General features: G+C 67.5%; 52 protein-coding genes and 1 pseudogene (1 of these 53 cut by a window edge). 27 read left to right on the forward strand and 26 right to left on the reverse strand.

The window, feature by feature from the left end:
• The 3 genes from gnd to dnaA all read right to left on the reverse strand — a co-directional run.
• Positions 1-483 carry the 5' portion of a phosphogluconate dehydrogenase (NAD(+)-dependent, decarboxylating) gene (gnd, locus tag OG878_RS20155; protein WP_328888080.1) on the reverse strand. 396 nt of this gene lie to the left of the window's left edge, so only the first 483 of its 879 coding nucleotides appear in the window; the start codon lies at positions 481-483; its stop codon lies beyond the left edge, outside the window.
• A 132-nt stretch (positions 484-615) separates the two neighbouring features.
• Entirely contained in the window at positions 616-1,746 is a 1,131-nt protein-coding gene (gene dnaN / locus OG878_RS20160; RefSeq protein WP_277327248.1) for a DNA polymerase III subunit beta, read from the reverse strand.
• Between the two features lie 964 nt (positions 1,747-2,710).
• Positions 2,711-4,501 (reverse strand): chromosomal replication initiator protein DnaA, encoded by a 1,791-nt coding sequence (gene dnaA, locus OG878_RS20165; RefSeq protein ID WP_328888081.1) that lies wholly within the window; start codon positions 4,499-4,501, stop codon positions 2,711-2,713.
• 381 nt (positions 4,502-4,882) lie between these two features.
• On the opposite strand from dnaA, the gene rpmH reads away from it, so the two are divergent.
• The 9 genes from rpmH to OG878_RS20210 all read left to right on the forward strand — a co-directional run bounded on the left by rpmH (position 4,883) and on the right by OG878_RS20210 (position 11,787).
• The gene (rpmH, locus tag OG878_RS20170) at positions 4,883-5,020 is read left to right on the forward strand and encodes a 50S ribosomal protein L34 (protein ID WP_030930485.1); all 138 of its coding nucleotides are present in this window, start codon (positions 4,883-4,885) and stop codon (positions 5,018-5,020) included.
• An 18-nt stretch (positions 5,021-5,038) separates the two neighbouring features.
• Positions 5,039-5,410 (forward strand): ribonuclease P protein component, encoded by a 372-nt coding sequence (gene rnpA, locus OG878_RS20175; RefSeq protein ID WP_078852784.1) that lies wholly within the window; start codon positions 5,039-5,041, stop codon positions 5,408-5,410.
• A complete protein-coding gene (gene yidD / locus OG878_RS20180; RefSeq protein WP_328888082.1) occupies positions 5,407-5,766 on the forward strand; it encodes a membrane protein insertion efficiency factor YidD in 360 nt (119 codons plus the stop codon). The genes rnpA and yidD overlap by 4 nt, the downstream gene beginning before the upstream one ends.
• A gap of 3 nt (positions 5,767-5,769) precedes the next feature.
• Positions 5,770-7,047: a membrane protein insertase YidC gene (gene yidC, locus OG878_RS20185; protein ID WP_328888083.1), complete on the forward strand. Its 1,278-nt coding sequence runs from the start codon at positions 5,770-5,772 to the stop codon at positions 7,045-7,047.
• Between the two features lie 14 nt (positions 7,048-7,061).
• The gene (locus tag OG878_RS20190; protein ID WP_277327243.1) at positions 7,062-7,571 is read left to right on the forward strand and encodes a Jag family protein; all 510 of its coding nucleotides are present in this window, start codon (positions 7,062-7,064) and stop codon (positions 7,569-7,571) included.
• Between the two features lie 109 nt (positions 7,572-7,680).
• Positions 7,681-8,397: a 16S rRNA (guanine(527)-N(7))-methyltransferase RsmG gene (gene rsmG, locus OG878_RS20195; RefSeq protein ID WP_328888084.1), complete on the forward strand. Its 717-nt coding sequence runs from the start codon at positions 7,681-7,683 to the stop codon at positions 8,395-8,397.
• Positions 8,398-8,689: 292 nt separating this feature from the next.
• Positions 8,690-9,766 carry a ParA family protein gene (locus OG878_RS20200; RefSeq protein ID WP_328891309.1) on the forward strand — a complete coding sequence of 359 codons (1,077 nt, stop codon included), beginning with the start codon at positions 8,690-8,692 and terminating at the stop codon, positions 9,764-9,766.
• A complete protein-coding gene (locus tag OG878_RS20205) occupies positions 9,763-10,866 on the forward strand; it encodes a ParB/RepB/Spo0J family partition protein (protein ID WP_328888085.1) in 1,104 nt (367 codons plus the stop codon). Before OG878_RS20200 ends, OG878_RS20205 begins: the two co-directional genes overlap by 4 nt.
• Positions 10,867-11,169: 303 nt before the next feature.
• The gene (locus tag OG878_RS20210) at positions 11,170-11,787 is read left to right on the forward strand and encodes a GNAT family N-acetyltransferase (protein WP_328888086.1); all 618 of its coding nucleotides are present in this window, start codon (positions 11,170-11,172) and stop codon (positions 11,785-11,787) included.
• A gap of 80 nt (positions 11,788-11,867) precedes the next feature.
• Here the strand turns inward: OG878_RS20210 and trxA are convergent, their stop codons facing one another.
• The 7 genes from trxA to OG878_RS20245 form a co-directional block, all read right to left on the reverse strand.
• Positions 11,868-12,200 (reverse strand): thioredoxin, encoded by a 333-nt coding sequence (trxA, locus tag OG878_RS20215; protein ID WP_030930508.1) that lies wholly within the window; start codon positions 12,198-12,200, stop codon positions 11,868-11,870.
• Between the two features lie 44 nt (positions 12,201-12,244).
• Positions 12,245-13,207: a thioredoxin-disulfide reductase gene (gene trxB / locus OG878_RS20220; RefSeq protein ID WP_328888087.1), complete on the reverse strand. Its 963-nt coding sequence runs from the start codon at positions 13,205-13,207 to the stop codon at positions 12,245-12,247.
• Positions 13,208-13,340: 133 nt separating this feature from the next.
• Positions 13,341-14,351 (reverse strand): hypothetical protein, encoded by a 1,011-nt coding sequence (locus OG878_RS20225; protein WP_328888088.1) that lies wholly within the window; start codon positions 14,349-14,351, stop codon positions 13,341-13,343.
• On the reverse strand, positions 14,348-15,052 hold the full coding sequence (gene sigM, locus OG878_RS20230; protein WP_328888089.1) for an RNA polymerase sigma factor SigM: 705 nt from the start codon (positions 15,050-15,052) through the stop codon (positions 14,348-14,350). The genes OG878_RS20225 and sigM overlap by 4 nt, the downstream gene beginning before the upstream one ends.
• Positions 15,053-15,216: 164 nt before the next feature.
• Positions 15,217-16,938, reverse strand: coding sequence for a protein kinase family protein (locus OG878_RS20235; RefSeq protein ID WP_328888090.1), 1,722 nt, complete (start codon positions 16,936-16,938; stop codon positions 15,217-15,219).
• A gap of 128 nt (positions 16,939-17,066) precedes the next feature.
• Positions 17,067-19,223 (reverse strand): murein biosynthesis integral membrane protein MurJ, encoded by a 2,157-nt coding sequence (gene murJ / locus OG878_RS20240; RefSeq protein WP_328888091.1) that lies wholly within the window; start codon positions 19,221-19,223, stop codon positions 17,067-17,069.
• Between the two features lie 49 nt (positions 19,224-19,272).
• A complete protein-coding gene (locus OG878_RS20245) occupies positions 19,273-21,570 on the reverse strand; it encodes a DUF6049 family protein (protein WP_328888092.1) in 2,298 nt (765 codons plus the stop codon).
• A gap of 183 nt (positions 21,571-21,753) precedes the next feature.
• Between OG878_RS20245 and OG878_RS20250 the strand changes: the two genes are divergently transcribed.
• The gene (locus tag OG878_RS20250) at positions 21,754-23,196 is read left to right on the forward strand and encodes a CCA tRNA nucleotidyltransferase (RefSeq protein WP_328888093.1); all 1,443 of its coding nucleotides are present in this window, start codon (positions 21,754-21,756) and stop codon (positions 23,194-23,196) included.
• A gap of 163 nt (positions 23,197-23,359) precedes the next feature.
• Here the strand turns inward: OG878_RS20250 and OG878_RS20255 are convergent, their stop codons facing one another.
• From OG878_RS20255 to OG878_RS20265, 3 genes are all read right to left on the reverse strand, one after another.
• A complete protein-coding gene (locus tag OG878_RS20255; RefSeq protein ID WP_328888094.1) occupies positions 23,360-24,628 on the reverse strand; it encodes an MFS transporter in 1,269 nt (422 codons plus the stop codon).
• Between the two features lie 124 nt (positions 24,629-24,752).
• Positions 24,753-25,835: an inositol-3-phosphate synthase gene (locus OG878_RS20260; RefSeq protein ID WP_328888095.1), complete on the reverse strand. Its 1,083-nt coding sequence runs from the start codon at positions 25,833-25,835 to the stop codon at positions 24,753-24,755.
• Between the two features lie 67 nt (positions 25,836-25,902).
• On the reverse strand, positions 25,903-26,610 hold the full coding sequence (locus tag OG878_RS20265) for a PadR family transcriptional regulator (RefSeq protein WP_328888096.1): 708 nt from the start codon (positions 26,608-26,610) through the stop codon (positions 25,903-25,905).
• A gap of 378 nt (positions 26,611-26,988) precedes the next feature.
• Between OG878_RS20265 and OG878_RS20270 the strand changes: the two genes are divergently transcribed.
• The gene (locus OG878_RS20270) at positions 26,989-29,715 is read left to right on the forward strand and encodes a transglycosylase domain-containing protein (RefSeq protein ID WP_328888097.1); all 2,727 of its coding nucleotides are present in this window, start codon (positions 26,989-26,991) and stop codon (positions 29,713-29,715) included.
• 134 nt (positions 29,716-29,849) lie between these two features.
• On the forward strand, positions 29,850-31,346 hold the full coding sequence (locus OG878_RS20275; protein ID WP_328888098.1) for a glycosyltransferase family 87 protein: 1,497 nt from the start codon (positions 29,850-29,852) through the stop codon (positions 31,344-31,346).
• Between the two features lie 78 nt (positions 31,347-31,424).
• On the opposite strand, the gene OG878_RS20280 is transcribed toward OG878_RS20275, so the two are convergent.
• The 3 genes from OG878_RS20280 to OG878_RS20290 all read right to left on the reverse strand — a co-directional run bounded on the left by OG878_RS20280 (position 31,425) and on the right by OG878_RS20290 (position 34,253).
• Positions 31,425-32,456, reverse strand: a complete 1,032-nt coding sequence (locus tag OG878_RS20280) for an alanine racemase (RefSeq protein WP_328888099.1) — start codon at positions 32,454-32,456, stop codon at positions 31,425-31,427.
• 154 nt (positions 32,457-32,610) lie between these two features.
• Positions 32,611-33,729, reverse strand: a complete 1,119-nt coding sequence (locus OG878_RS20285; RefSeq protein WP_328888100.1) for a lipid II:glycine glycyltransferase FemX — start codon at positions 33,727-33,729, stop codon at positions 32,611-32,613.
• A 209-nt stretch (positions 33,730-33,938) separates the two neighbouring features.
• Positions 33,939-34,253 carry a hypothetical protein gene (locus OG878_RS20290; protein WP_328888101.1) on the reverse strand — a complete coding sequence of 105 codons (315 nt, stop codon included), beginning with the start codon at positions 34,251-34,253 and terminating at the stop codon, positions 33,939-33,941.
• A 278-nt stretch (positions 34,254-34,531) separates the two neighbouring features.
• Between OG878_RS20290 and rpsF the strand changes: the two genes are divergently transcribed.
• From rpsF to rplI, 4 genes are all read left to right on the forward strand, one after another.
• Positions 34,532-34,822: a 30S ribosomal protein S6 gene (rpsF, locus tag OG878_RS20295; protein WP_015609864.1), complete on the forward strand. Its 291-nt coding sequence runs from the start codon at positions 34,532-34,534 to the stop codon at positions 34,820-34,822.
• Positions 34,823-34,896: 74 nt separating this feature from the next.
• On the forward strand, positions 34,897-35,505 hold the full coding sequence (locus tag OG878_RS20300; protein WP_328888102.1) for a single-stranded DNA-binding protein: 609 nt from the start codon (positions 34,897-34,899) through the stop codon (positions 35,503-35,505).
• A 43-nt stretch (positions 35,506-35,548) separates the two neighbouring features.
• Complete coding sequence (rpsR, locus tag OG878_RS20305) at positions 35,549-35,785, forward strand: 30S ribosomal protein S18 (protein WP_003967857.1); 237 nt, start codon at positions 35,549-35,551, stop codon at positions 35,783-35,785.
• Positions 35,786-35,803: 18 nt separating this feature from the next.
• Positions 35,804-36,250, forward strand: a complete 447-nt coding sequence (gene rplI / locus OG878_RS20310; protein ID WP_037702131.1) for a 50S ribosomal protein L9 — start codon at positions 35,804-35,806, stop codon at positions 36,248-36,250.
• A 91-nt stretch (positions 36,251-36,341) separates the two neighbouring features.
• On the opposite strand, the gene OG878_RS20315 is transcribed toward rplI, so the two are convergent.
• Positions 36,342-37,679, reverse strand: a complete 1,338-nt coding sequence (locus OG878_RS20315) for an MATE family efflux transporter (protein ID WP_328888103.1) — start codon at positions 37,677-37,679, stop codon at positions 36,342-36,344.
• Between the two features lie 460 nt (positions 37,680-38,139).
• Between OG878_RS20315 and dnaB the strand changes: the two genes are divergently transcribed.
• From dnaB to OG878_RS20335, 4 genes are all read left to right on the forward strand, one after another.
• Positions 38,140-39,618 (forward strand): replicative DNA helicase, encoded by a 1,479-nt coding sequence (gene dnaB, locus OG878_RS20320; RefSeq protein ID WP_328888104.1) that lies wholly within the window; start codon positions 38,140-38,142, stop codon positions 39,616-39,618.
• A gap of 216 nt (positions 39,619-39,834) precedes the next feature.
• Entirely contained in the window at positions 39,835-40,320 is a 486-nt protein-coding gene (locus tag OG878_RS20325; protein ID WP_328888105.1) for a MarR family winged helix-turn-helix transcriptional regulator, read from the forward strand.
• Positions 40,317-41,612, forward strand: a complete 1,296-nt coding sequence (locus OG878_RS20330; RefSeq protein ID WP_328888106.1) for an MFS transporter — start codon at positions 40,317-40,319, stop codon at positions 41,610-41,612. The genes OG878_RS20325 and OG878_RS20330 overlap by 4 nt, the downstream gene beginning before the upstream one ends.
• 324 nt (positions 41,613-41,936) lie before the next feature.
• The gene (locus OG878_RS20335) at positions 41,937-43,316 is read left to right on the forward strand and encodes a serine hydrolase domain-containing protein (protein WP_328888107.1); all 1,380 of its coding nucleotides are present in this window, start codon (positions 41,937-41,939) and stop codon (positions 43,314-43,316) included.
• Between the two features lie 63 nt (positions 43,317-43,379).
• Here the strand turns inward: OG878_RS20335 and OG878_RS20340 are convergent, their stop codons facing one another.
• The 3 genes from OG878_RS20340 to OG878_RS20350 are packed head-to-tail and all read right to left on the reverse strand — an operon-like array spanning position 43,380 to position 45,532.
• Positions 43,380-44,543, reverse strand: coding sequence for a winged helix DNA-binding domain-containing protein (locus tag OG878_RS20340; RefSeq protein ID WP_328888108.1), 1,164 nt, complete (start codon positions 44,541-44,543; stop codon positions 43,380-43,382).
• A 49-nt stretch (positions 44,544-44,592) separates the two neighbouring features.
• Positions 44,593-45,045 (reverse strand): GNAT family N-acetyltransferase, encoded by a 453-nt coding sequence (locus tag OG878_RS20345; RefSeq protein ID WP_328888109.1) that lies wholly within the window; start codon positions 45,043-45,045, stop codon positions 44,593-44,595.
• 19 nt (positions 45,046-45,064) lie between these two features.
• The gene (locus OG878_RS20350) at positions 45,065-45,532 is read right to left on the reverse strand and encodes a MarR family winged helix-turn-helix transcriptional regulator (RefSeq protein WP_328888110.1); all 468 of its coding nucleotides are present in this window, start codon (positions 45,530-45,532) and stop codon (positions 45,065-45,067) included.
• A gap of 139 nt (positions 45,533-45,671) precedes the next feature.
• On the opposite strand from OG878_RS20350, the gene OG878_RS20355 reads away from it, so the two are divergent.
• The 3 genes and pseudogenes from OG878_RS20355 to OG878_RS20365 all read left to right on the forward strand — a co-directional run.
• The gene (locus tag OG878_RS20355) at positions 45,672-46,883 is read left to right on the forward strand and encodes an MFS transporter (RefSeq protein ID WP_328888111.1); all 1,212 of its coding nucleotides are present in this window, start codon (positions 45,672-45,674) and stop codon (positions 46,881-46,883) included.
• Between the two features lie 56 nt (positions 46,884-46,939).
• Positions 46,940-47,371 carry a GlcG/HbpS family heme-binding protein gene (locus OG878_RS20360; RefSeq protein WP_328888112.1) on the forward strand — a complete coding sequence of 144 codons (432 nt, stop codon included), beginning with the start codon at positions 46,940-46,942 and terminating at the stop codon, positions 47,369-47,371.
• 101 nt (positions 47,372-47,472) lie between these two features.
• Positions 47,473-48,546, forward strand: a pseudogene (locus tag OG878_RS20365) (IS630 family transposase); the annotation flags it as partial.
• A 132-nt stretch (positions 48,547-48,678) separates the two neighbouring features.
• Here the strand turns inward: OG878_RS20365 and OG878_RS20370 are convergent.
• Together OG878_RS20370 and OG878_RS20375 are read right to left on the reverse strand one after the other, a co-directional pair.
• Complete coding sequence (locus OG878_RS20370; RefSeq protein WP_328888113.1) at positions 48,679-49,557, reverse strand: GNAT family N-acetyltransferase; 879 nt, start codon at positions 49,555-49,557, stop codon at positions 48,679-48,681.
• 5 nt (positions 49,558-49,562) lie between these two features.
• Positions 49,563-50,090, reverse strand: a complete 528-nt coding sequence (locus OG878_RS20375) for a DUF2269 domain-containing protein (RefSeq protein ID WP_328888114.1) — start codon at positions 50,088-50,090, stop codon at positions 49,563-49,565.
• Positions 50,091-50,398: 308 nt separating this feature from the next.
• Between OG878_RS20375 and OG878_RS20380 the strand changes: the two genes are divergently transcribed.
• Positions 50,399-51,580, forward strand: coding sequence for a globin domain-containing protein (locus OG878_RS20380; RefSeq protein WP_328888115.1), 1,182 nt, complete (start codon positions 50,399-50,401; stop codon positions 51,578-51,580).
• A 79-nt stretch (positions 51,581-51,659) separates the two neighbouring features.
• On the opposite strand, the gene OG878_RS20385 is transcribed toward OG878_RS20380, so the two are convergent.
• From OG878_RS20385 to OG878_RS20400, 4 genes are all read right to left on the reverse strand, one after another.
• Positions 51,660-52,139, reverse strand: coding sequence for an NUDIX domain-containing protein (locus OG878_RS20385; protein ID WP_267004160.1), 480 nt, complete (start codon positions 52,137-52,139; stop codon positions 51,660-51,662).
• Between the two features lie 52 nt (positions 52,140-52,191).
• Entirely contained in the window at positions 52,192-53,088 is an 897-nt protein-coding gene (locus OG878_RS20390) for a LysR family transcriptional regulator (RefSeq protein ID WP_328888116.1), read from the reverse strand.
• Between the two features lie 210 nt (positions 53,089-53,298).
• On the reverse strand, positions 53,299-54,429 hold the full coding sequence (locus OG878_RS20395) for a cystathionine gamma-lyase (protein ID WP_328888117.1): 1,131 nt from the start codon (positions 54,427-54,429) through the stop codon (positions 53,299-53,301).
• Between the two features lie 94 nt (positions 54,430-54,523).
• The gene (locus OG878_RS20400; protein ID WP_277327201.1) at positions 54,524-54,901 is read right to left on the reverse strand and encodes a phage holin family protein; all 378 of its coding nucleotides are present in this window, start codon (positions 54,899-54,901) and stop codon (positions 54,524-54,526) included.
• A 68-nt stretch (positions 54,902-54,969) separates the two neighbouring features.
• Here OG878_RS20400 and OG878_RS20405 point away from each other — a divergent pair, with 68 nt between their 5' ends.
• From OG878_RS20405 to OG878_RS20415, 3 genes are all read left to right on the forward strand, one after another.
• Positions 54,970-55,287: a cupin domain-containing protein gene (locus OG878_RS20405; RefSeq protein ID WP_328888118.1), complete on the forward strand. Its 318-nt coding sequence runs from the start codon at positions 54,970-54,972 to the stop codon at positions 55,285-55,287.
• A gap of 143 nt (positions 55,288-55,430) precedes the next feature.
• Positions 55,431-55,643: a DUF5326 family protein gene (locus OG878_RS20410; protein ID WP_328891310.1), complete on the forward strand. Its 213-nt coding sequence runs from the start codon at positions 55,431-55,433 to the stop codon at positions 55,641-55,643.
• A gap of 247 nt (positions 55,644-55,890) precedes the next feature.
• Entirely contained in the window at positions 55,891-56,661 is a 771-nt protein-coding gene (locus OG878_RS20415; RefSeq protein WP_328888119.1) for an IclR family transcriptional regulator, read from the forward strand.
• The last annotated feature ends 26 nt before the right edge of the window (positions 56,662-56,687 follow it).

Consider the following 56,687-nt stretch of genomic DNA (forward strand, 5'->3'; position numbering starts at 1 on the left):
GTGGCCGGCGCCGACCTTGCCCGCGTGGACGGAACCGAAGTCGCCCTCCGGCTTCAGCGCGTCGAAGACCGGCTGGACCTTGGCCACGTGGTCGGCGGCGCCGCCGTACATCAGCGCGTAGCCGTTCTCCAGGCCCCAGACGCCGCCGGAGACACCGCAGTCGACGAAGCCGATGCCCTTGATGCCCAGCTCGACCGCGTGCTTCTCGTCGTCGGTCCAGCGGGAGTTCCCGCCGTCCACCACGATGTCGCCCGGCGACAGCAGCGCTGCCAGCTCGTCGATCGTGGCCTGGGTCGCGGCACCGGCCGGGACCATGACCCAGACGACGCGCGGACCCTTCAGCTTGCCCACAAGCTCTTCGAGGCTGTGGACATCGGAGACGTCCGGGTTTCGGTCGTAACCGATGACGGTGTGGCCTGCGCGGCGAATGCGCTCGCGCATGTTGCCGCCCATCTTGCCGAGGCCGACGAGACCGAGCTCCATCAGAGATTCCTTAAGCGTTGTGCCGATTCGTACCCAAAGCCGAGCCTACGCCCGGCAGGAGACAGACCGCCGGGCAAGCTCCGCGCTGAGCGTGCCCGGCCGGACACTGCCGTGACAGGACCGGTGGCCGGTTCAGCCGGAGAGACGCACCGGCATGATCAGGTACTTGTATGCGTCATCCGCCTCGGCATCCACCGCAGGCCGGCCGCTGAGCAGCGCGGGCTTGGTGGACGTCGTGAAGGAGAGCTGTGCAACCGGGGAGTCGATCGCACTGAGCCCGTCGAGCAGGAAGGTCGGGTTGAAGGCGATCGAGATGTCGTCGCCGTCCAGCACGGCGTCGACGCGCTCCACAGCCTGTGCATCGTCGCTGGAACCGGCCTCCAGGATCAGCACACCCTGTTCGAAGCTGAGCCGCACCGGAGTGTTCCGCTCCGCGACGAGGGCCACACGCTTGACGGCCTCGACGAACGGCGCCGTTTCGATCACCGCGACCGAGTTGAACTCGGTGGGGAACAGCGTCCGGTACTTCGGCAGGTCGCCTTCGAGCAGCCGCGTGGTGGTCCGCCGCCCCGCACCCTCGAAGCCGATCAGGCCCTCACCGGCGCCCGAGCCGGACAGCGCCAGAGTCACCGTGTCACCGCTGGTCAGCGCCTTGGCGGTGTCCAGCAGCGTCTTTGCGGGCACCAGGGCGACGGCCGAGGCGTCCGGGTTCTCCGGCTTCCACAGGAACTCGCGGACCGCGAAGCGGTAGCGGTCGGTGGAGGCGAGCGTGACCGTGTCGCCCTCGATCTCGATCCGCACACCGGTCAGGACGGGCAGTGTGTCGTCGCGGCCGGCGGCGATGGCGACCTGGGCGGCAGCGGAGGCGAAGACCTCGCCGGGGACGGTGCCCGTCGCGGTCGGCATCTGCGGCAGCGCCGGGTATTCCTCCACAGGAAGGGTGTGGAGTGTGAATCGCGAGGAGCCGCAGACCACCGTGGCCCGTACACCGTCGGTGGAAATCTCCACCGGGCGGTTGGGGAGAGCACGGCAGATGTCGGCGAGCAGCCGGCCGGAGACCAGCACCGTGCCGTCCTCCTCGACCTCGGCGTCCACCGAGACCCGGGCCGAGACCTCGTAGTCGAAGCTCGAGAAGCTGAGAGAGCCGTCCTCGGCCTTCAGAAGAAGGCCCGCAAGAACGGGCGCCGGCGGACGGGCCGGAAGGCTGCGAGCCACCCAGGCCACCGCCTCCGCGAGTACATCGCGCTCCACCCGGATCTTCACCGGAACCGCCTCCTGCTGTTGCTCGCTCGCCCTGCTGGCCTTCGTCGTCTGGTCGGGGTCGCTCCGCCGATGGCAGGGGGAGGACGCCGGGGACCAGTCTGACGTACCGCACCGACACTCGGTGCTGCTCGGGGTCAAGTCGCGACAAGAGGTTCGGAGAACTCCGGCACCAAGTTGTGCACAGCCCAGACTTCGAAGCGGAATCCGAGCTAACTCTATGTGGCAGTAGTAGTAGGGCCTGTGGAAACCGTGGATAACGTCGTTTTCCCAGGTCAGGCCCGGTTTTTTGTCCACCGGCCCTGTGGGTGGCATCGGTGGACAACCCGGTGTTTCTGTGGACACCCAGAAGTTCTGCACACCCGATGCACAGGACGACGGTGTTTCTCCCCAGGGCTGTCCCCAGCTTTACCCAGGTTCCCCACAGCCCAACCGACCTCATCGGTGTGACGCCTTTCACTCTGCGCGGTGAAGAGCGGTGTTGCGTTGCCGAACAGTGGACAGGGGTGTGGAGAAGCTGGGGACAACATGACCCTGCCTGTGGGCTGCCGGTGGACAACGCCGACGGCCTCTTGTGGACGAACATTTTGTCCACAGCTTGTGGATCACTGTTGACCACAAATCCCCAGGCTTCTGACCAGCCCTGATGGAGTATCGGCGGACCCCCCTGTGGAAGCAGTATGGACAACTTCGTGGTCCCCAGGCTGTGGAGGGGGAATTCTCCCCAGATCTGTGGAGAACTGCAGGTCGGCGACGCGTATTCGAACACCGAGGCCGCGGCGGAGGTGCCGGGAAGCCGTCCGGGGGGACGTACGGGAGCTGTTGGGAGGTGCCCGGAAGCCGCTGGAGGGCGTTCCGAAGCCGTCCGAAAACGACGAAGGGCGCCCCGGGGACTGTGTGAGAGTCCGTTCGGGGCGCCCTTCCGGTGCCGTACTCAGCGTGTGGCAGAGGCCGTACCGGCCCTCCGTCAGCCGTTCTTGATGCGGTTGGTGAGCTCGGTGACCTGGTTGTAGATGGAGCGCCGCTCCGCCATCAGCGCGCGGATCTTCCGGTCCGCGTGCATCACAGTCGTATGGTCGCGGCCGCCGAACTGCGCACCGATCTTGGGCAGCGAGAGATCCGTCAGCTCACGGCAGAGATACATCGCGATCTGGCGAGCCGTCACCAGCACCCGGCTGCGCGAGGATCCGCAGAGATCCTCCACCGTCAGCCCGAAGTAGTCCGCGGTCGCCGCCATGATGGCCGACGCCGTGATCTCCGGAGCGGAGTCCTCGCCGCCGGGGATCAGGTCCTTCAGCACGATCTCGGTCAGCCCGAGATCCACCGGCTGCCGGTTGAGGCTGGCGAAGGCCGTCACCCGGATCAGCGCGCCCTCGAGCTCCCGGATGTTGCGCGAGATGCGGGACGCGATGAACTCCAGTACCTCCGGCGGCGCGTTGAGCTGCTCCTGCACCGCCTTCTTGCGGAGGATCGCGATCCGCGTCTCCAGCTCGGGCGGCTGGACGTCGGTGGTCAGCCCCCATTCGAAACGGTTGCGCAGCCGGTCCTCGAGGGTGACCAGCTGCTTCGGCGGTCGGTCCGAGGACAGCACGATCTGCTTGTTGGCGTTGTGGAGCGTATTGAAGGTGTGGAAGAACTCCTCCTGCGTCGACTCCTTGCTCGCCAGGAACTGGATGTCGTCGACCAGCAGGATGTCCACATCGCGGTACCGCTTGCGGAAGGTGTCGCCCTTGCCGTCGCGGATCGAGTTGATGAACTCGTTGGTGAACTCCTCGGAGCTCACATAGCGCACCCGGGTGCCCGGGTAGAGGCTGCGCGCGTAGTGCCCGATGGCATGCAGCAGGTGGGTCTTGCCGAGTCCCGACTCCCCATAGATGAAGAGGGGGTTGTACGCCTTCGCGGGCGCCTCGGCCACGGCTACGGCCGCCGCGTGCGCGAAGCGGTTGGACGCGCCGATGACAAAGGTGTCGAAGAGGTACTTCGGATTCAGCCGGGCATGCGGTTCGCCGGGACCGGGTGCGGGTGCGGGCTGTGCGCCCATCGGCCCGGTGGCGCCGCCGGGGCGTCCGGTGCCGGCACCGGACTGCCGGTGCTGGGGCTCCTGCATGTCACGGCGCTCGGGGTGCTGCTGCTCGTACCCCTGACGCTCGGGCGGCTGCGACCGGTAGTCGTGCGGCTGCGAGCGGTAGTCGTGCTGCGGGTCGCGCCACTGCTCCGCGGACGTGTCGCGCTCCTGGAAGCCGCCGAGCCGGGGCTGCTGCCAGGAGAGGTCCTCCTGGGTGCGCGGCCAGGCGCCGGGCTCGGGGCGCTGCTGCTGGTAGTCCGGGTAGGCGGGCCGAGCCGTCGGCATGCCGTCGTCCGAGGGCCGGTGGCCGTAGCCCTCGTACCCGTCGTTGTGCTGGCGCTCGTCGTGCTGGGGTCCCTGGTAGCGGGGCGGCTGCTGGGGCTGGTGCATCGGCGGGGCCGGCGGACTCGGCGGTTCGCCCGCGGAGTCGTCCACGGTGATCGCGATCCGGATGGGGCGACCGCACTCACGGCTCAGCGTCTCGCTGATGAGCGGTGCGAGCCGGCCCTCCAGGACGCGCTTGCCCCATTCGTTGGGTACGGCGAGCAGTGCGGTGTCGGCGACGAGTGCGAGAGGCTGGCAGCGCTCGATCCACTGCTTGTCCTTCGGTTCGATGCCCTGCTGGCCCTCCCCGAGGAGCTGCTCCAGCACTCGTGGCCACACTGCGGCAAGATCGGCAGGTACATCAGCCACAAGGCACGCTCTCTCGCTGGTCCCACGAATGTGTGGTTCTCGGGACGGGATGGGTAAGGCCCGGCAGGCAGGAAGAAAAAGAACCGGAGTTCAGCCACGGTAGTCAGGCCGACCCGCGTCGTTCAAGTTGTTGTCCACAGGCTGTGTACAGCGCGGGTCGTTACAGGCTCGCCGTGGGGCCGGTTTGACCGGATGGCGTAGCCGCGCGTACCGTGACCAGGTCGAGTTGTCGATGGCTGCTGCCGCCTGCCTCCGATGGGCAAAGATCACGATCAGTGATTGTGAAGCGGTGCACTAAGGCGTTTACGCGAGTCTCTCGTGGGCGCACGGTGACAGCCAGGCGATGTCCCGCCATCACACGATCATTTCTGGAGCCCCCGAGTGAGCAAGCGCACCTTCCAGCCGAACAACCGTCGTCGCGCGAAGACCCACGGCTTCCGGCTGCGTATGCGCACCCGTGCCGGCCGCGCGATTCTCGCGTCCCGCCGTGGCAAGGGTCGCGCCAACCTGTCCGCCTGATCGCTTACAGGTCATGACGTGCTGCCTACCGAGAATCGGCTGAGGCGGCGCGAGGACTTCGCGACCGCAGTACGTCGAGGACGCCGGGCCGGCCGCCCGCTACTCGTCGTCCATCTACGCAGCGGTGCAACGGACCCGCACGTGACTGGGGAGAGTGCTCCCCCGCCACGTGCGGGTTTCGTTGTCAGCAAAGCCGTGGGTGGAGCGGTCGTACGCACAGCGGTGAAGCGGAGGCTTCGCCATCTGGTCCGCGAGCGACTTGCCCTGCTGCCCCCCGGTAGCCTGGTTGTCGTACGAGCGCTGCCCGGATCGGGCGACGCCGACCATGAACAGCTGGCCCGAGACCTTGACGCCGCACTTCAGCGGCTACTGGGAGGGGGCGCGCGATGAAGTACCCGCTGCTGGCTCTTATCAAGCTGTATCAGTGGACGATCAGCCCACTACTCGGGCCTGTCTGCCGTTACTACCCGTCGTGTTCCCACTATGGATATACGGCGATCGACCGGCACGGAGCGATCAAGGGAACAGCGCTGACCGCTTGGCGCATCCTGCGATGTAATCCGTGGTCACCCGGCGGCGTGGATCACGTCCCGCCACGCAAACGCCCGCGTTGGCACGAACTGCTGCGTCAAGCGATACGTAGCAGCAAGGGCGGGGACTCCGCCGCTGATGTGCCTCCTGGGGGGAACGGTCTCCGAACCCCCAGCCCGGCCTCAGAGACCTCGCCCAAAGCTCAAGGAGCCTGATTAGTGGACACGATTGCCAGTCTGTTCAGCTTTATCACCTACCCCGTCTCGTGGGTCATCGTCCAGTTCCACAAGCTGTACGGAGCGATCTTCGGCGATGACACCGGCTGGGCCTGGGGCCTGTCCATCGTGTCCCTGGTGGTGCTGATCCGCATCTGCCTGATCCCGCTTTTCGTCAAGCAGATCAAGTCGACGCGGAACATGCAGGTGCTCCAGCCGAAGATGAAGGCGATCCAGGAGCGCTACAAGAGCGACAAGCAGCGTCAGTCCGAAGAGATGATGAAGCTGTACAAGGAGACGGGCACCAACCCGCTCTCCTCGTGCCTTCCCATCCTGGCGCAGTCGCCGTTCTTCTTCGCCTTGTATCACGTGCTCTCGGCCATCGCCTCGGGCAAGACGATCGGTGTCATCAACCAGCCGCTGCTGGACAGTGCCCGGCAGGCACACATCTTCGGTGCCCCGCTGGCCGCGAAGTTCACCGACAGCGCTTCGGAGGTTGCCGCTCTTGGTGCCTCTCTGACCGATGTCCGCGTCGTCACTGCGGTCATGATCGTGATGATGTCGGCGTCGCAGTTCTTCACCCAGCGCCAGCTGATGACGAAGAACGTCGACCTGACGGTCAAGACGCCGTACATGCAGCAGCAGAAGATGCTCATGTACATCTTCCCGCTGATCTTCGCCGTCATGGGCATCAACTTCCCCGTCGGCGTCCTCGTCTACTGGCTGACCACCAACGTCTGGACCATGGGTCAGCAGATGTACGTGATCAACCAGAACCCGACCCCGGGCAGCAAGGCGCAGGACCACTACCTGGGACGTCTACTGAAGAGCGTCACCGCTCACGGTGAGGTGCGGGGCAGGACGAAGCGCAACACCGTCAAGCGGATCGTTGCCAAGGGTGCGGACCGCAACGACATCGAGCGGAAGTTCATCACCGGGCTGGCCAAGCTGGGCCTCGTCGCCCAGGCGGACGGCACGGTGACCAAGAGCGACACCGCTGTGGCCGAGGCCGAGGGCGGAGCTGCGCAGAAGCGTCAGCAGCCCAAGCGCCAGACCAAGGCGAAGCGCCAGACCGGTGCTGTCCAGCAGGGCCCGGCGAAGGACAGCGACTCCGCTGCCTCCACCGAGTCGGCGGAGGCCAAGACCTCGCTGCAGAAGCAGGACGCACCGCAGGACGACAAGCCCAAGCCGGCGGGCAAGCCCGCGTCCGGCTCCTCACGCCAAGCCAAGTCCGGACAGCGCAGGGGCCCGCAGCGGCCCAAGCACCCGTCCAAGAAGTAAGAAGGAGTCCATCCGTGACGGAAGGCACCACCTCCACGGCCGCTGAGGGCAGCGACACCTTGACCCGCCTCGAGCAGGAAGGGGAGATCGCAGCCGACTACCTCGAGGGTCTGCTCGACATCGCCGACCTCGACGGTGACATCGACATGGACGTCGAGGCGGACCGGGCCGCGGTCTCGATCATCAGCGACTCGGCTCGTGAACTGCAGAAGCTCGTGGGCCGCGACGGTGAGGTGCTGGAGGCGCTCCAGGAGCTGACGCGATTGGCCGTGCACCGGGAGACCGGTGACCGTAGTCGGCTGATGCTGGACATCGCGGGCTTCCGGGCCAAGAAGCGCGAGGTCCTTGCCGAGCTGGGTGCCAAGGCCGCGGACGAGGTCAAGAAGACCGGTGAGCCGGTGAAGCTGGACCCGATGACGCCGTTCGAGCGCAAGGTTGTGCACGACGCGGTTGCGGCCGCAGGTCTGCGCAGCGAGTCGGAGGGCGAGGAGCCGCAGCGCTTCGTCGTCGTCCTCCCGGCCTGACCGGATCCTTGTTCTGTCGGCCCCGTCTGTTCGCAGGCGGGGCCGATCTTTGTCAGCCTGATAGTCAGCCATCCACAGTGCGGTAGTGCGGTAAGGAAGGACGGTTCCCGTGACGGCGGAAGTAGAGCTTCCCCAGGCGCCCGAAGAGGCGCGGGCGGTTTTCGGTGAGTTCTTCCCGGAGGCTGTCCGGTACGCGGAACTGCTTGCCGATGCCGGGGTCAAGCGAGGGCTGATCGGTCCTCGTGAGGTGCCGCGGTTGTGGGAGCGGCATTTGCTGAATTGTGCGGTGCTCTCCGAGGTCGTACCCGAGGGTGTGACGGTCTGCGATGTGGGCTCCGGCGCCGGTCTCCCGGGTATTCCGCTGGCACTGGTCCGTCCGGATCTGAAGATCACCCTGCTTGAGCCGTTGCTCCGGCGGACGAACTTCCTGCAGGAAGTCGTCGAGCTGCTGGGGCTGGATCATGTGACGGTCGTCCGTGGCCGGGCCGAGGAGGTCCTGGGGACGCTGCAGCCGGTCCATGTGGTGACGGCTCGCGCTGTTGCACCGCTCGACCGGCTGGCCGGCTGGGGTGTGCCGCTGCTGCGCCCGTACGGAGAGATGCTGGCGCTCAAGGGTGATACCGCCGAAGAGGAGATCAACGGCGCGCGTGCTGCTCTGAGCAAGCTCGGTGTGGTGGACACCGAGGTACTGCACGTCGGTGAAGGTGTGGTCGAACCGATGTCCACTGTGGTGCGGGTAGTGGTCGGCGAGAGCCCGGGTGGTGTGAGGTTCGCCGCAAAGAGGGCGAAGGCTGCCAGGGCCGGCCGCGCGCGTCGGCGCCGCTGAGCAGGCAACGACGCTGCGGGACTGCCTGTTACAGACAGTCCGCTCTGTTTTGTCAGTAATGCTCCGCGCACGCAGTCATACGTACCGCATGCGGAGTGTCGTGCCCCTGTAGCTACGCTGCAGGGGCATCGTGTTTCACGTGAAACGTCGCTCTCTGCTGCATGGAATCATCAGCCGCGGTCGCGCGGCTGCCGCACCGCGGCATCGCAGGCCCGTTAGGGCTACGGAGTTGTCCACAGAAGTGGATTCATCCACAGAAGAGTGGGCCTCGCTGGTTCACGACCCCGAAAGCATGGCAGGCTCTGCTCATTGCGAGTCTGAAGTCGAGGAGAGTGAATCCTTGCGGTCCGACGCCAACATCGCGGGACCGATGACCGATCCGGTCCCCGGTCCCCGAACCGAATCGGCGGGGGACGGTGTTTCACGTGAAACACCGCCGCCGATGGATGACACACCCATCGGTCGCGCCGCCCAGCTGGCGGTCGAGGCTCTTGGCCGTGCCGGTGAAGGGCTGCCCCGCCCTGACCAGACACGCGTCATGGTGGTGGCCAACCAGAAGGGCGGGGTGGGTAAGACCACTACGACGGTCAACCTTGCCGCCTCGCTTGCCCTCCACGGTGCGCGGGTGCTGGTGGTCGACCTCGACCCGCAGGGCAACGCCTCCACCGCCCTGGGCATTGACCACCATGCCGAGGTCCCCTCCATCTATGACGTCCTGGTCGAGAGCAAGCCGCTCTCGGAGGTGGTTCAGCCCGTCCCGGACGTCGAAGGCCTCTTCTGCGCTCCCGCCACCATCGATCTCGCCGGTGCGGAGATCGAGCTGGTGTCGCTGGTGGCGCGAGAGAGCCGACTGCAACGGGCGATCCAGGCGTACGAGCAGCCTCTGGACTACATCCTCATCGACTGCCCGCCGTCGCTCGGTCTGTTGACGGTCAACGCTCTGGTTGCGGGCGCCGAAGTGCTGATCCCTATCCAGTGCGAGTACTACGCGCTCGAAGGACTGGGGCAGCTGCTGCGCAACGTCGACCTCGTCCGGGGGCACCTCAACCCCGATCTGCATGTGTCGACGATCCTGCTCACCATGTACGACGGCAGGACCAGGCTCGCCTCCCAGGTGGCGGAGGAGGTGCGCAGCCACTTCGGTAAGGAGGTGCTGCGCACGAGCATTCCTCGATCGGTGCGGATCTCGGAGGCGCCGAGCTATGGGCAGACTGTGCTGACCTACGATCCAGGTTCCAGTGGGTCCCTGTCGTATCTTGAAGCCGCTCGTGAGATCGCCCTGCGGGGGGTGGGGGTGCACTACGAGGCTCAGCATGCCCAGACGGGCAGCCTGAACAGCCAGCAGAACATTTCGGAGGGGATCCAGTGAGTGAGCGTCGTAGAGGGCTGGGGCGTGGGCTCGGCGCATTGATTCCCGCTGCCCCGCAGGAACGTCAGATGCCGACGTCCGGAGCAGGTTCGGTTTCTCCGGGCGGGACATCCGCCATGACGGCCGAGCGCGGCGTGGCCGCCGCGAAGGTGACCACGCTCAGCGCCGCTCCGGTCGTTCCGGAGCCGAGTACCCCCGTAGGGGACCCCGAGGAGTCGTCCTCGCAGCCGACGGATGCCGCGGGGGCGTACTTCGCGGAGGTTCTTCTCGGTTCCATCACTCCGAACCCTCGTCAGCCTCGTGAGGTGTTCGATGAGGACGCACTTGCGGAGTTGGTCACCTCCATCAAGGAGGTCGGGCTCCTCCAGCCGGTCGTCGTGCGGAAGCTGGGGCCGGAGCGCTATGAGCTCATCATGGGTGAGCGGCGTTGGAGGGCCTGCCGTGAGGCCGGTCTGGAGCGGATCCCGGCCATCGTCCGGGCCACGGACGACGAGAAGCTGCTTCTGGACGCGCTCCTGGAGAACCTGCACCGGGCTCAGCTGAACCCGTTGGAGGAGGCAGCTGCGTACGACCAGCTGCTCAAGGACTTCAAGTGCACGCATGACCAGCTGGCCGACCGGATCGGGCGCTCCCGCCCGCAGGTGTCGAACACGCTGCGTCTGCTGCGGCTCTCTCCACCGGTGCAGCGCAGGGTCGCAGCCGGGGTGCTGTCGGCCGGTCACGCGAGGGCACTGCTGTCCGTGGACGACTCCGAGGAGCAGGACCGCCTGGCTCATCGCATCGTGGCCGAGGGGCTCTCGGTGCGTGCGGTCGAGGAGATCGTGACGCTGATGGGCTCCCGTCCTAGCAGCACTCCCAAGTCCAAGGGTCCGCGAGCCGGCGGCCGGTTGTCGCCCGCTCTCTCCGATCTTGCCTCCAGGCTCTCGGATCGCTTCGAGACGAGGGTGAAGGTCGATCTCGGGCAGAAGAAGGGAAAGATCGTCGTCGAGTTCGCCTCGATGGAAGATCTGGACCGCATTCTCGGCAGCCTGGCACCGGGTGAGGGCCGCGTGCTGGAGCGGGGTCTTGCCGCAGAATCCGATGAGGACGACGAGAACTGACGTCCGGACGAAGAACAGCAGGGCGGGCTGTATACCGGAACATGCCGGGACACAGCCCGCCCTTTGCTTTGTCACGGTGTCGACTTCATCTCCGAGTGGATACGATTCGTTCTGGTATGGCACATCCAGCTTGATCCACCTCGGCGGAGGGAGGGCCATGCGTTCAGTGAGCCGCAGCCAACTGGTGACAGTGGGGCTGGGCCTGGGGGCTGTCGGAGGGTTTGTCGGCGGCCTGCTCCGAGAACGGAGCGCACTGGCCGCCGCACGCGATGCGGCGGGCGAAGGAAGCGAGGAACAGCCTTCATGGGACGGCGGCTCGTACCGCTCACACTGGATAACCTTCCCGATCTCCCCAAGCGGTGCCGCTCGTGTGTCTTCTGGGAGCTTGATCCGGTCAGTGGGGAAGCTGCGATAAAGGCCGGAACCCCGGAGCTGGAGAAGGAAGCCTGGATCTCTGCCGTCCTGCTGGAGTGGGGATCCTGCGGGCGCGTCGTCTATGTGGACGACGTGCCGGTCGGCTTCGTTCTCTATGCGCCACCGGCGTATGTACCGCGCTCGACGGCCTTTCCCACCAGTCCGGTCTCCCCCGACGCCGTGCAGTTGATGACCGCCTGGATCATGCCTGGGTATCAGGGCCAGGGTCTGGGGCGCGTGATGGTGCAGACCGTTGCCAAGGATCTGCTGCGCCGGGGATTCAAGGCGATCGAGGCGTTCGGCGATTCCCGGTGGAAGGAACCGGCCTGTGTGCTCCCGGCAGACCATCTACTGGCGGTGGGCTTCAAGACCGTACGCCCGCATCCGGTCCATCCACGGTTGAGACTGGAGCTGCGCACGACGCTTTCGTGGAAGGACGACGTCGAGTTGGCGCTGGACCGATTGCTCGGGGCGGTTCAGAAGGAGCCGGCGCTGCGACCGTTGTGATGCAAGGCTTCACGGAAACACGAAACGGGTCCATCCCCCAGGGGGTGGACCCGTTTCACGTGAAACGGTGGAGCAAAGTGCTACTCGGCGATGAAGCCTTCCAGGTCGCGGAGGATCGCGGCCTTCGGCTTGGCGCCGACGATGGTCTTTGCGACCTCGCCGCCCTGGTACACGTTCAGCGTCGGAATGGACATCACGCCGTACTTGGCAGCGGTGGCCGGGTTTTCGTCGATGTTGAGCTTGACGATCTCGATCTTGTCGCCGTGCTCAGCCGCGATGGCCTCCAGAGAGGGTGCGATCTGGCGGCACGGACCGCACCACGCGGCCCAGAAGTCCACCAGCACGGGCTTCTCGCTCTTCAGGACGTCCTCGTCGAAGGAGTCGTCAGTCACGTTCTTCAGGGCGCCGGCCACGGCGGCCTCCTTAACTTCGTGGGGTGTGGGGTGAGGGGCGTGGATCAGACGATGGCCGCAGCGGCCTTCTCGCCGTCGGCGAGCGCAGAAAGGAAGCGCTCGGCGTCGAGAGCGGCGGAGCAGCCGGTGCCGGCAGCGGTGATGGCCTGTCGGTAGGTGTGGTCGACGACATCGCCGGCACCGAAGACACCGGTCAGGTTGGTGCGCGTCGAGGGAGCGTCGACCTTGAGGTAGCCCTCGTCGTCCAGGTCGAGCTGGCCCTTGAAGAGCTCCGTGCGAGGGTCGTGGCCGACGGCGATGAACAGGCCGGTCACCGCGAGGTCGGACGTCTCACCGGTCTTGGTGTTGCGCAGCGTCAGCCCGGAGAGCTTCTGCTCGCCCTGGACTCCGGCAACTTCGCTGTCCCAGGCGAACTTGATCTTCGGGTCGGCAAACGCACGCTCCTGCATGGCCTTGGAGGCCCGCAGTGAGTCGCGGCGGTGGACGATCGTGACCGACTTGGCGAAGCGGGAGAGGAACGTCGCCTCCTCCATGGCCGTGTCGCCACCGCCGACCACGGCGATGTCCTGGTCCTTGAAGAAGAAGCCGTCACAGGTTGCGCACCAGGAGACGCCGCGTCCGGAGAGGGCGTCCTCGTTCGGCAGGCCGAGCTTCCGGTGCTGCGAGCCGGTGGTGACGATGACTGCCTTGGCGCGGTGCACCGTGCCTGCCGTGTCGGTGACGGTCTTGATGTCACCGGTCAGGTCGACGGCAACCACATCGTCGGGGACCAGCTCGGCGCCGAACCGCTCCGCCTGGGCTCGCATGTTGTCCATGAGCTCGGGACCCATGATCCCGTCCTGGAAGCCCGGGAAGTTCTCCACGTCGGTGGTGTTCATCAGAGCGCCACCAGCGGTCACAGCGCCCTCGAACACCAGGGGCTTCAGCGACGCACGCGCGGTGTACAGGGCGGCCGTGTACCCCGCAGGGCCGGAGCCGATGATGATCACATTACGGACGTCGCTCACGGGTTTCTTCCTCGTCTCTGCAGACTGCCTACTGTCCACGCCTGATGGGGTCGGTTCAACGACTCACACCCCACCCAACGGATCCTACGGGGGATGCATTCCCGACGTGCCGGGGCCGCATCCGACGCGACGGTCAGGGGCGGGCGTAGGTGTGGGTCAGGAGCAGTTCGCCCTTGCCCGTGGGGTCTGCTTCGACGCAGCCGGCGTCGATGACATAGGCCTGGACGAGCGTCGTGTCGCTCTGGTGCGGCAGAACGACAAGGAAGGCAGGCAGGCCCTCGTACGTGCCCTTCTCGATGGCGAGGGCGGCAGTCTTGCGTCCGATGCCTTGCTGGATGCAGGCGGGGACGGGCGCCGCGGGGGTGCGCAGCGACGTTCTGGGCGACGCAGAGGACTCGTTGTCGGGCGTCGACTGGCTATCGATGGAGGGCGCTCGTTTTTCGGAAGGCGCGTCCTCGGCAGCAGGGTTACCGGAGCCGCTCAGAAGTGTGTGCACACGCAGGCTGAGCGGGGAGCCCGAGAACGCGTTTGCTCCACTCTCGGAGGCGCCGCCCATGTCCGCCACCTTGCTGGCCGCGTCGGAGCTGTGTGAGGTCCGGACCGTCTGCAGCATGAGGACACTCATGACGACGGCGGCTGCGCCGAGCGCTGCGCCGAGAACGATGGTGCGGCGGCGTCGTGCCGACCGGCGCCCTGGGCCGGTGGCGGCCTGGGGCCGCCCTGCGGGGCGGCCTCCAGAGGCGGGCTGTGCCTCCGGGCGTCGTGTCTCGTGGCTCGCCCTCTCCGGGCCCTTTGTATCTTGGCCCTCGGCTTCTGGACCTTCGGCGCTCTGACCGTGTTCCGCGGCGGATGTTTCACGTGAAACATCCGCCGCTTCGTCCGACGTCGGCGTATCGAGATGCGCCTCGGCGCTCAGCGCAGCGTCGATACGACGCGCGATGTCGTCGGGCATGCCTTCAGCGTCAGGCAGAGCGCCGAGCATCCCCTGGATCTCTTCGAGAGAGGCCAGGACGTCTCCGCAGAGGGCGCAGTCGTCCACGTGACGGCGCACTTCCTCGGTGCGGGACGGGGACAGCAGTCCTTCAGTCAGGTCGGAGATCTCCGAGACGTCCGGGTGCTGGGTCGTGTCGGTCGTCGATGTCATGTGCGCCCACCTCCGCCCTTCACTCCAGCAGGATCACTGGTTCCGATGTCTCTCGGCCCCGACGCAGGTGGGACGGATGCTCTCTGCGTCCGGTTCCTCCCGGCGTCGAGATCGCTGGTGTGACGGCCCTCGCTGCGCAGATGGGCGAGGAGAGGGGCCAACCGAGCCCTGCCGCGTGCGCAGCGGCTCTTCACCGTGCCGGTCGGTACGTCGAGGATGAGGGCAGCCTCTGCCACGGGATAGCCCTGCATATCCACGAGGACAAGCGCGGCGCGCTGTTCGACAGGGAGGGTGCCGAGCGCTGCCAGAAGTTCGCGGTGCAGATCCCGGCGCTCGGCCGGCGCTTCGGCGGATTCGTGCGGCTCAAGGAGCTGCTCAAGCCGCTCGGTGTCGTCGACCGGCGAAGTTTTGCGCGAGGCTGCCTTACGGACCCGGTCGAGGCAGGCATTGACGGTGATGCGGTGGAGCCAGGTGGTGACGGCGGACTGACCGCGGAAGGTGTGGGCGGCCCGGAAGGCGGAGACCAGGGCGTCCTGGACCGCATCGGCCGCTTCCTCGCGGTCGCCCAAGGTCCGTAGTGCCACGGCCCACAGCCGGTCCCGGTGGCGCCGTACGAGCTCGCCGAAGGCATCCGGTTCACCGGCCACATGGCGAGCGAGGAGGTCTGAGTCGCTGAGTGGCTCTGACGGCTCCGCGGCCACCTCTCCCCTCCCTCCCTCTGCGTGTCGGGTGCGTCTGTCTATCACGATTCGGGCGAGCGGCGGCAGGGAGGCGAGGAAGATCGGTCCGCAGAGGGCTGCGACCGTCCGTTCTCGGTCGCAGCCGCAGAGCCGACACGGTGAATGACTCCTGCTGGCCTGTTCTGTCAGCCGCGTACAGAGATTTCCGAGATCCCGCCACGGAAGAGGCCTGCTGCCCCGTCCGGAGGGAGTTCGGTGATGTGGATCAGGATGTAGCGGGTCCGCACCGGCCTGTCGAGCCTCTCCGCCAGGCTGCTTCCGACCGTACCGATCTTGGTGAGGCGCTGCGGGAAGTCGGAGAGGGACGACGGCGTTGATGCGTTCTCGTCGGCGGAGAGTACTTCCGCCTTCTGCCCGCTGCGGTACATCTTGATCGTGAAGCCGCTGACGTCCTGCACGCGGCCGAGGTCAACGACTATGCCGCTGCCCTGCTTGCGGTTCGGCAGGTTGCCGAAATTGGCGTAGCCCTGGTACTGCGGGGTGATCCAGGCGGTGTCCGGCTTGCCGTCGACCGCGTCCGGTGCGTCCTCCTGCTTGATCCCCGAGCCACCGGGCATGAACTCCGTCGCACCGGCGATCCGCAACGGCTTGGCCGGAGCAGGAATGTTCTTGTCGCCGTTCTCCGGATTCGTCTGTGTGGTGCCGGTGCCCCCCGAATCGTTGCCGCGGTCGAGGAGCGTCTCTGCGAGCTGCCAGCTACCGAGACCCAGGGCCGCGATGAGGAGTGCCGACACGGCCCACTTGAGAGCCTTGCCGGTACGGCTCTGGAGCGGCGCCGGCGGTGCGGGCATCACGGGCTGCGTCGCAGCACCGCCGGGAGCGGTGGGCGGGCGTCCGAAGCTGCCCTGCTGGTAGGTCGTGCGCTGGTATTCGGGCGGAGCCGTGAAGCTGGGCTCGGGCGGGCGGATGCGAGGCATCGCGGCAACGGCCTTGGCCAGCTCGTCGGGTGTGGTGCACGGCTGCTCCTGCCGGGAGGCGGTGGCTCCGTCGTTGGCGAGCGCGCGCATGGCAATCTCCGAGAGACCGCGATGGACCCCCGCCCGCACCTGGTCGGGGGCGAGCAGTCCGACGCCCTTGGGAAGCCCGGTAAGACCGTAGGCATCGACCTCGTAGGGCCAGCGCTGTGTCAATGCGGCATAGAGCAGAGCGCCGATCGCTTCGGTGTCTGCGCGCTGCGGGCCATCGGCGGCAATGCCCCGCAGGGCGGCGTTCACCGCGAGGCCACGGATCCGGTACTGGCCGGTCGAGCTCCGCAGTACCGCCCCGGGGGTGAGTCGCAGATGTGCGAGACCCTCACGGTGTGCGGCCGCCATGGCCTGGGCGACCTGACTGACCAACTGATAGGCGTCGTGAGCATCCATCGGGCCTGCTGCCAGCAGGGCCGTGAGCTCGGTGGCGTCGGGGAGCCATTCGTGAACGACATAGACGAGGTCGTCCTCCTCGACCGCGTCGAGGACCTGCACGAAGCGCGGGTCGCCGAGCAGCGCGGAGGACCGGGCCGCGGCCAGCACGGAGCGGGCTCGTGGATGATCCGCGGGGAGCAGATGGACGCCCACCGCGCGGCGCAGCTTCTCGTCGACAGCACGCCAGCTGCTGAACCCGTCCAGACGGGTGACGCACTCCTCGAGGCGGTAACGTCTGGCAAGTTTGTGGCCACTGTGCAGATCGGGGGTCGCTGAGGCGGTTTCAGAGGGGCTCCGCTCACCGTCCGTGTCCTGGGGGCTTGTGCCCTCGGTCTCCTGGGCTTCTGCCGTCCCGTCGGCCGTGGCCTCGTCCGCCTTGGCGGTCAGCGGCTCATCACCGCTGTTGTCGGCCACGTCGACGGCAGCCGTGCTACGTTCCGCCACCGTCGTTCCTGCCTCCCCATCCGTTGAGCGATGCCAGCCAGCTCTGCACAGTCACGCCAATTGTGCCCACACTCCGGCGCTATGCACGACACACGGAGACTGGCGACGGTTGTGCGCGACGACGATTCTCAGCGTCCGAGACGTCCTCGGACCATGCCGACCATGCCGTTGATTTCTTCGATCCGCATGCGCTTCGCAGCGACGAAGAAGACCCCCAGGAGAGCAGCCCCGCCGAAGATCAGGGCGATCAGCGAACCCAAGGCACCCTCGCCCAGGGCCAGGAGCAGGGCGAAGCCCACGCCCCCGCCGATGACTGCCGCGGGGACCGCCGCGAGGCACAGTCGGGCGTAGGTACGGACGACCTGGGCGCCGTCCAGGTCGCCGCCCAGACGGTTGCGGAGCCGCCGCCAGGCGATTCCCACGCCGACGGCGTAGGCCAGCCCGTACGAGGCCGCCATGCCGACGACCGCCCACTGGGCCGGAAGGACCACGTAGCAGAGGGCGGAGGCTGCAGCGTTGACCGCTGCGACGATGACCGTGTTGTAGAAGGGGGTGCGGGTGTCCTCGTACGCGTAGAAGCCACGCAGTACCACGTACTGCACGGAGTACGGGATGAGTCCGAGGCCGAACGCCATAAGGATGAAGCCCATGGACCGGGCGGCCTCAGTGCCGCTGGAGGAGTACAGCAGGGTGCACATCGGGACGCCCAGCGCGAGAAACGCGAAGGCCACCGGCACGATCGCCACGGCGGAGTTGCGCAGCCCCTGAGAAATGTCGTCGCGGACCGCACCGGGGTCGTTGTCGTGGGCGGCGCGCGAGATGCGCGGCAGCAGGGCCGCCATGACCGAGACGGTGATGATCGCCTGGGGCATGCCCCAGATCAGCTGGGCATTGGAGTACGCGAGGAAGCCCGCGCCGTTCCTGCCGGAAGCCTTGCCCGCCGAGGTCGCGAGCTGCGTGACGACCAGTACACCGGCCTGGTTGGCGAAGACGAACAGAACGGTCCACTTGGCCAGCTTGACCGTCTTGCCGAGACCGTGGCCCTTCCAGTCGAAGCGCGGACGGAAGCGGAAGCCGGCCTCGCGCAGATACGGAATCATCGCCAGGGCCTGGACGACCAGACCGAGCAGTGTGCCGATGCCGAGCAGCCGGATGCCCTCCGGCGGAATCGTCTGCACACCCATGTGGGATTCGGCGGAGGTGCCGTAGACCCAGATGAACATACCGAACGTGAAGATCATGACGATGTTGTTGAGGACCGGGGTCCACATCATCGCGCCGAACCTTCCGCGGGCGTTGAGGATCTGGCCCATCACCACATGCACACCCATGAAGAAGATGGTGGGCAGGCAGTACCGGGCGAACGTGGTGGCCACGTTGTCGGCCGCAGGATCGTTCGCGATCGTGCTCGACATCAGGTGGATCAGCAGCGGAGCGGCAAAGACCGCGATGGCGACGATCACACCGAGCGCGACCATCACCAGCGTCAGCAGACGGTTGGCGTAGGCCTCGCCGCCGTCCTCGTCGTCCTTCATGGAACGGACGAGCTGGGGGACGAAGACCGAGTTGAGTCCGCCGCCGACGGTGAGGATGTAGATCATCGTCGGCAGTGTGTAGGCGATGGTGAAACTGTCACCGAGCAGTGCCGCGCCCAGCGCAGCGGTGATCACCAGGCTGCGTACGAAGCCGGTGAGCCGGGACACCAGGGTGCCGGCCGCCATCACCGCGCTGGACTTGAGCAGGCTGGAGGCCCGGCCGCCCGCCTTCGGCGGGGCGGGCGCTGGAGCCGGTTCGGGCTCGGCCGGGGCGGGAACTCCGGCTTGACCCTCCTGGTCCCGGAACAGGTGGGCGAACGCGTCCGGTTCCTCGCGGTCCTCGGACGCCTGGGTGACGAGGTCGTCCACGCCGACGAACTGGGTCGTCGCCGCGTCCTCGCCGTAGGGCAGGTGCCGGGACGGGCCGGAGGGTTCGGGCGGCGGGGTCTGAGCCCAGATGCGCGGATCGGGGGCGTACTGCGCCGCCGGCGGCTGCTGGTAGAGCGGCTGCGGCGGCTGATAGGTGCCAGGAGGCGGCGGTGGGTGCGAGGCGCGGTCGTACAGTGCCTCGGCCACCGGGTCCTGGGCGGAGAGGTCCTGGGCACGGTAGGGATCGCGGTCGTACGCGTCCTGGAGGTACGGGTCCGGCACCGGAGGCACCTGCTCCGGGCCTGAAGGCATCGAGGGTCCACCGGAAGACCCGGCTCCGCCCGCACCTTGACCGCGGTCACCGTCGTACGGCGCGTTCATCGATACCCCACCTCATCGTCCCCGGCCGACCGGCCACGACAGACATCGCTCAACGGTCCACTTTCTCACCCGTGCCTGACGGCGCTCCGCTTTCCGGATCGGTGTCCGGCGTCGGGTCACTCGGCTGCTCGGGTTCACCGCCGTTGCCTCCCGCCGGATCGCCGGCGTTGGCACGCTTGCGATGGGTGTACATCCTGATGCCCGCAAGGACCAGCAGCAGCAGTCCTCCGGCGATCACCAGCAGCACAGTCGGTGTGACCTCGGAGATCTTCACGATGAAGGTCATCTCCTCGCCGTACGGTGTGCCGTCCTCGGTGTAGAGCTGCGCTGTCACCTGCACCTGACCGTTGGCGTTCGCCGCGGCGTTGAACTTCACGGACTGGCTGTGGCCGCCCGCGATACGGATCGGCCGCTCCGCAACCGCGCCCCCGCCGTTGAGCTTGAGCCGTGTCGCGTTCTCCGACTTCAGTCGGAGAACCAGATGATCGACACCCTGCACCAACTTGTTCTGCACGGTCACCGGGATGGTGGCGCTGCGGCCGGACAGGGTGACGTCCGACTTGGCGATGAGCTGCACCTCGTTGGTGAGTCCATGCAGATACGTCCGTACGGAGTCCCGGTACTGCTGTGCCTCCAGCGGCCTGCCGCGCCATGACGTCGACATGGACCGGTTGATCGCGTTGCCGAAGGGGGTCACGACCCGCTCGGGCTGGGTGAGGATGACCCGGAAGCTGTCGAGCGAGTCCTGGGTGGCCTTGATGTCCTGGAAGGCCTGGGTGGGCAGCTCCTGGCTGCGGAGCTTCCTCGGGTACTGGGAGGTCCTGGGGACCCTCGTCGTCGCCTCTGCGTCGGGCTTCGCCTCGGCCGCGCCCACCAGGTCGAGGGGCCGTGTCCACCGCTCGTCGTCGAGGACGTGCAGGGCGCGCGCCATCGACTGTGCCTGAGCGGCGGTGGGCATCCGCTGCGGCGCGACGACGATGCTGCGGTCGTTGTCCGTGTCCTGCTCGGTCAGCGCAAGGCTTGTGGCGAGGAACTTCTGAACGGCAAGGGTGGATCGCCCCGCGTTCGACATGTCGCCCTCGAAGGCCTTGGAAAGCCGGGAGTCGGCGACGACGGCGGTGGTACCGCCACCGATCGGCCGAGCCGCGGTCGGTGTGTAGGGCAGCCCCCCGGTCTCCTGAAGGCTGTCGCTGCGGGCGATCACGTTGTGAGCACCGGCCGATGTGGCGACATCGACGATCGACGGATCGATGGCGCCGTCGATCGGCCACGCGAAGTCCGTGGACGGCTTCACATGCAGGATGGTCTCCACCGTCGGACCGGCCACTTCGGTGGCGTTCTGCAGGTGGCTGAGGGTTCCCGAGACGTTCTTTCCGCGGTGGGCGAGAGATGCCAGATCCGGGTCGGCGAACGGCAGCGCGACGACCTTGCGGTCCGCCACGGCTGCCTGCAGCGAAGTCAGCCACTGCTTGGCGACGGCCTGGTTCTTCCCTGCGACGGTGGTGTCGCCGGTCTTGATGCGATAGTTCCCCGTCATCGCGTCGACGCCGGCCAGTAGATCCGGGTCGATCACCCACGTCACAGGCAGTTGGCTGCCCAGCGAGACCATCTGCTCAAGTCGTCCGCCGGGGGCGAGCTCTGCAGCCAGGTCGTCGTCCGCGAAGACCGGGGTCTGCTGTTCGTCGGAGCCCGTCTCGGCCGTCAGGTGCGCCGATGCGATCAGCGGCCAGAGATAGGTGATCCTGGCCCTGGAGTCACTCTCCTCGGCCTGCCAGGGGAGGAAGGTCCGCTGGATGCCGAGCACGTGCTCGTACGGAGCACGGGAGGTCTGTCCCGATAGGGAGACACCGAACTGGTAGACACCGGAATCGTCGAGCTCCAACTTGTCGACGGGCACGGACAGCGTGAAGTCCTGACTGATCCCGGACGGGAGCTTCGCGATCTTCAGTGTGTACGAGCCGCCGACCGGCGCCGGATCGATGCCGGGCACATATCCGGTGCGTTCGGCGACCGCGTCGATGGACGTCCTGCCGAAGAGCCGTGGCCCCACTCGGAGGTCGACCCGGGCATCGGTGACGGTTTCCTTGCTCCTGTTGGTCAACGTGCCGGAGACGGTGAGTGTGTCCCCTTTCACGGGCGCGCTGGGGGCCAGGGAGTCCAGGGACACGCCCACGGTGCTGGAGCCGGTCGGCGCCTTGCTCGCCTCGCCGGCCTGCGCCGCGGGCACGGCGGGACCGGCCAGCAGCGTGGCGACGAGCGGCGCTCCGAGGAACGCGGAGGCTGTACGCCGCAGCCAGCGGCGGGCAGGAGAGTGGCTGATCCCCTGAATGTCTGCCGCCTCGGCCACGCGCCTGTCCGTCCTTCGTCGTAGTCAGCTGCTGTCGATCGCTGTCGGTTGCTGCGTCCCCGCATGGTAACGATGTGCGCCGGGACTGAGTGCTGCGGAGTGAGCTACATGATCGGGAGAGTCTCGCAGGGCGGAAAGAAACGATGACGCCCGGGAGGGTTCGGGCACGTACCCTTTTCTGTTGTGCCGAACGCCAATGAAGAGAATTCCAGCGCCCTGACCCAGGTGCAGCACCTCGCGGTCAGCGAGCTGCTGCGGGTGTCCCCTGTCGCCGATGACCTCGCGCGCCGTTTCCAGGATGCCGGATTCGGTCTCGCCCTGGTCGGCGGCTCGGTCCGGGACGCGCTTCTGGGCAGGCTCGGGAATGACCTGGACTTCACCACAGATGCCCGCCCCGAGGACGTATTGAAGATTGTCCGTCCTTGGGCCGACTCGGTGTGGGAGGTCGGTATTGCCTTCGGCACAGTGGGGTGCCAGAAGAACGGCTACCTGATCGAAGTCACCACATACCGGTCGGAGGCGTACGACAGGACCTCGCGCAAACCGGAGGTTTCGTACGGCGACTCCATCGAGGAAGATCTCGTACGCCGGGATTTCACGGTCAACGCGATGGCTGTGGCGCTGCCGCAGAAGGAATTCATCGACCCGCACGGTGGTCTCGATGATCTGGCGGAGCGTGTGCTGCGCACCCCCGGGACGCCCGAGGAATCGTTCTCCGACGACCCGCTTCGCATGCTTCGCGCCGCACGCTTCGCCGCGCAGCTGGACTTCGATGTCGCCTCCGATGTCGTCGCCGCGATGACGGAGATGGCAGGCCGTATCGAGATCGTCTCTGCGGAGCGGGTCCGTGAGGAGCTCAACAAGCTGCTGCTCTCCGCGAACCCCCGCAAGGGTCTGGCTCTCCTGGTCTCCACGGGACTGGCGCAGCAGGTGCTGCCGGAGCTGCCCGCCCTGCGGCTGGAGAGTGACGAGCATCACCGCCACAAGGACGTCTACGAGCACTCGCTGACCGTCCTGGAGCAGGCGATCGACTTGGAGGAGGACGGCCCCGATCTGACGCTGCGGCTTGCGGCGCTGCTTCACGACATCGGCAAGCCGCGGACCCGGCGCTTCGAGAAGGACGGGCGCGTCTCGTTTCATCACCACGAGGTGGTGGGCGCCAAGATGGTCAAGAAGCGAATGGCTGAGCTCAAGTACGCCAACGACCTGGTCAAGGACGTTGCGAAGCTGGTGGAGCTGCACCTTCGCTTCCATGGCTACGGCGACGGGGAGTGGACGGACTCCGCTGTGCGTCGGTACGTGCGCGATGCGGGCCCACTGCTGGAGCGGCTGCACAAGCTGACCCGCTCGGACTGCACGACTCGGAACAAGCGCAAGGCCGGGGCCCTCTCGCGCACGTATGACGCGCTTGAGGAGCGCATCGCGCAGCTGAAGGATCAGGAGGAGTTGGACGCCATCCGACCCGACCTGGACGGGAACGAGATCATGCAGATCCTCGGTGTCGGTCCCGGGCCTGTGATCGGCAAGGCGTACGCGTTCCTGCTGGAACTGCGACTGGAGAACGGCCCGATGGAGCACGACGCTGCGGTCGCGGAGCTCAAGAAGTGGTGGACCGCGCAGAGCTGAGGTCGCAGCGGCGGTCATGTTTCACGTGAAACATGACCGCCGCTGTTGTGTCGAGGGGCGTTGTTTCACGTGAAACAACGCCCCTCGACACAATGCTCCGCCTTGGAGGCCCGCCAGTCAGCTGTGGTCCTGTCCAGGTTCTGCAGGTCTTTTCGGTGGCATGCTAGAGCGCTTTGTCGGCATGGCTCCATCGGAACATCGTCACTGCGACGATCGAGTAGAGCGCGGCAACCGCGATCACCACTGTGGGCGACTCGCCGTCGGGCGGCAGGATCAAGGCGCATACTGCGGCAGCGCCCACAAAGGCCACGTTGAACAGCACGTCGTACAGGGAGAAGATCCGGCCGCGGAAGGAGTCGTCCACCGAGGTCTGCACGACGGTGTCCGCCGCGATCTTTGCTCCCTGGGTGATCATTCCGAGGACGAACGCTGCAACGAGCATCGGGTGGGGGCTGAACCACAACCCGAGTGCGGGCTCGAGGGCCGCGGCCGCGGTCGCGCAGACCGCCATCCATCGGAACCGGCCCAGCCGCCCCACCGCCCACGGTGTCAGTACGGCCGCCGCGAAGAACCCCGCACCGGAGGCCCCTGCCGCCAGACCGAGCAGAGCGAGCCCGTCGGAGTCGCTGTCGGACCAGGCGTATCGGCAGAGCATCAGCACCATCACGGTCAGCGCCCCGTAACAGAACCGGATCACCGTCATGGCCGCCAGCGCTTGTGCGGCGGCCCTTCGCGTGGCCAGGTGGTGCAGCCCGCCGGCGATTCCCCGCGCGGTGGTGGCCAGGGCGTTCCCCAGCCCGAGACGGCTGTCATCCGGGTCCGGCCCGAGGAGACCAGCCGCGAGGCTCAGGGACATCAGCGCCGACGCCAGATAGAGCCCCGCCCCCAGCAGAACCACCGCCGCATCGGAGTCTGCCGCGACCAGACGTACGACAAAGGCAAGACCGCCGCCCGCCGTGGCGGCGAGTGTGCCCGCAGTCGGCGAGAGCGAGTTGGCCATGACCAGCCGGTCCCTGTCGACGACCCGCGGTAGTACGGCCGAGAGGCCCGCCAGCACAAAGCGATTGACTGCGGTGACGCACAGGGCGGAGGCGTAGAAGAGCCAGTCGGGCGCCGAGCCGAGGATCAGCAGGGCCGTGCAGCAGGCGAGGGCGGAGCGCAGCAGATTGCCGTACAGAAAGACCTGGCGGCGCGGCCAGCGATCCAGGAAGACGCCGGCGAAGGGGCCGATGAGTGAGTACGGCAGCAGCAGCACGGCCATCGCGGAGGCGATGGCTCCCGCCGATGTCTGTTTCTCCGGGGAGAAGACGACGTGCGCGGCCAGGGCGACCTGGTAGACGCCGTCGGCCGACTGGGAGAGCAGACGTACGGCGAGCAGACGACGGAAGTTCCGAAGGTGCAGGAGTACGCGCAGATCACGTACGACGGGCATGTGGGCAAGGGTCACATACGTTGAGGGTCCCCGGGCGGATTGCCCGGGGACCCTCAACGATGCGGGAGAGGTGGAGCGTTGCCGCTCATCGCCCTTCCACGGTCACACGCCGTTGTCGGTCGTGTCAGCGCTCGACGTCGCCGTTGATGAACTTCTCGACGTTCTCGCGGGCCTCGTCGTCGAAGTACTGGACCGGCGGGGACTTCATGAAGTACGAGGACGCGGAGAGGATCGGGCCACCGATGCCGCGGTCCTTGGCGATCTTCGCGGCGCGCACGGCGTCGATGATGACACCGGCGGAGTTCGGGGAGTCCCAGACCTCGAGCTTGTACTCCAGGTTCAGCGGAACGTCACCGAAGGCACGACCCTCGAGGCGCACGTACGCCCACTTGCGGTCGTCCAGCCAGGCCACGTAGTCCGACGGGCCGATGTGCACGTTGTCCGCACCCAGCTCGCGGTCACGGATCTGCGAGGTGACGGCCTGCGTCTTGGAGATCTTCTTGGACTCCAGGCGCTCACGCTCGAGCATGTTCTTGAAGTCCATGTTGCCGCCGACGTTCAGCTGCATCGTGCGGTCCAGGACGACGCCCCGGTCCTCGAAGAGCTTCGCCATCACGCGGTGCGTGATGGTGGCGCCGACCTGCGACTTGATGTCGTCGCCGACGATCGGGACACCGGCCTCGGTGAACTTGTCCGCCCACTCCTTGGTACCGGCGATGAAGACGGGGAGGGCGTTGACGAACGCGACCTTGGCGTCGATGGCGCACTGCGCGTAGAACTTGGCAGCGACCTCGGAACCGACGGGCAGGTAGCAGACGAGAACGTCGACCTGCTTGTCCTTGAGGACCTGGACGATGTCGACCGGGGCCTCGGTGGACTCCTCGATGGTCTGGCGGTAGTACTTGCCCAGACCGTCGTGGGTGTGGCCGCGCTGGACGGTCACACCGGTGTTCGGCACGTCGGCGATCTTGATGGTGTTGTTCTCGCTCGCACCGATGGCGTCCGCGAGGTCGAGACCGACCTTCTTCGCGTCGACATCGAAGGCGGCGACGAACTCGACGTCACGCACGTGGTAGTCGCCGAACTGGACGTGCATCAGACCGGGCACCTTGCCGGCCGGATCGGCGTCCTTGTAGTACTCGACGCCCTGCACCAGCGAGGCGGCGCAGTTGCCCACGCCGACGATGGCTACGCGAACCGAACCCATTCCGGTTGCTCCCTGTGTTGAGTGTTCTCGGTGATTCCGATGAAGGCCCTGCGGAACTGCGGGGACTTCACTTGCCGGTGTCGTCGGACGGATCCGGCGGGGCAGCACCCCGATGCCGGGGCAGGCCGTCCGTCTCTCCTGCGGTGTTCTGCTGAGCTGAGCCCTCGGGCGAGGATCGTCGCTGATCCCGTCCCGACCGCTCGCTCTCGATGAGCTCGTTCAGCCAGCGCACTTCGCGCTCCACGGACTCCATGCCGTGTCGCTGCAGCTCAAGTGTGTAGTCGTCGAGTCGCTCGCGGGTGCGTGCCAGAGAGGCGCGCATCTTCTCCAGGCGCTCCTCAAGCCGGCTGCGGCGGCCTTCCAGCACGCGCATCCGCACCTCGTGCTCCGTCTGCCCGAAGAAGGCGAAACGGGCTGCGAAATGCTCGTCCTCCCAGGAGTCCGGGCCGGTGTGGGAGAGCAGCTCCTCGAAGTGCTCCTTACCTTCTGCCGTCAGCCGGTAGACGATCTTGGCGCGGCGTCCCGCCAGTGTGGAAGCGGGGGCGACAGGACGGCCGCCGGCGGGCGGAAGGTCGTCCGCGGAGTTACCTGTCTCCTCGATCAACCATCCATTGGCGACCAGCGTCTTGAGGCACGGGTAAAGGGTGCCGTAGCTGAAGGCGCGGAAGATCCCCAGCGACGTGTTGAGGCGTTTGCGCAGCTCGTACCCGTGCATCGGGGACTCGCGGAGCAGACCGAGTACGGCGAATTCGAGGATGCCGGAACGTCTGCTCAACTTCGCCTCCTCCTTCTTCTCCGAGTGCTCTCAGGGATCCTATGCCGAGCTGATGTATCGACTCGATACATCCTGACGATAGATCGCTCCGCGCGACGCGACAAGGGGGGCCATCGTGAACGGCGTCACATCACCAATTCGCAGCAGGTGACTTGCCTGATTTGAGGTGAACTTAGGCTCTAGGAGGGTTTTGACCGTGCGTAGTCTGTGCGGCATGCAGACCACCGGGAACCGTGTGACGCGCCCACGCGTCAGTCATCGCGGACCGACCGGATGCGCTGCGGATGAGCCTGTCGCAGGGCTGGTCCGTAATTCGGGGGGACCGGATCTCAACTGCCGCTTCCAGGCACTCTTGCCTGCCCGAGGAGTAGTCGTTCGATGAGCGAGCACCGTCGCAAAACGCCGCAACCGCAGGGTGGCGGGCGTGCCGCGGCCAGACGAGCCGCCCAGCAGTCCTCAGGACGCCGCGCAGCTCCGTCACGCGGAGTAACTTCCGAGTCACCTTCCGGTTCGTACGGCGAGGAGAGTCCGTACGGCGGACGCGCCGAAGCCAGGAGGGCCGCCCAGCGCGGCGGCGGGCGGCGAGCCGCCGAGGGAGGTGGCGCAGGGTACGGCGGAGGAGGGGGCCGCCGACGCGGTGGTGGCGACGGCGGGTACGACGGCCCCGGCCGGGGCCGCGGACGCGGCAGTCAGCGGCCCGTCAAGAAGCGCTTCATCGACTACCCGCGCGCCGACAAGTACGGGATGCGGCGCTGGGTGCCGTCGTGGAAGCTCATCTCGGGTCTGTGCATCGCCTTCCTCGGCCTGCTCATGGGCTTTGCCGGGCTGGCCTACGCGATGGTTGCCACGCCCGAGGTGAAGGATGCCGCCAAGGCGGAGAACAACGTCTACTACTGGGCCGACAACACACAGATGGTCGCGACGGGTGGTGAGACCAACCGTCAGATCATCGATTACTCGCAGATCCCCGCGGCCATGCGGAACGCCGTCATCTCGGCGGAGAACAAGTCGTTCGAAACGGACAGTGGCATCGACCCCATGGGTATTGCCCGGGCCCTCTACAACATGGCCAAGGGCGGTGAGACCCAGGGCGGCTCGACGATCACCCAGCAGTACGTGAAGAACTCGCGGCTCTCGCAGGAACAGACGCTGAGCCGGAAGTTCGAGGAACTGTTCATCACGCTCAAGGTCGGCAAGCAGATGGACAAGAAGGACATCATGGCCGACTACCTCAACATCTCGTACTACGGACGAGGTGCATCGGGAATCCAGGCCGCGGCCCGTACGTACTACGGCAAGGACGCGAAGAAGCTGAACCCGAGCGAGTGCGCCTTCCTGGCCACTCTGCTCAAGGGTGCGACCTACTACGATCCGGCGGGCGCGCCCGAGATCGATCCCGAACAGGCCACCCCGGCGAAGAACCTGGATCGGGCGAAGAAGCGCTGGAAGTGGATCCTCGAGGAAGAGGTGAAGGACGGCCGGCTGGACGCTGCGGAACTCAGCAAGTACAAGACGTTCCCCATGCCGGACGCGCCTAAGAAGAACGCCCAGCTGGGCGGACAGATCGGTTATCTGGTCGACCTCGCCAAGTCGAACTTCCTCAACAACAACGACCGGGGCATTACAGCGGACAAGCTCGCCCAGGGCGGTTACGAGATCCACACCACCTTCGACAAGAAGAAGGTCGAGAAGCTCAACGCCGCGGTGAAGAAGGTCTACGACAGCAGGATCGACCCGAAGAAGCGCCCCTTGACGGACACGCACGTCCAGTTCGGTGGCGCGTCGGTGGATCCGAACACCGGCGCCATCCTCGCGATCTACGGTGGTCAGAACGCGACGACGCACTACACCAACAACGCCGACACCACGGGTGCGCAGGTCGGTTCGACCTTCAAGCCGTTCGTGCTGGCGGCCGCGATGGAGTACGGCAAGCGGGACCCGAGTCTCGGCTCGGACCAGGATGAGTCGCAGCGCGAGAAGGTCTCGCCCAAGAGCATCTACAACGCCGACGACATGCTGAAGATCAAGAAGTACAACGGCGAGGTGTGGAAGGACGAGAACGGCAAGGAGTGGCTGCAGTCCAACGACGGCCATGAGTCGAGGGGAAACATCACCCTTCGTGAGGCCATGCAGTGGTCCGCCAACTCGCCCTACGTGCAGCTCGGTATGGACGTCGGCACCGACAAGGTGAAGGACGTCGCCGTCGCGGCAGGTCTGCGTGACGACAAGTACATGGCGGACTCGAACGTTCCGTCGTTCTCCATCGGAACCTCCCAGCCGAGCGCGATCCGCATGGCGGGGGCGTACGGCACCTTCGCCACCAGTGGTCTGCAGCACGACCCGTACTCGGTCAGCGAGGTCAAGCAGCGTGGCGAGGTCATCTATCAGCACAAGAAGGTGAACAAGCGGGCCTTCGATCCCGTGATCGCCGACAACGTCACCGACGTTCTGAAGAATGTCGTGGAGAAGGGAACCGGCACGCCGGCCCGGCTCCCCGGCCGGGATGTGGCGGGCAAGACGGGTACGACCGACCAGAACAAGTCCGCCTGGTTCGTGGGCTACACCCCGCAGCTCTCGACGGCCATCAGCATGTACCGGCTGGACGACAACGAGAAGCACAAGGATCGTGGGTTCGAGGAGATGTACGGGACAGGCGGCGAGAGGACCATCCACGGTGCCTCGTTCCCGGCCCAGATCTGGCACGACTACATGATCGACGCACTGGCAGGGACGCAGCCCGAGAGCTTCCCGAAGCCGCAGCCCTGGGGTGAGACGCTCTACGGCGGTGGCGCGAAGAGCCCCTCTCCGACGCCGAGCGTCGTGCCCTCGGAGACTCCTTCCAGCACGCCGTCGTCGACACCGTCGAGGACTCCCGAGGTCCCGAAGCCCGGCCCGAGCGACAGCTGCGGGGCGTGGGACTGGAACTGCCAGAACAACAACGGCGGAACCAACACGGGCGGCAACTCCGGAACGACCGACGGCAGCACGGGAGGAACGACCCAACCCTCGACGGACCCGACGTCCTCGCCCGGGGACGTCGGAGGAGGCAACGGGAACGGGAACGGAAACGGGGGCGGAAACTTCTTCGGGGGCCCGGTCGGATAGCGTCCGGCCGGCAGGCGCTCCGGTCGGCGGTACGCCGACGAGGAGCAGCCGGAGAACGACCTCTCGAGGGCCGTCGCACACTTGGTGCGGCGGCCCTCGCCGTTTCCACAGTCCCGTACGGCAGGATGTGCGGCATGCCAAGCGCAGAGGACACGAGCGTGCACCACGAACGGCCCGTCGTACGGCCCACGCAACGGGACGAGATCGCCGCGGCCGGCAGCGAACTGATCGGCGGGCGGTCGGGGCGCTGGGCGCGGCTGGGTACCGGCCCGCTCACACCGGTGCGCGCCGTCGCGCTGGTGGCGATCGGGATGTTCGCGCTCGGCATGGTGCAGAAGGCGCCCTGCTACAACTGGGCGTGGTTCAGAGGTGCCAGCTCGCAGTACACGCACGCCTGCTACTCCGACATTCCGCATCTCTTTGTCGGGCGTGGCTTCGCCGACGGGCTTGTGCCGTACTTCGACCGCCTGAGCGGCGACATGCAGTACCTCGAGTACCCCGTGCTGACGGGTGTGTTCATGCAGGTCGCGTCCTGGCTGACGCCCGGCGGCTCCATGCAGCACCGCGAGCAGATGTACTGGATGGTCAACGCGGGCATGCTGATGATCTGCGCTGCGGTCATGGCCGTGTGTGTCGCCCGCACGCACCGGCGCCGTCCGTGGGACGGGCTGCTGGTCGCCCTGGCGCCCGCGTTCGCGCTGACGGCCACGATCAACTGGGACCTGCTGGCCGTCGCCCTGACGGCTGCGGCGATGCTCATGTGGTCCCGGCAGCGGACGGCGGCATTCGGCATTCTCATCGGCCTCGCCACGGCCGCCAAGCTCTATCCCGTCTTCCTGCTGGGGCCGGTCTTCGTGCTCTGCTGGCGGGCGGGCAAATGGCGTGAGTTCTTCGTGGCGACGCTCGGCGCGGCCGCGTCCTGGCTGGCGGTGAACCTGCCGGTGATGGTGTTCGCACCCGAGGGGTGGAAGAAGTTCTACACGTTCAGCCACGACCGGCCGCTCGACTTCGGTTCGTTCTGGCTGATCATCGCGCAGCGCGCCGGCATCTCCATCTCGGTCGACACCGTGAACAACGTCTCGCTGCTGCTGACCATCCTGTTGTGCGCGGGTATCGGCGCGCTGACGCTGACGGCCCCGCGCCGGCCCCGCTTCGCCCAGCTCGCCTTTCTCGTAGTCGCGGCGTTCATCCTCACCAACAAGGTCTATTCACCGCAGTACGTGCTGTGGCTGATCCCCCTGGCAGCACTGGCGAGGCCGCGCTGGCGGGACTTCCTCATCTGGCAGGCGTGCGAGGTCATGTACTACCTGGGGATCTGGATGTACCTCGCGTACACGACGAGCGGAGACAAGCACCAAGGGCTGCCGACGGAGGGCTACCAGCTGGCGATCGCCGTGCATCTGCTGGGCACGCTCTACCTCTGCGCCGTTGTTGTACGGGACATCCTGATGCCGGAGCGGGACGTCGTACGCAGCGACGGGTCGGACGATCCGTCGGGCGGGGTGCTCGATGGGGCCGAGGACGTCTTTGTGGTGGGGCGTGCGGCGGCGCACCGGCCGCGGCACGCGGCGCCCGCGGCCGAGGGACCGCGGGTGGAGTGGGGCGCGGCACGCGAATCGGTCGGAGACTGAGCAGGGCCTCGCCGGAAGGCTGCGAGCCCCCGGCGAGGCCCTGGCCCCGATGCGTGTTCTCCGGGTCGGCCCAGCGCCTCAGCGGTCGACGAGACGGTCGAACTGGGTGGTCGTGTGGCGCAGATGGGCGACCAGCTCGTCGCCGACCTTCGGTTCCGGCGCGTCCGCGGGCACGAACAGGATCGACACCTGCATGTGCGGCGGCTCTGCGAACCAGCGCTGCTTGCCCGCCCAGACGAACGGCGACAGGTTGCGGTTGACCGTGGCCAGCCCCGCGCGGGCGACGCCCTTGGCCCGTGGCATCACGCCGTGCAGGGCCTTCGGGGCCTCCAGGCCCACGCCGTGCGACGTACCGCCGGCGACGACCACCAGCCAGCCGTCGGAGGCGGCCCTCTGCTGCCTGTAGCCGAACCGGTCGCCCTTGGCGACGCGCGTGACGTCGAGGACGGAGCCCCGGTACTCCGTCGCGTCGTGGTCGCCGAGCCACAGCCGCGTGCCGATGCGGGCGCGGAAGCGGGTCTGCGGGAACTGCTGCTGCAGCCGGCCCAGCTCCTCGGCGCGCAGATGACTGACGAACATGGTGTGCAACGGCAGCCGGGCCGCCCGCAGGCGGTCCATCCAGCCGATGACCTCCTCGACCGCGTCCGAGCCGTCCGTGCGGTCCAGCGGCAGGTGCAGGGCGAAACCTTCGAGGCGCACGTCCTCGATGGCCGCGTGCAGCTGCCCCAGTTCCTCCTCCTTGACGCCGTGACGCTTCATCGAGCTCATGCACTCGATGACGACCCGGGCCCCCACGAGTGCGTGCACACCGTCCACGGACGAGACGGACCGGATGACGCGGTCGGGCAGCGGCACCGGCTCCTCGCCCCGCCGGAACGGGGTGAGCACCAGCAGATCGCCGCTGAACCAGTCCTTTATCCGAGCCGCCTCATAGGTGGTGCCGACGGCCAACGTGTCCGATCCGAAGCGGATCGCCTCGTCTGCGAGCCGCTCGTGACCGAAGCCGTATCCGTTGCCCTTGCAGACCGGTACGAGTCCGGGGAACTGGTCGAGTACGGATTTCTGGTGCGCCCGCCAGCGCGCGGTGTCGACGTAGAGGGAGAGCGCCATGGCCGGTCCGGAACCTTTCTGGTGGCTGCGGTGTATCAGAGGTATGCGGAGCTTGATGAAGTGCCTGAGCTTGTCGGCCTGCCTGCCGGCGGGCCTGCTGAAGCGCCTGTTGATCCTGTTGGTGCGCCTATTGAAGCGAATGAAGCCGGTTTCGTCAGCGGCGCGACATGTAAATGTCGAGCGCCTTGTGCAGAAGCTTGTTGAGCGGGAAGTCCCACTCGCCGAGGTATTCGGCCGCCTGCCCGCCGGTGCCGACCTTGAACTGGATCAGGCCGAAGAGGTGGTCGGTCTCGTCCAGCGAATCGGAGATGCCACGCAGGTCGTAGACGGTGGCGCCCATGGCGTACGCATCGCGCAGCATCCGCCACTGCATCGCGTTCGAGGGCCGGACCTCGCGCTTGTGATTGGCGGACGCACCGTACGAGTACCAGACGTGGCCGCCGACGATCAGCATGGTCGCGGCCGCGACGTTCTCACCCTCGTGCCGGGCGAAGTAGAGCCGCATCCGGTTGCGGTCCTCGTTGTTGAGGGCCGTCCACATGCGCTGGAAGTAGCCCAGCGGGCGCGGCCGGAAGTGGTCCCGCTCCGCGGTGATCTCGTACAGGCGCTGCCATTCGGCCAGATCCTCGTAGCTGCCCTGCACGACCTCGACGCCGGCCTTCTCGGCCTTCTTGATGTTGCGCCGCCACAGCTGGTTGAAGCCCTTGTGGACGTCTTCGAGCGAACGGTTGGCCAGTGGCACCTGGAAGATGTAGCGCGGCTGCACGTCGCCGAATCCGGCGCCGCCGTCCTCGCCCTGCTGCCAGCCCATCTTCCGCAGCCGGTCCGCGACTTCGAAGGCGCGCGGCTCGATGTGGGTGGCTTCGACGTCGCGCAGGCGCTTCACATCCGGGTCCTGGATGCCGGACTTGATGGCGGCCGCGTCCCAGCGGCGGATGACGACCGGCGGACCCATCTTCACCGAGAAGGCACCCTGCTGCTTGAGATGCGCCAGCATCGGCTGCAGCCAGTCGTTCAGGTTCGGGGCGTACCAGTTGATGACCGGGCCCTCGGGCAGATACGCGAGATACCGCTTGATCTTGGGCAACTGCCGGTACAGCACCAGGCCGACGCCGACCAGCTGACCGTCCTTGTCGAACCAGCCCAGGTTCTCCGAGCGCCACTCGGCCTTCACATCCGCCCACGCCGGGACCTGCATGTGACTGGCCGCGGGCAGACTCTGGATGTACGCCAGATGCTGCTCTCGGCTGATGGTCCTCAGGGTCAGGCTCATGCGGGGCGCTCCTCGGCAGGTGTGTCCCCATCGGTCAGGGGCTCCGGCTCTCGCGCCGAAGCCTACTGTGACCGGGAAGCGCGCCGTCTGGCCCTATGGGACCTTGCCGTTCCCGCAGGACCCGGTGGCCGGGCCCACGGGGACCCGGACGGCCCCGTGGATGTGGGCCTGCACCGGGTCCCCGTGTTCCGGCGGGGTCCGCGGCCGAGTCAGCCGACCACGCCGCCGAAGAGGCCGCCGTGGGCCATGCCCAGGAAGAATCCGATGGCGGACGCGCCCATACCGAGGATCAGCGGGAACCTCTCCCGCGTGGTCACCGAGATGTACTGCCCGTACGCACCCGTCAGGATCCCGACGAGTCCGGCCCACGAGCTGATCAGATGCAGATTGGCGAACATCGCGGTCACGAAGGCGAGAGCGCCGAGAACCACGGTCACTGCCACCAGGGTGTCCTGGAGCGGATGGGACCTGCCGTCCGTGGCCAGCAGGGAAACGGGAGGGCGGGAACGCATTGTCTGTGCCATGGAGAACCTCCTGGCCGAAAGGCGGCGCATCGTGGCGCCGCTCACACCCGATGTGTACAGATTGCGTCTCCTGAGCACCGGATTTCAACCGGAAGCCGGTGTGCGGGTACTCTGTAACGTCTGCACCGGTGTCTGCCCAGGCCAGCACATCAGCCCCTCTTGACGGAGGGCGTTGTCAGTGATGGCTGTTTTACTCGGAGACACTGTTGCTTTACGCATCACGACCCTCCTGCCACGGAACGACCGTGGCCGCTGAGTCCAAAGGAGGTGGGTTCCACATGCGTCACTACGAGGTGATGGTCATCCTCGACCCCGATCTCGAGGAGCGCGCTGTCTCCCCGCTGATCGAGAACTTCCTCTCCGTCGTCCGTGAGGGCAACGGAAAGGTCGAGAAGGTCGACACCTGGGGCCGTCGTCGTCTCGCTTACGAGATCAAGAAGAAGCCCGAGGGCATCTACTCGGTCATCGACCTGCAGGCCGAGCCTGCGGTCGTCAAGGAGCTCGACCGCCAGATGAACCTGAACGAGTCGGTCCTCCGGACCAAGGTCCTCCGTCCCGAGATCCACTGAGCATCTAGCTCAGCGGTCATCGGGTTCGAGTAGCAGCAAGCAGCCAGAAGCAATCCCCGCCGAGAGGTTCACCCATGGCAGGCGAGACCGTCATCACGGTCGTCGGCAATCTCGTCGACGACCCCGAGCTGCGCTTCACCCCGTCCGGTGCGGCGGTCGCGAAGTTCCGTGTCGCGTCCACTCCCCGCATCTTCGACCGGCAGACCAATGAGTGGAAGGACGGCGAAGGCCTGTTCCTCACCTGCTCGGTCTGGCGTCAGGCGGCGGAGAACGTCGCCGAGTCGCTCCAGCGAGGCATGCGCGTCGTCGTGCAGGGCCGGCTGAAGCAGCGGTCGTACGAAGACCGCGAGGGCGTGAAGCGCACGGTCTACGAGCTGGACGTCGAGGAAGTCGGCCCCAGCCTCAAGAGCGCCACGGCCAAGGTCACCAAGACCACCGGTCGCGGTGGTCAGGGCGGCCAGGGTGGTTACGGCGGCGGCCAGCAGGGCGGCGGCAACTGGGGCGGCGGTCCCGGTGGCGGCGGCCAGCAGGGTGGCGGCGGTGCTCCCGCCGACGACCCGTGGGCCACCAGCGCGCCGGCCGGTGGCCAGCAGGGTGGCGGAGGCGGTTGGGGCGGAAGCTCCGGCGGCTCCGGCGGCTCCGGCGGTTCTGGCGGCGGCTACTCGGACGAGCCTCCCTTCTAGGGCAGCTCGTACCCCCACTTCTTGATCACACAGGAGAAACACCATGGCGAAGCCGCCTGTGCGCAAGCCTAAGAAGAAGGTCTGCGCGTTCTGCAAGGACAAGACCCAGTACGTGGACTACAAGGACACGAACATGCTGCGGAAGTTCATTTCCGACCGCGGCAAGATCCGTGCCCGCCGCGTCACCGGCAACTGCACGCAGCACCAGCGTGACGTCGCCACGGCAGTCAAGAACAGCCGTGAGATGGCGCTGCTGCCCTACACGTCCACCGCGCGATAAGGGAAGGGTGACCGAATAATGAAGATCATCCTCACCCACGAGGTCTCCGGCCTCGGCGCTGCCGGCGACGTCGTCGACGTCAAGGACGGGTACGCCCGTAACTACCTGGTTCCGCGTGGCTTTGCCATCCGCTGGACCAAGGGTGGCGAGAAGGACGTGGCGCAGATCCGCCGCGCCCGCAAGATCCACGAGATCGCGACGATCGAGCAGGCCAACGAGGTCAAGGCCAAGCTCGAGGCCGTGAAGGTCCGTCTGGCTGTTCGCTCCGGCGACGCCGGCCGTCTCTTCGGCTCCGTCACCCCGGCGGACATCGCCTCGGCGATCAAGGCTGCCGGTGGCCCGGACGTCGACAAGCGTCGCGTCGAGCTCGGCTCGCCGATCAAGACGCTGGGCGGACACCAGGTGTCCGTGCGTCTGCACCCCGAGGTTGCGGCGAAGCTCGGCATCGAGGTCGTTGCTGCCTAAGGGCAGAGCTCAGCAGAGCATGTGAGGGGCCGCACTCCACGGGAGTGCGGCCCCTCGTCGTTTCACGTGAAACACGCTCTACGTCCGGTGATCAGCGGGTGGCGCCGGTAACGATCCACTTGCCGGAGCGGGTACGCAGCCAGAGCGTCATCATGCGCACCGCCATCATCAGGGTCATCGCCCACCACAGCGCGGTCAGACCGCCGCCGAATGTGGGAACGAGCAGGGCGACCGGAGCGAAGACGGCCAAGGTGATCAGCATGGCCCAGGCGAGGTACCGGCCGTCTCCGGCGCCCATCAGTACACCGTCCAGGACGAAGACCACGCCGGCGATCGGCTGGGACAGCGCCACGACCAGCAGGGCAGGGATCAGAGTGTCCTGCACCGCCCCGTCGCTGGTGAACAGCGGGGTGAACAGGGGCCTCGCGAGCACGACCAGAGCCCCGAGCACGACGCCCGAGGCAATGCCCCACTGGACCATGCGACGGCATGCCTCGCGGGCACCTTGGGCGTCACTGGCTCCCAGATAGCGACCGATGATGGCTTGCCCGGCGATGGCAATGGCATCGAGGGCGAAGGCCATCAGACTCCACAGGGAGAGGACGATCTGGTGGGCGGCGATATCGGCATCACCCAAGCGGGCGGCGACGGCAGTGGCGATCAGAAGAACGGCACGGAGCGACAGCGTCCGGACCAGCAGGGGGGCACCGGCCTGCGCGCTGGCCCTGATGCCCGTTGCGTCGGGGTACAACGAGGCCCCGTGCCGACGTGCTCCACGTATCACCACTACCAGATAGGCGGCTGCCATCCCGCACTGGGCCATGACCGTTCCCCAGGCCGATCCGGCGATGCCGAGCCCCGCGCCGTACACAAGCCCCGCGTTAAGGGCGCCGTTGGCCGCGAAGCCACCTACAGCGACGTAGAGCGGGGTCCTGGTGTCCTGCAGCCCGCGGAGTACGCCGGTCGCGGCCATCACGATGAGCATGGCAGGGATACCGAGGCTGGAGATCCGCAGATAGGTGGCGGCGTACGGGGCGGCGGTGTCGGAGGCACCGAAGGCATCGACGAGCCAGGGGGCGGAGGGGAGTGCCAGGACGATGACGGCGATGCCGAGGAGCAGTGCCAGCCAGATGCCGTCCATGCCTTGCCGTATCGCGGAGGCGAGATCGCCCGCGCCCATCCGCCGGGCGACTGCAGCCGTGGTGGCATACGCGAGAAAGACGAAGACGCTGACGGCGGTGGTCAGCAGTGCCGCAGCGACCCCCAGGCCGGCGAGTTGCGGTGTGCCGAGATGTCCGACGATGGCGCTGTCGACCATGACGAAGAGCGGTTCGGCGACGAGTGCGCCGAAGGCAGGAACGGCGAGTGCGACGATCTCGCGATCGTGCCGTCGGCGACTGGAGTGCGAGGTCGCAGGGGCCTGGGTCATGAGGGTCAATCTAATCTTCCACAGGTAATGGATGCAATGCCTTGGCGCTCCTTACATCTCCCTGGGTGATGTGTTCTTCTGCACGCGGTTTGCTGTGATCTTGTGCAGACTCAGGAAGTTTTTCTCCCCCACAGCCCGTGGATGGAGAAACCCCAGGTCACGGCCGTGATGATGGCGGTGTTATGAGTTTGTCCACAGTGCTGTCCCCTGGTCCGTGCACAGGTTCCGCGGAGTTCTCCACAGCATCGGGTCCGTCGTCCACATGCCCTGTGGATAACCAGATTGGCTGACGGTGCCGGGCGGCCTACCGTGGAGCGGCGCCCACACCCCGTTTCAGCCCTGGAATCCCGCAGAACTCGACGTGCCGGAACCGGAGTCGAGCGTCTTGTTTGTCGGTGCTGTGCCGTAAGAAGGAGTGGCATGGCGAGGGTCCGCGGAGCGGACGGGAGGAGGTGGCCCGGTGAGCATTCCCGAGCCTTTGGACGACCCCTGGGCCGACACCGGTCCCAGTGACCGTCTGCCCGTTTCCCGCCAGCGTCGCGGTGACGGTCGGGACCGTGCTGAGCAGCACGACCGTGGTAGGGAGAGCAGCGCCTGGGACGGCGGTTCGCCCGGCTTCGAGCGGGTGCCCCCGCAGGACCTCGACGCCGAGCAGTCGGTGCTGGGTGGCATGCTCCTGTCCAAGGACGCCATCGCTGACGTCGTGGAGATCATCAAGGGGCACGACTTCTACCGTCCGGCCCACGAGACCGTCTTCCAGGCGATCCTCGACCTTTATGCCAAGGGAGAGCCGGCCGACCCGATCACAGTCGCGGCCGAGCTGGTCAAGCGCGGCGAGATCACCAAGGTGGGCGGCGCCCCCTATCTGCACACTCTCGTCCAGTCCGTGCCGACCGCGGCCAACGCCTCGTACTACGCGGAGATCGTCCACGAGCGGGCGGTCCTGCGGCGGCTCGTCGAGGCCGGCACGAAGATCACGCAGATGGGATACGCGGCCGACGGCGACGTCGACGAGATCGTCAACTCCGCGCAGGCCGAGATCTATGCCGTCACCGAGCAGCGCACCAGCGAGGACTATCTGCCGCTCGGCGACATCATGGAAGGCGCACTCGACGAGATCGAGGCGATCGGTTCGCGCTCCGGTGAGATGACCGGTGTACCGACCGGCTTCACCGACTTCGACGCACTGACGAACGGTCTGCACCCGGGCCAGATGATCGTTATCGCGGCACGTCCGGCCATGGGTAAGTCCACGCTGGCCCTGGACTTCGCCCGGGCCGCTTCGATCAAGCACAACCTGCCCAGCGTGATCTTCTCCCTCGAAATGGGGCGCAACGAGATCGCGATGCGTCTGCTGTCCGCCGAGGCACGCGTGGCTCTGCATCACATGCGCTCCGGCACGATGACCGACGAGGACTGGACGCGGCTGGCCCGCCGGATGCCGGACGTCTCGGCCGCTCCGCTCTACATCGACGATTCGCCGAATCTCTCGATGATGGAGATCCGGGCGAAGTGCCGTCGTCTGAAGCAGCGGAACGACATCAAGTTGGTGATCATCGACTATCTGCAGCTGATGCAGTCCGGTGGTTCGAAGCGGGCCGAGAGCCGCCAGCAGGAAGTCTCGGACATGTCCCGAAACCTCAAGCTGCTCGCAAAGGAACTGGAGCTTCCGGTCATCGCGCTGTCGCAGCTGAACCGTGGCCCGGAGCAGCGTACGGACAAGAAGCCGATGGTCTCCGACCTGCGTGAATCCGGCTCCATCGAGCAGGACGCCGACATGGTGATCCTGCTGCACCGAGAGGACGCGTACGAGAAGGAGTCCCCGCGGGCGGGCGAGGCGGACCTGATGGTGGCCAAGCACCGTAACGGCCCGACGGCGACGATCACTGTGGCGTTCCAGGGTCACTACTCGCGCTTTGTGGACATGGCGCAGACCTGACGTCTGCCTGTAGGGCCCCGTATTGCGTGCCGGAGTCTCACGGCTGATGTCGGACGGATGCCGGATGCGGCTTCGGCCGTGAGACCGACCGGACCCTTGGAACCGAGTTCGCTCAGCAAGCGAGCCCGTACCTCAGCAGCCCATCGGCGCATCCCTCTCCGCCCGCGTGGTCGAGAGAGGCAGGTTCAATTATCGCAGCGCTGTTATATTAGCGCTGTGACATTGGATCCCACAACGCTGCCCGACCCCTGGCAGCCGTTGCACAAGCTGCTGGCCGCCATGGACGCCGAAATCGAGCAGCTCTACGTCGCGCGCGGAATCAAGGGGGTGCGGCCACGGTTTGCCTATCCACTGATCCGGCTCGCCCATGCCGGGCCACTGACCATCCGTGAACTTGCGGAGTCCCTCGACCGCTCGCACTCCGCGATCAGCCAGACCATTGCCGCCATGCGCAAGGAGGATCTGGTCACCTCCTCCCCGGGGCCCGACGCCCGTACCCGGCGGATCGACCTGACCGAGCGTGGGCGGTCGCTGGTGCCGTTCCTGGAGGCCGAGTGGCGCGCCACCCATGCGGCGGTCGCTGAACTGGACGGCGAAACCCCCTACGCGCTGACCTCCGTGGTCGAGGAGCTGCGGCGGGCGCTGGAACACAGGTCGATGCGACAGCGGATCCTGGACCACCTCGTCGAGCCACCGCGATGAGGGGGAGTGTCAGGTTCCTCGACGCCCGCCCGCTGCGTAGTAGCCGGCCGTTCCGCGACCTGTGGGTCGGATCCTCCGCCTCACAACTCGGCGGGCAGATAGCCACCGTGGCAGTGCTGGCCCAGGTCTGGGACCTGACCGGCAGCCCGGTGGGCACCGGGGCCATCGGGCTCGCAACCGGCCTGCCGCTGGTGTTGTTCGGGCTGCTCGGCGGCACCCTGGCGGACGCCGTCGACCGCCGTGCGGTCGTGCGGGCCACCACCGCAGGCCAACTCCTGGCCGCCGCGGGGCTGTGTGCCCAGGCTCTGGCGGACAACCGGAACGTGTTGCTGCTGCTCGTCCTGGTCGCCATGGGGGCCGCCTGCGGCGCGCTCGGCGCACCTTCCCGGCGCACCTTCCCCGTGCGGCTGCTGCCGGCCGACCAGGTCGCGGCCGGACTCGCGCTGACCAACGTCTCCTTCCAGGCAGCGATGCTGGCAGGGCCCGCGCTGGCCGGGATGATCATCACCTACGGCGGCTTCCCTGCCGCCTACGCTGCACAGGCCCTGGCCGCCGTGGTCTCGGTGCTCGCGGTGGTCCGTCTCCCGGCCATGCGACCCGAGAGCGCCGACGCGGCAGTCAGACGTCGGCCGGACCGTGGCGGATGGCGGGTCGTCCTGCGCCGCCCGACGCTGTGGGGCTCGATGGCCACCGACCTGTCGGCGACGCTGCTCGCCATGCCGATCGCGCTCTTCCCACTGGTCAACGAGATCCGCTTCGATGGCAACCCGCAGACCCTCGGCCTGTTCCTTTCGGCCGTCGCGGTCGGGGGGATCACCGTCGGCCTGCTCTCCGGCACGGTGACGCGCTGGCGCCGCGGCGGCCTGGTTCAGCTGATCGCGGCCGCTGTCTGGGGCCTGGCGCTTGCCGGCTTCGGCCTGGCCGGGCCGCTATGGCTGGCTCTCGGCTGCCTGGCCGTGGCCGGCGCCGCCGACACCGTGTCCGTAGTCACCCGGAGCGCCTTGGTCCAGTTGGAGACCCCGGACGCGTACCGGGGCCGGGTCTCTTCCGTGGAACACGTCATCGGCGTCGCAGGCCCCGAGCTCGGCAATTTCCGCGGCGGCCTGCTGGCATCAGCCACTTCCGCCCCCTTCGCTCTGGTCGTCGGCGGTCTGTCCGCCACCTTGGCGATCGGAGCCGTGGCCGCGACCAACGCCCCCCTCCGGGCCTACCGCACACCGACGCCCACAGCGCCCGCCGCCCCCGAGCCGACCGAACCCGGGGCTGCCGGCGCGGCGACGGCCGCCGGGTAGGCAGTCATGGCCGTCCTCGCTGTCTGCGTACGCGTCTGAGTGCACCACCGACTAGGGAGACAGTGCGTCCCGGTGCACTGGCGCCGCAACGACCGAAGCCACCCAGTAACCCGTGAGCCAACCTCCGTCGCCCTGGCCACAGCACAGCACGACGACATGGAACGCGGGATCGCCGCCCGGCGGATCCGTGGTGGCGAACGTGTCGCCTCCCGTGATGACGCAGCGGATCGACGAACGGCACGCCCCATGGGCGCAGTGGCAGGCGTTGGCCGCATGCTGCGAAATGGGCTCGCCACGGAGCGGCTGCGCCGGTACTTGTTGACCATGACCTACTCAGAAGAACTGCTTCCCGGCACGCAGCGTGCTCTGCTGCACCGCATCGCCACCGCACAGGCCGAGGGCCGCACGCCCTCGGTCGTCGCCGCGGTTCAGCGCCAGGGCCGGATCGTCTGGAGCGGTTCCCGCAGCTGCGTCGACGGTCACGCCCCGGACGCGGATACGCAGTTCAGGATCGGTTCCCTCACCAAGACCTTCACCGCCGTGCTGGTGCTGCGGCTGCGTGACGAGGGGCTGCTGGACCTGGACGACCCGCTGGAGAAGCACCTGCCCGGCACAGGTGTCGGCGGTGTCACCGTCCTCCAACTGCTCGCTCACAGTGCGGGACTGGGCGCCGAGTCGCCTGCACCCTGGTGGGAGCGGACGCCGGGCACGCTTCGCCCCGAGCTCGCCGATGTCCTGGGCGAGCAGACCCGGATGCATCCGCCCGGCCGGCGCCATCACTACTCCAACCCTGGTTACACACTGCTCGGCGCGTTGATCGAGGCGGTGCGCGGAGCGTCCTGGGCGGATGTGCTGCAGCGGGAAATCCTGGAACCGCTGGGCATGAGCCGCACGAGTACCCAACCGCAGGCGCCGCACGCGGGTGGCTGGGCTGTGCACCCGTGGGCCGATGCTCTGCTGCCCGAACCTCCTGAGGACCTCGGCCTGATGGCCCCGGCGGGACAGCTGTGGTCCACGGCCGCCGACCTCCTCCGGTTCGCCTCGTTCCTCAGCGAAGGAGACGACCGGGTGCTGGGGGCCGCCTCGGTGGCGGAGATGCGCGTACCGTCCGCACCGTCCGAGTCCGGTGACTGGCAGGGCGGTTACGGTCTCGGGCTGCAGCTCGTCCGGCAGGACGGCCGCACTCTTGTCGGGCACACCGGCTCGCTGCCGGGCTTCCTGGCCGCGCTCTGGCTCAGCACCGAGGACGATGTGGCCGCTGTGGTGCTCGCCAATGCCACTTCGGGCCTGTTCGTCGGAACGGTCGCCGCCGACCTCGTAGGGATCGTTGCCGAGGCCGAGCCCCGTATCCCTGAACCGTGGCGCCCGCTGCCCGAGGTCGATGCAGAACTCCTCGCGCTGACAGGCCCCTGGTACTGGGGTACGCGTGCGAACATCCTGCGTCTGACCGCGGACCGGGGTCTGGAGCTGCAGGTGCTGCAAGGCAGCGGCCGTGGCGCCCGGTTCGTCGCGCAGCCCGATGGCACCTGGATCGGCCTCGACGGCTACTACGCCGGGGAGACGCTACGCATCGTCAAGGCCGCCGACGGCAGCGTGACCCATCTCGACCTGGGGTCCTTCGTCTTCACGCGTGAACCGTACGACCCTGCGTCGGTGGTGCCCGGTGGAGTGGACCCGGAGGGCTGGCGAGGCCTCGGCGCCTGAGTGCCGGGCCGTAGCGCCATCGCGTCGTCGCGTTTCACGTGAAACGCGACGTGTGCGGACTGGTCAGGCCGTCAACTCCCTTTCCAGCGGCGTGCGGAAGCGTGGAGTGACCCGAGTGTCACCCACCCATTCCGACAGCCGGGAAGCCTCCGCCTCGATTGATGCGGAGGCTTCCCGGCCTACGTCGGACAGCAGTCGCCAGACCGGCTCGCCGTCGGCGCGCTGTGCCCAGCCGCCCACGATCCGGCCGTTCCACCACACCGTCGGGCCGACATTGCCGGCCCGGTCGAAGAGCGCCGCCCGGTGCTCGGCCGGAAGGTGGAAGCCGCGATCGCCCCAGCCCATCGCGCTCGGGTCGAGCGCCGGAAGCAGCGCCGCCCAGGGCTCCAGGGCTGGTTCGGGCTCCATGTCCCCGGGCGAGACCCAGCCCGTGGCCCCATTGTCGAGTCGCACCCCTTCGGCTCCGGCGGCTGCCAGCGCCTTGCGCACCTGTCCGAGGGTCCAGCCCGTCCACCACTTCAGGTCGGTCTCGGTGGCGGGTCCGTACGAGCGGAGCCAGCGCAGGGCAAGCTCCGCCTGTGCTCCTGCGGTGTCCTGGACGGGCCAGGGTTCGGCCTCCGTCCAGCGGAACTGGCTGGACGTCCAGGAGCCGCGCGGTCTGTCCCGACGGATCAGACCCTCGGCCGCCATGACCCGTATGACGCGTGTGGCGACGCCCTGTACCGTCTCCTGCTTCTTGCCGGGAAAGACCGTGATCTTCGTTCGCAGCGCCGGCACGGCGGCGGAGAGCTCGCTGCCGGTCGCCGAGCCCCGAGCCGCCAGGACGGCGAGGGTCTCCTCCTCCGCCCTGGCGAGCCAGCGCTCATCCAGTCCACTTCCGTCGTCCTGCAGGTGTTTGAGGAGGGTTCGGCGCTCCTTGGCGGCGACGGCCCGGGCATTCGACGCGTCGATGTAGGGAGCGATCTCGTGCGACACGGTGAAAAGGGTGTTGCGCATGGAGAGCAACCGGACCAGGGAGACGTCTTCGTAGAGAGCCTGCTCCACCGTGCCGACGCTCGCCTCGGTCAGCCGGGCGCAGGTGGAGAGGAAGACGGTGGCCGCGTCGGTGGCGTGCAGGGCCACCACTGCGTCGGCCACGGACACCGCGGAAGCCGCCCGCACGGAGGGTGCCAGGAGATGGCGCCGGCCGAGTCTGGTCCGGCGTTCTGCGTCGCTGATGCCGTACACCGGGAGAGCTCCTCCGGTCCTGGGGATCTTGTGGGACTGCGGGCAGTGGTCAGAGGGCGAGCTTGAAGCCCACGTGGCTGGCGGTGAAGCCGAGACGCTCGTAGAAGCGGTGCGCATCGGCCCGAGTCGCGTCGGACGTCATCTGGACCAACTGGCAGCCCTGGCGCCGGGATTCGTCCACGGCCCAACCGATCAGCTGGGTACCGAGGCCACTCCCGCGTTCATCGGCATGGACGCGGACACCTTCGATGATCGAGCGCGTCGAGCCGCGCCGGGAGAGTCCTGGGATCACCGTCAGCTGCAGGGTCCCCACGACCGTGCCCTCGCGCACGGCGACGACCAGATGCTGGTTCGGGTCGTCGGCAAGCCGCTCGAACGCGGCGTGGTAGGGGGCGAGGTCGTCCGGCGACTCTCGCTGTGCTCCCAGTGGATCGTCCGCCAGCATCGCCACGACGGCCGGGACGTCGGTGACAGCCGCCGGCCGTATCTTCACGTCACTCATGATCGGCAGACTACGCAGATCATGCAGCCTGCGCGGGAACCTTCAGTTCTTCGACCGTCCTGACGAGCGGGGCCAGCTCGGGGTTCTTGGCGGCCGCGTCGAGCGCGGCACGCAACGCGGTGTCATTGGTGGGCCGGGCCTCGGCAAGAAGGGCCTGGCCGGCGTCGGTGACGTCGGTGTAGATGCCGCGGCGGTCGGTGTCGCAGAGATACCGGGTCAGCAGTCCGCGGTCCTCGAGGCGGCTGACCAGGCGGGTGGTCGCGCTCTGGCTGAGCACCACGGCCTCTGCGACCTGCTTCATCTGGAGATGGCCGCCGGAACCGCTGTGCTGCCGGCTCAGAACATCGAGCAGGGAGTACTCCCGCACGCTGAGGCCGTGCCCCGACTGCAGGGCCCGCTCGACATGGGCCTCGATCTTGCCGTGGAGCAGGGAGAGCGCGTACCAGCCCTGGGAGAGGGCGGTCAGTGCGGGGTCCGTCGCTGTCATGGTCTCTCCTCCGTGCGGGAGCTGCTTGAGTCCAGGATAGGGGACGTCTGCAATAGCCAGCGTTTGCAATTAATCGGCGTCTGCAATTATTGTGAACGCTTGTAAGGCGCAGACGCAATCTTCTGGGAAGGTGAAACCCATGCCGCTCGCGCTCCTCGCCCTGGCCATCGGGGCATTCGGTATCGGAACCACCGAGTTCGTGATCATGGGGCTTCTCCCCGAGGTTGCGGCGGACTTCCAGGTCTCGATCCCGACCGCAGGGTTCCTCGTCACGGGCTACGCCCTCGGTGTCGTACTCGGCGCCCCGCTGATGACCGTTCTCGGCACCCGGGTCACCCGCAAACGCATGCTGATGGTCCTGATGGTGCTGTTCGTCATAGGCAACGCGGTGTCCGCCGTCGCCCCTGTTTTCGGCGTGATGCTTGCAGGACGGGTCATCGCGTCGCTCGCCCACGGTGCCTTCTTCGGCATCGGGTCGGTGGTCGCGGCCGACCTGGTCGCACCGCAGAAGAAGGCCGGTGCGATCGCCATGATGTTCACCGGCCTCACCGTCGCCAATGTCATCGGCGTGCCGCTGGGCACGTACATCGGGCAGAACGTCGGGTGGAGGACCACGTTCTTCATCGTCGCGGCCCTCGGAGTCGTCGGCCTTCTCGGTGTGGCCAGGCTGGTTCCGGAGCAGCCGAAGGCCGAAGGCGTACGCCTCCGCCACGAGCTGGCCGCTTTCCGTAATGTGCAGGTGCTGCTCGCCATGGCGATGACCGTCCTGGGCTTCGGCGGAGTCTTCGCCGCGATCACCTACATCACGCCGATGATGACGGAGATCGCCGGCTACTCCGCATCGTCCGTCACCTGGTTGCTGGTTCTGTTCGGGCTCGGCATGGTCGGGGGCAATCTGCTCGGCGGCAAGTTCGCCGACCGTCATCTGATGCCGATGCTGTACGTGTCGCTGGGGGCCCTTGCGGCAGTCCTGGCCGTATTCACGCTGACCGCCCACAACAAGATCGCGGCAGCCGTCACCATTGTTCTGATCGGCGGCCTGGGCTTCGCGACCGTGCCGCCGCTGCAGAAGCGGGTGCTCGACCAGGCTGCGGGCGCTCCGACCCTTGCCTCCGCCGTCAACATCGGCGCCTTCAACCTCGGCAACGCGCTGTCGGCATGGCTCGGCGGCCTCGTCATCGCGGCAGGTCTCGGCTACACCGCACCCAACTGGGTCGGCGCCGTACTGGCCGCATCCGCACTCGTTCTCGCTGTCGTCTCCGGACTCCTGGAACGTCGCACGGTCACACACAGCCGACGCGTCGCCGGCCACATCCCCGAACCGGTCGCAGTCGCCGAAGCCAGCCGCTGACAGTTCCCAGAGCCACTGCAGACAGAACACTCAACCGCACCAAGGAGTCATTCCTCATGACCAGCACCCCCACGTCGGCCGCCGTCGCCCCGCTGACCATCCAGGACGCGGAAGCGCTCGTCGCCACCGCATGCACCGCCGCGGGAGCCGCCGGTGTCACGGTTGCCGTCACCGTCCTCGACGCGGGCGGCCACCTGCTGGCCTTCCGGCGCGACGACCGGGCCGTTCTCATCGCGGGGGAGACCAGCACCCGCAAGGCGTACACGGCCCTCCAGCTCGGCGCCCCGACGGCCGAACTCGTCGACGCGGTCAAGCCCGGCGGGCTCTTCCACACCCTGCCGACCGCCCTCGACCGACCGCTGCTCTTCATCGCCGGCGGTGTCCCGGTCTTCCGTGACGGCCGGCTGGTCGGTGCCGTCGGCGTCGGCGGCGGCGCGCCCGAGCAGGACCACGGCTTCGCGACGGCTGCCGTGGAGGCGCTTGCCTAGTGATCTGGTTGTGAGTTCGTTGGGCACCACGTGAGTCGCTTTCCGCACCAATTCACGGGTTCGGCTGACGGGTGCCGACTGGCTTCGGTCTGCTGTCGGTTGTGGGTGACAGCAGGCTGGAGCCGTTGGTCCTGAGCGTGGCCGAGCGGCAGGTGTTGAGTAACTGGGTCAAGCGCCGCACGACCGCGCAGGGTCTGGCCCTGCGGGCGCGGATCGTGTTGGCGTGCGCGGAGGGTAGGCCGAACCTGGCGGTCGCAGTCAGGCTGGGGGTGAACCGGGGCACGGTCGCCAAATGGCGCTCGCGGTTCCTGCGCGACCGGCTCGACGGGCTCGCTGATGAGCCGCGGCCCGGGGTGCCACGGACCATCACCGATGCCCAGGTCGAAGAGGTGGTGGTCCGCACCCTGGAGCGGATACCCGCAGGTGGGACGCATTGGTCGAAGCGGGAACTGGCCAAGGCTGTGGGGATCTCCCCGGCGAGCGTGCTGCGGATCTGGCATGCCTTCGGCCTGCAGCCGTGGCGGACCGAGACGTTCAAGATCTCCCCTGACCCGTTTCTGATCGACAAGATCCATGATGTCGTCGGGCTGTATCTCGCTCCGCCGGCGAACGCGGTGGTGTTCGCGATGGATGAGAAGCCGCAGATCCAGGCCCTTGAGCGGACCGCTCCGGTGCTGCCCATGATCCCGGGAGTGCCCGAGCGGCGGAGTTTCGACTACGCCCGGCACGGCACCGTCGACCTGTTCGCCGCGTTGAACACCGCGACCGGCAAGGTGATTACGAAGCTGTCCGCGCAGCACCGGGCCGTGGACTTCCGTGACTTCCTCGACGAGATCGACCGCCGGACCGAGCCGGGCCCGGCGGTCCACGTGATCTGCGACAACCTCTCCGCCCACAAAGCGCCGGTGGTGCACAGATGGCTGGTCGCGCACCCACGCTTCCAGTTGCACTTCACCCCCACCTATTCGTCGTGGATCAACCAGGTCGAGCGGTGGTTCGCCGAGCTGGAACGACGCTGTCTGGAGCGTGGAGCGTTCTGCTCCCTCGACGACCTCAAGGCCGCACTGGAGAACTGGATCAAGGTTTGGAACGACGAAGCCCGGCCGTTCAAATGGACCAAAACCGCCGATCAGATCCTTGACCGGAGCTGCCGCTACTGCTCACGCATCTCCGAACCAGATCACTGGCCGGAGACCCGCAGCGGAAACCCCGGGTGTCCGCCCCCATGTGCTCGCATCATCACGGCACATGGGGGCGGACGCGTACCACCCGGCAGGCGGACGACGAGCCGGTGGGTCAGTCCCCGGTCACCCCGTCGCCACAGTAAGCGGCGCGAAGCGGCGGGCCCAGTCACCCGGCAGCTCCGCAGCCCGGTAGGCCATCACCGTGGTTCCGGGAGCGGCCTGCAGACCGCGCTCCTTGAGCCGGCCCAGGAGCTCCGCGTGGCGCGCGTCGGCGTCCATGCGGAGAGGCCGGTCCGTCGCCTCGGCGAGCGAGGCGACGAGAGCCTCCGCAGTGTCGGTGTCCCGGGCGATCAGCGGACCGACGGCGTGGAGCCGATCACTCGGCCAGATCGCCGCATACCCCACGAGCTCTCCATCGTCCTCCGCGACCCGCAGGTGATCCGCGAAAGCCGGAAGCCGGGCGAGGAGATGCGTCCTGTCGGCGCCGAAGACCTCGGCATCCAGCCGGAGCATGGCATGCAGGTCCCCGGCTGCGGCCGGGCGGACGGTCACGGCGGATGCCGGGGAGGAGCTGCCATTTGACGGCCGGAAGTGCCCGATCACCCGCTCGGCCTGCCCCACTGTTTCGAACCCGAGCTCCTCGTAGAGCGGCCGTCCAGACGCCGTCGCATACAGGCCGAGCACCGTCTCTCCGGACGCCTCGATCACATGGCGCATCAGACGCCGGGCGATCCCCTGCCGCGTGTACCGCTCGGCGACAAGCAGCATGCCGATGGCGGCGAAGCCCTGACCGTACGAGGTCACCACGCAGGTGGCCGCCAGGCCTTTGCCCTCGGGGTCGTCGATGCCGTAGGCCGTCCCCGCGGACAGGAGCAGACCCCATCGGTGCTCGTCGCGCGGCCAGCCACGGTCCTCGCAGAGATCGGCGCAGGGGACCAGGTCTCCCCGGTTGAGGCGCCGGATGGGTGCGTCGGCGTGCGGGCGGGGCAGTGAACTGGGCATGAGGATCAGGCTGTCCGACGCAGTGATCGCTCGTCCACCGATTTGCCGGAACTGGCCGAGACGCGTAGCCGTCTGCCTCGCCGGGTCGGTCCCCACGGCTTCAGTACCGAGATCGCGGTGATGAACAGATAAGTGGCCGCCGCCACCGAAGGGGCGACCACGAGATTGATGTCGACAGCCCCTCGCGCCGCAGCCTCATTGATCCCCGGTCGCAGCGAGAAGACCGACAGTGCCGTCGTGATCAGTGTGAGCCAGAACTTCGTCCAGACCCAGCGGTGCCGGGCAAGGCCCCACGGGGTGCCGAGCGACAGCACCAGACCGCTGAGCAGTGAGAGCAGGGCGACCGGGACGATCAGCCAGTCGCCGAAGATTTTCATGGCGAGGGTGGCGGCCTGTGCGGTGGCGGGGTCGCCGGTCAGGAAGGCCGTGATCCCGAGTGTCAGCAGGCCGACAGTCAGACCCAGCCAGCTGACGGAGACCGCGACATGGGCGACCAGGAGACTTCGGCGAGCGGGACGCTTGAGTGGTTTCACGTGAAACACGGTGCCTGGCGAAGCGCGGTCGGGCGTCCGGCAGCGGGAGTATCCGTCCGTACTGGCGTCGGCGTACGAGGTGCTTCCCCGCCGCCCCTTCACGCATGGAGCGGACCGCCCGCGTGCATTTCCGGCGCAGCCATGTGGCAAGGGAGCGTAACGGGAAAACCGGTACGGATACCCGGACTTCCCGCTATTTGTCCGGCCTGGAGCCCATGCGGGCATGCTGGGGCTCGGGGCCGCACGCAGGGGCTGCGAGCACTGTCGGCACGCAATGAACCAGAAGATGTTCGAGGCGAGGCACAGTTATGGACGCTCCGGCCGCCATCCCGACCGGCGACAGAACCTTCAGATCTTCCGATGCGATCCTGGTCCACCGCACGCTGGCCGAGATCGTCCCTGCCGGGGATCGGGTCACCTCGTACTTCTACGCCCTGCTCTTCATCCGTCACCCCGAACTGCGCGCCCTGTTCCCGGCTGCGATGGACACCCAGCGCGACCGCCTCCTCCGGGCGCTCCTCACGGCCGCCGACCGGATGGACGACCCCGATGCGCTGACCGAGTACCTCGGGGGACTGGCCCGGGGACACCGCAAGTACGGCACCCTGCCCACGCACTATCCTGCGGTCGGTGAGGCCCTCCTCGGCGCCCTGAGCCGCTACGCCACCACCACGTGGGACAGGGAGGCCGAAGCCGCCTGGATCCGGACCTACACCATGCTGTCGCAGATCATGATCGATGCCGCCGACGAGGACGGGCAGCATGGGCCCGCCTGGTGGATGGCCGAGGTCGTCTCCCACGATCTGAGAACGCCTGACACAGCGATCCTCACGGTCCGCCCCGACCAGGCCTATCCCTTCCTCGCAGGCCAGTACACCGCCATGGAAACCCCGTGGTGGCCGCGCGTCTGGCGGAACTACTCCTTCGCCTCGGCGCCCCGGCCAGACGGTCTGCTCACGTTCCACATCAAGGCGATCCCGGTGGGGTGGGTCTCCAACGCGCTGGTGCACCGGGCCCGTCCCGGCGATGTTCTACGCCTCGGCCCGCCCACCGGCTCGATGACGGTCGACCACACCACTCACAACGGTCTGCTATGCCTGGGCGGTGGCACGGGTATCGCGCCCATCAAGGCGCTCGTCGAGGATGTCGCCGAACACGGTGACCGGCGCCCGGTGGAGGTCTTCTACGGCGCACGCAGCGACCGCGACCTGTACGACCTCGAGACGATGCTGCGCCTCCAGCAGACCTTTCCCTGGCTCGTGGTGCGGCCGGTGGTCTCCGGCGCCTCGGGTGGGGACACGGGGCTCAAGGGCCTGTTGCCCGATGCCCTGCGCGAGCGCGGCCCATGGCCGGAGTACGACGCCTATCTTTCGGGTCCGCCGGGAATGGTCCGCAGCAGCGTGGACGTACTCACCAGCATCGGCATGCCGCCCGAGCGCATTCGGTACGACTCCATCGAGGAGTTGGCGCCCGTGCAGGGGCCGGCCTGAACACGAGAAACAGCGGCGCTGCACCCGAGGGAACAGCGCCAGTGCGCAGGCGCCGCAAGAACAGGGCGCCGTCCCGGGATCAGCCCAGATCAGGTGCGTGCATCGCCCGTACGCCTTCGATATTGCCGTCCAGGTAGTGCCGCAGCGACAGCGGTACGAGATGAACGGCGGCGATCCCGATCCGGCTGAACGGCACCCGTACGACGTCGTACTCCCCGCACGGATCCTCGATCTCGGGGCCGTGCCGCCGGGACAGGTCCATCGAGTCCAGCCGGCAGACGAAGAAGTGCTGCACCTTCACGCCTTTCACCCCGCCGCCCTCGATGTGTTCCACGGTGTCGACGAAACAGGGGACCACATCGGTGATCTTGGCGCCGAGCTCCTCGTCCACCTCGCGGTGCAGGGCGTCGACAACGGTTGCGTCCTCGGGCTCGACCCCGCCGCCCGGCGTGAGCCAGTACGGATCCACCCCGGGCTTGGTGCGCTTGATCAGGATGAGGTCGTTGCCGTCGAGCAGGATGGCGCGTGCGGTGCGCTTGACCACAGGACGTTCGGTCATGGCAAGAGAGTGGCCCACAGAACCCGTTCTGAAACACCCCCACGCCCGGGGGTCACCAGTCGGCGGCAGCGCGTACCAGCCACTCGTGCGCCCGCGCGATGTGCGGCAGGGCGAGTGTCCCGGTCCGCGCGGCCAGGAAGTAGGTGCGCAGCGGGGGCACCGGCGGGTCCAGGAGCGCCACCACCTCGCCGCGCTCGAGTGCCCCCGCGCACAGATAGCGCGGCAGTACGGCAAGCCCCGCGCCCGCCGCGGTGCACTCCAGGACGGCCCGCAGATCCGGTGTGATGACGGTTCCCGCGGCGGCGGGACGGCTGTCGAAGACGGCGGCCCAGTAGCGGGAGACGAAGGGCAGGCTCTCGTGCACCTCCACCACCGGCAGCTGCTCCAGCACCACAGGTCCCTTGTGGCGCAGCGTTCCGGGGCCGAGGCGCGCGGCCCAGCGCGGAGCGGCGACCAGCACATGCTCCTCGTCGCAGAGTGGAGTCGCGGTGAGCAGCCCGCCGCGCGGCCGGGCTGTCGCGATGGCCAGATCATGGTGTCCCGCGGCGAGCCCCTCGAACGTCTCCTCGGTGTTCGCGAGGAACGAGCTGCGCAGGGCGAGCCCCTGGGAGACGAGGGGGGTCAGTGCGGGCAGGGCACGCAGAGAGGTGAACTCCGGGGGCCCTGCCAGATGCAGCGTCCGTACCGCCGACTCCTCGTCGAGTCCGGTCTCGGTGATCTCGACCAGCGCGTCCAGATGAGGGGCCGCCCGGTGCGCGAGCTCGTCGCCGATGGCCGTCGGGGTCACGCCGCGGGCCCGGCGCAGGAAGAGCGGGCGGCCCAGCTGCCGTTCCAGCGTGCGTATCTGCGAGGTCACCGCGGGCTGGGAGAGGCCGAGCAGTGCGGCGGCCCGGGTGAAGGACCCGGCCCGGTGCACTGTCACGAACGTGCGCAGCAGGGCCAGGTCCATGTCCTGTCCCCTCTCACCCGTGCGAAGCGTCCGACCCGCACAACTATAAATATGTCGATAGGTCGCTGTCGCTACCGTGATTGGACACTGACGCAGAGTCAATTAGCCTTGTTCAGGCGGTTCTTCGCGCGTGGAACCGGGGTGGTCCGAGCCACGAGGGGGGAGGCTCGGACCGCCCGTACCCGCCATGTCCTGCGATGCCCCGCGGGCTCAGCGCCCGCTCGTCGCCAAGTCCAGCGCCCGCTCCACGTCGGCCACCAGATCGGCCACGTCCTCGGCCCCGACGGAGAACCGGATGAAGCCTTCCGGTACGGCGTCGCCGCCCCAGCGCGCCCTGCGCTCGGCGGTGGAGCGTACGCCGCCGAAGCTCGTGGCGTCGTCGACCAGCCGCAGCCCGGCCAGGAATCGCTCGGCGATCTCGCGGTCGGGCAGCACGAAGGACACCACGGAGCCGAAGCGGCGCATCTGCCGCACCGCGACCGGGTACGAGGGGTCGGTGGGCAGTCCGGGATACCTCAGGCCCGTCACCTCCTGCCGCTTGCCCAGCGCCTCGGCGAGGACGAGCGCGTTGGCGCACTGCCGGTCGATCCGCAGCTCCAGCGTGGCCAGCGAACGGTGCGCGAGCCAGGCCTCCATCGGCCCGGGGATCGCCCCGACGACCTTGCGCCAGCGCCGGACACCCGCTGCCAGTTCCGGATCGCGGCAGGTCACATGTCCGAGCAGGATGTCGCCGTGCCCGGTCATGCCCTTGGTGTCACTGGCCACCGAGAAATCGGCTCCCAGCTCCAGCGGGCGCTGGCCGAGCGGGGTGGCGAGCGTGTTGTCCACGGCCACCAGGACGCCGGCCGCGTGTGCGGCCTCGATGAGCCGCCGCAGGTCGCAGACGTCGAGTCCGGGGTTGGACGGCGTCTCGATCCACAGCAGCCTGGCACCCTCCAGCACCGCCAGCTGTGCGTCGCCCCCGGTCGGCGCGGTCCGTACCTCGACCCCGTACGCCTCCAGCTGCTCACGTACCAGCGGAAGCGCCTGATAGCCGTCGTCGGGCAGGACCACCGCGTCACCTGATCGCGCCTGGGACAGCAGTACGGCCGAGATCGCCGCCATGCCGGAGGCGAACACGGTGGTCTCGACCGTCTCCCCCGGCGCTTCGAGCTCGCCGATGGCCCGTTCCAGATGGGTCCAGGTCGGATTGGTGTCCCGGCCGTACGTGTACGGGCCGGTCGGCTCGCCGGAGAGGTGGAAGTGCGCAGCGAAGACCGGACCGGGCAGCGTGGGTTCGTACTGCTCCGGTTCGGGAAGGCCCGCCCGTACCGCTCGGGTTCCGTCGCCCATGGTGTTCATGCCGTTCCTTCTGTTCTCCGGACGCGCCGGTGTTGCTGGTACTGCCGATCCTGCTGGTCGCTCTGATCCTGTCGATCGCCTCGATGCGGCCGGATCAGTCCTCGTCGGGCAGGACGACATTCAGTGCCCAGGACACGATCGAGATGATCAGACCGCCGAGGACGGCAGTCCAGAAGCCCTCGACATGGAAGCTGAGGTCGAACTGGTCGGCCAGCCAGGAGGTCAGCAACAGCATCAGCGCGTTCACCACGAGGGTGATCAGACCGAGTGTGAGGATGAACAGCGGCAGGGTGAGCACCTTCACGATCGGCTTCACCACGAAGTTCACCAGCCCGAAGATCAGGGCGACGAGAACCAGGGTGAGCGCCTTGCGTCCGGTACTGCCGCCGGACAGCGTGATGTTGTCGAGCAGCCAGATGGCCACGGCCAGCGCACCTGCGTTGGCGATCGTCTTGACTACGAAATTCTTCATGTGTCTGATCGTGGCAGACATGATCGATGGCGAACACCGGCAGAACGAAAGCAAGGGGCGGACGGGCCATGAAGGCATTCAGGCTGGACGAACTGGAGGCGGAACGGGCCGCCAACGACGGCGCGTATCTGCAGTTTCTGCGCGAACGGAACATGTCTGTCGGCCTGTACGCGCTCGACGCCGGCGACCTCGACCCCCAGCAGCCGCACGGCCAGGACGAGGTCTACCTCGTCGTCAGCGGCCGCGCCTCGATCACCGTCGGCATGGAGACCACACAGGTGGGCAGGGGAAGCGTGGTGTACGTCCCGGCCGGTGTGGCCCACAAGTTCCACCACATCACCGAGGATCTGCGGGTCATGGTGGTCTTCTCTCCGCCGGAGAGCTGAGCCGGACCCTCAGGGATCCCTAGGGGTTCGATCAGGGGAGTCCAAGGGCTCCCGGACCACCGCAGGCCGCCCCCGCGCCTCTAGCATCGAAGCAAGTGCTCATCGAAGCGGGTACTCACAGAGACGAGGTAGGGACGATGGCCGTGCGGGAGATATTCGCGGGGATGCCCTGGTGGGTGAAGTGGGTCGCGGTGCCCGTCATCGCGATCGTCGTGTTCGGCGGTCTGATCGCCAGCGTGATCGGGTTCGTGATCGGTCTGCTCTTCAAGGCGCTGGTCTTCGTGATTCTGGTCGGCGGGCTCGTCTTCGTCGTACGCAAGTTCATGTCGTCCTCGTCGTCGCGTGGCGACTGGTAGGACAGGGCCCGGTCACCAGTCGGGCAATTAGCCCAGCTGAGCTAAGTACCAGACGAAACGGCACCCCTTGCGGACGCTGCCGATACAGTGGCGCTCCGCTGCCGTTGCCTGGGAAAAAATTGTCCGTCACCGCCGTGACCAGTGGTTTGCACGAACGTCCGGCCCGCGGACCCAGGATTACGGCAGGCCCGTGGGGGCGGCCCCCACGGTCGGGCTGATAGCCCGTCACCATGCCTGGGGGTGACCTTTGACCACGGCATCGAGCACCGCTGTCCCGACGTTGATCGGTTCGGTTCAGCGGGCGTTGAGGCTGTTGGAGGCTGTGGGCGCCCATCGGGACGGGGCGCCCGCGAAGCAGCTCGCCCGGGAAGCGGGGCTTCCCCTTCCCACCGCCTATCACCTGCTGCGCACCCTGACCCATGAGGGCTACCTGCGCCGGCAGAACGGCGTCTTCCTCTTCGGTTCCGCCGCCGAGCGGCTGGTCGACGACGGTGCGCTGCAGAATCGTCGCAGCAGAATGACCCAGTCGCTGGCCCGCTGGCGCGACATCATCGGTGCGCCGGTGTACTGCGCCGTCTACCGCGAGGGGGAGATCGAACTCATCGCGGTGGCCGATGCGCCTGCCGCGCCCGCGGTGGAGGAGTGGGCCTCGTTCCGGGAGACCGGGCATGCCCATGCGATCGGCCAGTGCCTGCTGGGCCAGCTCGACGAGAGGGCTCGTGAGGACCATCTGGACCGTCACCCTGTGCAGCCGCTGACCCCTTACACGGTGCGGGACAAATCGGTGCTTCTTCAGCGTTTGAGGTCGTCGAACCCCTTGGAACCTGTCATCGAGCGACAGGAGTACGCCCTCGGAACCGTCTGCGCCGCCATCCCGATCACGGCCGGATTCACGGCGGCCGCCATGGCGATTTCGGTACCTCTCGACCAGGAGGAGCAGTTGCTCCCCGCAATCGAACGACTACGTGGCGAAGTGGCGAGCCTCTTGCGCTCGTTCGTGTTCTCTATCAGTATCTGAAAAATCACTCCTTGTGATCTGCTATC

It is taken from the genome of Streptomyces sp. NBC_00316 (assembly GCF_036158715.1).
Classification (GTDB): Bacteria; Actinomycetota; Actinomycetes; order Streptomycetales; family Streptomycetaceae; genus Streptomyces.

What these genes read in the sequence shown, in the direction of transcription:
- OG878_RS20330 (WP_328888106.1), top strand. Translation starts at nt 40,317, where the DNA reads ATGAGGGGGAGTGTCAGGTTCCTCGACGCCCGCCCGCTGCGTAGTAGC.
- yidD (WP_328888082.1), top strand. Translation starts at nt 5,407, where the DNA reads ATGAAGTACCCGCTGCTGGCTCTTATCAAGCTGTATCAGTGGACGATC.
- OG878_RS20350 (WP_328888110.1), bottom strand. Translation starts at nt 45,532, where the DNA reads ATGACAGCGACGGACCCCGCACTGACCGCCCTCTCCCAGGGCTGGTAC.
- OG878_RS20345 (WP_328888109.1), bottom strand. Translation starts at nt 45,045, where the DNA reads ATGAGTGACGTGAAGATACGGCCGGCGGCTGTCACCGACGTCCCGGCC.
- OG878_RS20405 (WP_328888118.1), top strand. Translation starts at nt 54,970, where the DNA reads ATGAAGGCATTCAGGCTGGACGAACTGGAGGCGGAACGGGCCGCCAAC.
- OG878_RS20380 (WP_328888115.1), top strand. Translation starts at nt 50,399, where the DNA reads ATGGACGCTCCGGCCGCCATCCCGACCGGCGACAGAACCTTCAGATCT.
- OG878_RS20280 (WP_328888099.1), bottom strand. Translation starts at nt 32,456, where the DNA reads ATGGCGCTCTCCCTCTACGTCGACACCGCGCGCTGGCGGGCGCACCAG.
- OG878_RS20355 (WP_328888111.1), top strand. Translation starts at nt 45,672, where the DNA reads ATGCCGCTCGCGCTCCTCGCCCTGGCCATCGGGGCATTCGGTATCGGA.
- OG878_RS20225 (WP_328888088.1), bottom strand. Translation starts at nt 14,351, where the DNA reads ATGACATCGACGACCGACACGACCCAGCACCCGGACGTCTCGGAGATC.
- OG878_RS20400 (WP_277327201.1), bottom strand. Translation starts at nt 54,901, where the DNA reads ATGAAGAATTTCGTAGTCAAGACGATCGCCAACGCAGGTGCGCTGGCC.
- OG878_RS20255 (WP_328888094.1), bottom strand. Translation starts at nt 24,628, where the DNA reads ATGCCCGTCGTACGTGATCTGCGCGTACTCCTGCACCTTCGGAACTTC.
- OG878_RS20395 (WP_328888117.1), bottom strand. Translation starts at nt 54,429, where the DNA reads ATGAACACCATGGGCGACGGAACCCGAGCGGTACGGGCGGGCCTTCCC.
- rpsR (WP_003967857.1), top strand. Translation starts at nt 35,549, where the DNA reads ATGGCGAAGCCGCCTGTGCGCAAGCCTAAGAAGAAGGTCTGCGCGTTC.
- OG878_RS20335 (WP_328888107.1), top strand. Translation starts at nt 41,937, where the DNA reads ATGACCTACTCAGAAGAACTGCTTCCCGGCACGCAGCGTGCTCTGCTG.
- OG878_RS20360 (WP_328888112.1), top strand. Translation starts at nt 46,940, where the DNA reads ATGACCAGCACCCCCACGTCGGCCGCCGTCGCCCCGCTGACCATCCAG.
- rpsF (WP_015609864.1), top strand. Translation starts at nt 34,532, where the DNA reads ATGCGTCACTACGAGGTGATGGTCATCCTCGACCCCGATCTCGAGGAG.
- OG878_RS20210 (WP_328888086.1), top strand. Translation starts at nt 11,170, where the DNA reads ATGGGACGGCGGCTCGTACCGCTCACACTGGATAACCTTCCCGATCTC.
- OG878_RS20390 (WP_328888116.1), bottom strand. Translation starts at nt 53,088, where the DNA reads ATGGACCTGGCCCTGCTGCGCACGTTCGTGACAGTGCACCGGGCCGGG.
- OG878_RS20260 (WP_328888095.1), bottom strand. Translation starts at nt 25,835, where the DNA reads ATGGGTTCGGTTCGCGTAGCCATCGTCGGCGTGGGCAACTGCGCCGCC.
- OG878_RS20315 (WP_328888103.1), bottom strand. Translation starts at nt 37,679, where the DNA reads ATGACCCAGGCCCCTGCGACCTCGCACTCCAGTCGCCGACGGCACGAT.
- murJ (WP_328888091.1), bottom strand. Translation starts at nt 19,223, where the DNA reads ATGAACGCGCCGTACGACGGTGACCGCGGTCAAGGTGCGGGCGGAGCC.
- OG878_RS20385 (WP_267004160.1), bottom strand. Translation starts at nt 52,139, where the DNA reads ATGACCGAACGTCCTGTGGTCAAGCGCACCGCACGCGCCATCCTGCTC.
- OG878_RS20370 (WP_328888113.1), bottom strand. Translation starts at nt 49,557, where the DNA reads ATGCCCAGTTCACTGCCCCGCCCGCACGCCGACGCACCCATCCGGCGC.
- OG878_RS20270 (WP_328888097.1), top strand. Translation starts at nt 26,989, where the DNA reads ATGAGCGAGCACCGTCGCAAAACGCCGCAACCGCAGGGTGGCGGGCGT.
- OG878_RS20200 (WP_328891309.1), top strand. Translation starts at nt 8,690, where the DNA reads ATGGCAGGCTCTGCTCATTGCGAGTCTGAAGTCGAGGAGAGTGAATCC.
- rplI (WP_037702131.1), top strand. Translation starts at nt 35,804, where the DNA reads ATGAAGATCATCCTCACCCACGAGGTCTCCGGCCTCGGCGCTGCCGGC.
- OG878_RS20300 (WP_328888102.1), top strand. Translation starts at nt 34,897, where the DNA reads ATGGCAGGCGAGACCGTCATCACGGTCGTCGGCAATCTCGTCGACGAC.
- OG878_RS20275 (WP_328888098.1), top strand. Translation starts at nt 29,850, where the DNA reads ATGCCAAGCGCAGAGGACACGAGCGTGCACCACGAACGGCCCGTCGTA.
- OG878_RS20285 (WP_328888100.1), bottom strand. Translation starts at nt 33,729, where the DNA reads ATGAGCCTGACCCTGAGGACCATCAGCCGAGAGCAGCATCTGGCGTAC.
- OG878_RS20290 (WP_328888101.1), bottom strand. Translation starts at nt 34,253, where the DNA reads ATGGCACAGACAATGCGTTCCCGCCCTCCCGTTTCCCTGCTGGCCACG.